General features: G+C 74.8%; 51 protein-coding genes and 2 pseudogenes (1 of these 53 cut by a window edge). 28 read left to right on the forward strand and 25 right to left on the reverse strand.

Annotation, left to right across the window (positions count from 1 at the left end; all coding sequences use genetic code 11):
• Positions 1 to 220: 220 nt before the first annotated feature.
• The gene (locus GNZ18_RS11805; RefSeq protein WP_308166280.1) at positions 221 to 751 is read right to left on the reverse strand and encodes a MarR family winged helix-turn-helix transcriptional regulator; all 531 of its coding nucleotides are present in this window, start codon (positions 749 to 751) and stop codon (positions 221 to 223) included.
• Between the two features lie 94 nt (positions 752 to 845).
• On the opposite strand from GNZ18_RS11805, the gene GNZ18_RS11810 reads away from it, so the two are divergent.
• Positions 846 to 1,829 (forward strand): ATP-binding cassette domain-containing protein, encoded by a 984-nt coding sequence (locus GNZ18_RS11810; protein WP_156216364.1) that lies wholly within the window; start codon positions 846 to 848, stop codon positions 1,827 to 1,829.
• Between the two features lie 2 nt (positions 1,830 to 1,831).
• Positions 1,832 to 2,722, forward strand: a complete 891-nt coding sequence (locus GNZ18_RS11815) for an ABC transporter permease (RefSeq protein WP_156216365.1) — start codon at positions 1,832 to 1,834, stop codon at positions 2,720 to 2,722.
• Between the two features lie 65 nt (positions 2,723 to 2,787).
• Here the strand turns inward: GNZ18_RS11815 and GNZ18_RS11820 are convergent, their stop codons facing one another.
• The 3 genes from GNZ18_RS11820 to GNZ18_RS11830 form a co-directional block, all read right to left on the reverse strand.
• Complete coding sequence (locus GNZ18_RS11820; protein WP_156216366.1) at positions 2,788 to 4,155, reverse strand: RNA polymerase sigma factor; 1,368 nt, start codon at positions 4,153 to 4,155, stop codon at positions 2,788 to 2,790.
• Between the two features lie 253 nt (positions 4,156 to 4,408).
• The gene (locus GNZ18_RS11825) at positions 4,409 to 5,440 is read right to left on the reverse strand and encodes a cation diffusion facilitator family transporter (protein ID WP_156216367.1); all 1,032 of its coding nucleotides are present in this window, start codon (positions 5,438 to 5,440) and stop codon (positions 4,409 to 4,411) included.
• 52 nt (positions 5,441 to 5,492) lie between these two features.
• Positions 5,493 to 6,677: an AMP-binding protein gene (locus tag GNZ18_RS11830; protein WP_156216368.1), complete on the reverse strand. Its 1,185-nt coding sequence runs from the start codon at positions 6,675 to 6,677 to the stop codon at positions 5,493 to 5,495.
• A gap of 141 nt (positions 6,678 to 6,818) precedes the next feature.
• Between GNZ18_RS11830 and GNZ18_RS11835 the strand changes: the two genes are divergently transcribed.
• From GNZ18_RS11835 to menD, 3 genes are read left to right on the forward strand one after another with little or no spacing between them, the layout of a single operon-like run.
• Positions 6,819 to 7,718 carry a 1,4-dihydroxy-2-naphthoyl-CoA synthase gene (locus GNZ18_RS11835; protein ID WP_156216369.1) on the forward strand — a complete coding sequence of 300 codons (900 nt, stop codon included), beginning with the start codon at positions 6,819 to 6,821 and terminating at the stop codon, positions 7,716 to 7,718.
• 14 nt (positions 7,719 to 7,732) lie between these two features.
• Positions 7,733 to 8,716, forward strand: a complete 984-nt coding sequence (locus GNZ18_RS11840) for an o-succinylbenzoate synthase (RefSeq protein ID WP_376766267.1) — start codon at positions 7,733 to 7,735, stop codon at positions 8,714 to 8,716.
• Positions 8,713 to 10,383 carry a 2-succinyl-5-enolpyruvyl-6-hydroxy-3-cyclohexene-1-carboxylic-acid synthase gene (gene menD, locus GNZ18_RS11845; protein ID WP_214619516.1) on the forward strand — a complete coding sequence of 557 codons (1,671 nt, stop codon included), beginning with the start codon at positions 8,713 to 8,715 and terminating at the stop codon, positions 10,381 to 10,383. The genes GNZ18_RS11840 and menD overlap by 4 nt, the downstream gene beginning before the upstream one ends.
• A 129-nt stretch (positions 10,384 to 10,512) precedes the next feature.
• On the opposite strand, the gene GNZ18_RS11850 is transcribed toward menD, so the two are convergent.
• A complete protein-coding gene (locus GNZ18_RS11850) occupies positions 10,513 to 11,334 on the reverse strand; it encodes a tyrosine-protein phosphatase (protein ID WP_156216370.1) in 822 nt (273 codons plus the stop codon).
• A 202-nt stretch (positions 11,335 to 11,536) separates the two neighbouring features.
• Between GNZ18_RS11850 and GNZ18_RS11855 the strand changes: the two genes are divergently transcribed.
• Both GNZ18_RS11855 and GNZ18_RS11860 read left to right on the forward strand, forming a co-directional pair.
• The gene (locus GNZ18_RS11855) at positions 11,537 to 12,574 is read left to right on the forward strand and encodes a fatty acid desaturase family protein (protein ID WP_156216371.1); all 1,038 of its coding nucleotides are present in this window, start codon (positions 11,537 to 11,539) and stop codon (positions 12,572 to 12,574) included.
• Positions 12,575 to 12,603: 29 nt separating this feature from the next.
• Complete coding sequence (locus GNZ18_RS11860; protein ID WP_312874440.1) at positions 12,604 to 13,422, forward strand: Fpg/Nei family DNA glycosylase; 819 nt, start codon at positions 12,604 to 12,606, stop codon at positions 13,420 to 13,422.
• A gap of 13 nt (positions 13,423 to 13,435) precedes the next feature.
• Here the strand turns inward: GNZ18_RS11860 and GNZ18_RS11865 are convergent, their stop codons facing one another.
• The 6 genes from GNZ18_RS11865 to GNZ18_RS11890 form a co-directional block, all read right to left on the reverse strand.
• Positions 13,436 to 14,716: a cation:proton antiporter gene (locus GNZ18_RS11865; protein WP_156216372.1), complete on the reverse strand. Its 1,281-nt coding sequence runs from the start codon at positions 14,714 to 14,716 to the stop codon at positions 13,436 to 13,438.
• A 5-nt stretch (positions 14,717 to 14,721) separates the two neighbouring features.
• Positions 14,722 to 15,204: a cation:proton antiporter regulatory subunit gene (locus tag GNZ18_RS11870; RefSeq protein ID WP_214619513.1), complete on the reverse strand. Its 483-nt coding sequence runs from the start codon at positions 15,202 to 15,204 to the stop codon at positions 14,722 to 14,724.
• Between the two features lie 128 nt (positions 15,205 to 15,332).
• Positions 15,333 to 16,571, reverse strand: a complete 1,239-nt coding sequence (locus GNZ18_RS11875) for an isochorismate synthase (RefSeq protein WP_312874441.1) — start codon at positions 16,569 to 16,571, stop codon at positions 15,333 to 15,335.
• Between the two features lie 138 nt (positions 16,572 to 16,709).
• Complete coding sequence (locus tag GNZ18_RS11880; protein WP_214619511.1) at positions 16,710 to 17,306, reverse strand: biotin transporter BioY; 597 nt, start codon at positions 17,304 to 17,306, stop codon at positions 16,710 to 16,712.
• 146 nt (positions 17,307 to 17,452) lie between these two features.
• A complete protein-coding gene (locus tag GNZ18_RS11885; RefSeq protein WP_156216374.1) occupies positions 17,453 to 18,151 on the reverse strand; it encodes a spermidine synthase family protein in 699 nt (232 codons plus the stop codon).
• 83 nt (positions 18,152 to 18,234) lie between these two features.
• Positions 18,235 to 19,194 carry a GlxA family transcriptional regulator gene (locus tag GNZ18_RS11890; RefSeq protein WP_312874442.1) on the reverse strand — a complete coding sequence of 320 codons (960 nt, stop codon included), beginning with the start codon at positions 19,192 to 19,194 and terminating at the stop codon, positions 18,235 to 18,237.
• Between the two features lie 166 nt (positions 19,195 to 19,360).
• Between GNZ18_RS11890 and GNZ18_RS11895 the strand changes: the two genes are divergently transcribed.
• From GNZ18_RS11895 to GNZ18_RS43105, 5 genes are all read left to right on the forward strand, one after another.
• Entirely contained in the window at positions 19,361 to 20,134 is a 774-nt protein-coding gene (locus GNZ18_RS11895) for an NAD(P)H-dependent oxidoreductase (RefSeq protein ID WP_156216375.1), read from the forward strand.
• An 83-nt stretch (positions 20,135 to 20,217) separates the two neighbouring features.
• Positions 20,218 to 20,871 carry an HAD family hydrolase gene (locus GNZ18_RS43100; protein ID WP_156216376.1) on the forward strand — a complete coding sequence of 218 codons (654 nt, stop codon included), beginning with the start codon at positions 20,218 to 20,220 and terminating at the stop codon, positions 20,869 to 20,871.
• A gap of 98 nt (positions 20,872 to 20,969) precedes the next feature.
• Complete coding sequence (locus GNZ18_RS11905; protein ID WP_156216377.1) at positions 20,970 to 22,625, forward strand: glycoside hydrolase family 10-like protein; 1,656 nt, start codon at positions 20,970 to 20,972, stop codon at positions 22,623 to 22,625.
• Between the two features lie 56 nt (positions 22,626 to 22,681).
• Entirely contained in the window at positions 22,682 to 22,885 is a 204-nt protein-coding gene (locus GNZ18_RS11910) for a DUF3040 domain-containing protein (protein ID WP_156216378.1), read from the forward strand.
• A gap of 671 nt (positions 22,886 to 23,556) precedes the next feature.
• The gene (locus GNZ18_RS43105) at positions 23,557 to 24,078 is read left to right on the forward strand and encodes an ATP-binding protein (protein WP_156216379.1); all 522 of its coding nucleotides are present in this window, start codon (positions 23,557 to 23,559) and stop codon (positions 24,076 to 24,078) included.
• Positions 24,079 to 24,404: 326 nt separating this feature from the next.
• Here GNZ18_RS43105 and GNZ18_RS42065 read toward each other — a convergent pair whose 3' ends face one another.
• Together GNZ18_RS42065 and GNZ18_RS42070 are read right to left on the reverse strand one after the other, a co-directional pair.
• Complete coding sequence (locus GNZ18_RS42065) at positions 24,405 to 25,520, reverse strand: helix-turn-helix transcriptional regulator (RefSeq protein ID WP_312874526.1); 1,116 nt, start codon at positions 25,518 to 25,520, stop codon at positions 24,405 to 24,407.
• A gap of 297 nt (positions 25,521 to 25,817) precedes the next feature.
• Positions 25,818 to 26,222 (reverse strand): annotated as a pseudogene (locus GNZ18_RS42070) (methyltransferase domain-containing protein); the annotation flags it as partial.
• Between the two features lie 38 nt (positions 26,223 to 26,260).
• Between GNZ18_RS42070 and GNZ18_RS11930 the strand changes: the two are divergent.
• A complete protein-coding gene (locus GNZ18_RS11930; RefSeq protein ID WP_156216380.1) occupies positions 26,261 to 26,728 on the forward strand; it encodes a MerR family transcriptional regulator in 468 nt (155 codons plus the stop codon).
• A 15-nt stretch (positions 26,729 to 26,743) separates the two neighbouring features.
• On the opposite strand, the gene GNZ18_RS11935 is transcribed toward GNZ18_RS11930, so the two are convergent.
• Complete coding sequence (locus GNZ18_RS11935; protein ID WP_156216381.1) at positions 26,744 to 29,506, reverse strand: hypothetical protein; 2,763 nt, start codon at positions 29,504 to 29,506, stop codon at positions 26,744 to 26,746.
• 121 nt (positions 29,507 to 29,627) lie between these two features.
• Between GNZ18_RS11935 and GNZ18_RS11940 the strand changes: the two genes are divergently transcribed.
• Positions 29,628 to 30,641, forward strand: coding sequence for an EamA family transporter (locus tag GNZ18_RS11940; protein ID WP_312874443.1), 1,014 nt, complete (start codon positions 29,628 to 29,630; stop codon positions 30,639 to 30,641).
• A gap of 82 nt (positions 30,642 to 30,723) precedes the next feature.
• On the opposite strand, the gene GNZ18_RS11945 is transcribed toward GNZ18_RS11940, so the two are convergent.
• Positions 30,724 to 31,494, reverse strand: a complete 771-nt coding sequence (locus tag GNZ18_RS11945) for an ABC transporter permease (RefSeq protein ID WP_156216383.1) — start codon at positions 31,492 to 31,494, stop codon at positions 30,724 to 30,726.
• A 31-nt stretch (positions 31,495 to 31,525) separates the two neighbouring features.
• A complete protein-coding gene (locus GNZ18_RS11950) occupies positions 31,526 to 32,473 on the reverse strand; it encodes an ATP-binding cassette domain-containing protein (RefSeq protein WP_214619499.1) in 948 nt (315 codons plus the stop codon).
• 104 nt (positions 32,474 to 32,577) lie between these two features.
• On the opposite strand from GNZ18_RS11950, the gene GNZ18_RS11955 reads away from it, so the two are divergent.
• The 6 genes and pseudogenes from GNZ18_RS11955 to GNZ18_RS11980 all read left to right on the forward strand — a co-directional run.
• Positions 32,578 to 33,360, forward strand: coding sequence for a TetR/AcrR family transcriptional regulator (locus GNZ18_RS11955; RefSeq protein WP_156216385.1), 783 nt, complete (start codon positions 32,578 to 32,580; stop codon positions 33,358 to 33,360).
• Between the two features lie 55 nt (positions 33,361 to 33,415).
• On the forward strand, positions 33,416 to 34,762 hold the full coding sequence (locus GNZ18_RS11960; RefSeq protein WP_156216386.1) for a VWA domain-containing protein: 1,347 nt from the start codon (positions 33,416 to 33,418) through the stop codon (positions 34,760 to 34,762).
• Between the two features lie 90 nt (positions 34,763 to 34,852).
• A complete protein-coding gene (locus tag GNZ18_RS11965; protein WP_156216387.1) occupies positions 34,853 to 35,851 on the forward strand; it encodes an ARPP-1 family domain-containing protein in 999 nt (332 codons plus the stop codon).
• A gap of 283 nt (positions 35,852 to 36,134) precedes the next feature.
• Positions 36,135 to 37,355 carry an AI-2E family transporter gene (locus tag GNZ18_RS11970; protein WP_246249719.1) on the forward strand — a complete coding sequence of 407 codons (1,221 nt, stop codon included), beginning with the start codon at positions 36,135 to 36,137 and terminating at the stop codon, positions 37,353 to 37,355.
• Between the two features lie 138 nt (positions 37,356 to 37,493).
• Complete coding sequence (locus tag GNZ18_RS11975; RefSeq protein WP_156216388.1) at positions 37,494 to 39,404, forward strand: glycoside hydrolase family 3 protein; 1,911 nt, start codon at positions 37,494 to 37,496, stop codon at positions 39,402 to 39,404.
• Between the two features lie 85 nt (positions 39,405 to 39,489).
• Positions 39,490 to 40,011 (forward strand): annotated as a pseudogene (locus GNZ18_RS11980) (phosphatase PAP2 family protein); the annotation flags it as partial.
• Positions 40,012 to 40,084: 73 nt separating this feature from the next.
• Here GNZ18_RS11980 and GNZ18_RS11985 read toward each other — a convergent pair.
• Positions 40,085 to 40,840, reverse strand: a complete 756-nt coding sequence (locus GNZ18_RS11985) for an alpha/beta fold hydrolase (protein WP_156216389.1) — start codon at positions 40,838 to 40,840, stop codon at positions 40,085 to 40,087.
• 81 nt (positions 40,841 to 40,921) lie between these two features.
• Between GNZ18_RS11985 and GNZ18_RS11990 the strand changes: the two genes are divergently transcribed.
• Positions 40,922 to 41,878, forward strand: a complete 957-nt coding sequence (locus GNZ18_RS11990; RefSeq protein ID WP_312874444.1) for a helix-turn-helix transcriptional regulator — start codon at positions 40,922 to 40,924, stop codon at positions 41,876 to 41,878.
• Between the two features lie 37 nt (positions 41,879 to 41,915).
• Here GNZ18_RS11990 and GNZ18_RS11995 read toward each other — a convergent pair whose 3' ends face one another.
• The 3 genes from GNZ18_RS11995 to GNZ18_RS12005 form a co-directional block, all read right to left on the reverse strand.
• Positions 41,916 to 42,476 carry a GNAT family N-acetyltransferase gene (locus tag GNZ18_RS11995; RefSeq protein WP_312874445.1) on the reverse strand — a complete coding sequence of 187 codons (561 nt, stop codon included), beginning with the start codon at positions 42,474 to 42,476 and terminating at the stop codon, positions 41,916 to 41,918.
• A gap of 174 nt (positions 42,477 to 42,650) precedes the next feature.
• The gene (locus GNZ18_RS12000) at positions 42,651 to 43,310 is read right to left on the reverse strand and encodes a DUF3618 domain-containing protein (protein WP_156216390.1); all 660 of its coding nucleotides are present in this window, start codon (positions 43,308 to 43,310) and stop codon (positions 42,651 to 42,653) included.
• Positions 43,307 to 43,780 carry a phage holin family protein gene (locus tag GNZ18_RS12005; RefSeq protein WP_156216391.1) on the reverse strand — a complete coding sequence of 158 codons (474 nt, stop codon included), beginning with the start codon at positions 43,778 to 43,780 and terminating at the stop codon, positions 43,307 to 43,309. The genes GNZ18_RS12000 and GNZ18_RS12005 overlap by 4 nt, the downstream gene beginning before the upstream one ends.
• 182 nt (positions 43,781 to 43,962) lie before the next feature.
• Here GNZ18_RS12005 and GNZ18_RS12010 point away from each other — a divergent pair, with 182 nt between their 5' ends.
• On the forward strand, positions 43,963 to 44,919 hold the full coding sequence (locus GNZ18_RS12010) for an alpha/beta hydrolase (RefSeq protein ID WP_156216392.1): 957 nt from the start codon (positions 43,963 to 43,965) through the stop codon (positions 44,917 to 44,919).
• 38 nt (positions 44,920 to 44,957) lie between these two features.
• Here the strand turns inward: GNZ18_RS12010 and GNZ18_RS12015 are convergent, their stop codons facing one another.
• From GNZ18_RS12015 to GNZ18_RS12025, 3 genes are all read right to left on the reverse strand, one after another.
• Positions 44,958 to 46,082 carry an AAA family ATPase gene (locus GNZ18_RS12015; protein ID WP_156216393.1) on the reverse strand — a complete coding sequence of 375 codons (1,125 nt, stop codon included), beginning with the start codon at positions 46,080 to 46,082 and terminating at the stop codon, positions 44,958 to 44,960.
• A complete protein-coding gene (locus GNZ18_RS12020; protein WP_156216394.1) occupies positions 46,066 to 46,854 on the reverse strand; it encodes an RNA ligase family protein in 789 nt (262 codons plus the stop codon). The genes GNZ18_RS12015 and GNZ18_RS12020 overlap by 17 nt, the downstream gene beginning before the upstream one ends.
• 210 nt (positions 46,855 to 47,064) lie before the next feature.
• Positions 47,065 to 47,406, reverse strand: coding sequence for an MFS transporter (locus tag GNZ18_RS12025; RefSeq protein WP_216651252.1), 342 nt, complete (start codon positions 47,404 to 47,406; stop codon positions 47,065 to 47,067).
• A 337-nt stretch (positions 47,407 to 47,743) separates the two neighbouring features.
• On the opposite strand from GNZ18_RS12025, the gene GNZ18_RS12030 reads away from it, so the two are divergent.
• Together GNZ18_RS12030 and GNZ18_RS12035 are read left to right on the forward strand one after the other, a co-directional pair.
• On the forward strand, positions 47,744 to 48,421 hold the full coding sequence (locus GNZ18_RS12030; RefSeq protein ID WP_156216395.1) for a class I SAM-dependent methyltransferase: 678 nt from the start codon (positions 47,744 to 47,746) through the stop codon (positions 48,419 to 48,421).
• Positions 48,422 to 48,661: 240 nt separating this feature from the next.
• The gene (locus tag GNZ18_RS12035) at positions 48,662 to 49,396 is read left to right on the forward strand and encodes a DNA alkylation repair protein (protein WP_156216396.1); all 735 of its coding nucleotides are present in this window, start codon (positions 48,662 to 48,664) and stop codon (positions 49,394 to 49,396) included.
• A 78-nt stretch (positions 49,397 to 49,474) separates the two neighbouring features.
• Here GNZ18_RS12035 and GNZ18_RS12040 read toward each other — a convergent pair whose 3' ends face one another.
• Together GNZ18_RS12040 and GNZ18_RS12045 are read right to left on the reverse strand one after the other, a co-directional pair.
• Positions 49,475 to 51,007 (reverse strand): DUF6851 domain-containing protein, encoded by a 1,533-nt coding sequence (locus GNZ18_RS12040; protein ID WP_214619485.1) that lies wholly within the window; start codon positions 51,005 to 51,007, stop codon positions 49,475 to 49,477.
• Positions 51,008 to 51,575: 568 nt separating this feature from the next.
• The gene (locus GNZ18_RS12045; protein WP_156216397.1) at positions 51,576 to 52,598 is read right to left on the reverse strand and encodes an aldo/keto reductase; all 1,023 of its coding nucleotides are present in this window, start codon (positions 52,596 to 52,598) and stop codon (positions 51,576 to 51,578) included.
• A 151-nt stretch (positions 52,599 to 52,749) separates the two neighbouring features.
• Here GNZ18_RS12045 and GNZ18_RS12050 point away from each other — a divergent pair, with 151 nt between their 5' ends.
• From GNZ18_RS12050 to GNZ18_RS12065, 4 genes are all read left to right on the forward strand, one after another.
• Positions 52,750 to 53,331: a TetR/AcrR family transcriptional regulator gene (locus GNZ18_RS12050; RefSeq protein ID WP_312874446.1), complete on the forward strand. Its 582-nt coding sequence runs from the start codon at positions 52,750 to 52,752 to the stop codon at positions 53,329 to 53,331.
• A gap of 305 nt (positions 53,332 to 53,636) precedes the next feature.
• Entirely contained in the window at positions 53,637 to 54,125 is a 489-nt protein-coding gene (locus GNZ18_RS12055; RefSeq protein ID WP_156216398.1) for a hypothetical protein, read from the forward strand.
• A gap of 93 nt (positions 54,126 to 54,218) precedes the next feature.
• A complete protein-coding gene (locus GNZ18_RS12060; protein WP_156216399.1) occupies positions 54,219 to 55,448 on the forward strand; it encodes an MFS transporter in 1,230 nt (409 codons plus the stop codon).
• Positions 55,449 to 55,501: 53 nt separating this feature from the next.
• Positions 55,502 to 55,687 carry the 5' portion of a VOC family protein gene (locus GNZ18_RS12065; RefSeq protein ID WP_156216400.1) on the forward strand. 189 nt of this gene lie beyond the right edge of the window, so only the first 186 of its 375 coding nucleotides appear in the window; the start codon lies at positions 55,502 to 55,504; its stop codon lies off the right edge, out of view.

Raw genomic sequence — 55,687 nt, forward strand, 5'->3', positions numbered from 1 at the left:
GGGCGGTGCGGGGCGGGGCCGCATCCGTCCGCGAGATCGCCGGGGCGCCGCGAATCCGTTCGGGGTCCGCGCGGGCGGCGCGCGAAAGGGCCATGACAGCGGTCGACAACGCTTGACACGAGATCGTCAAGGCGCCGCCTGACGGGTCGGCCGTCCCGGTCGCAGGGCCTGTGAGCTGGTGGAACGTGTCCGGGGCGGACCGCGCGCCGAGGCGGGCTCGTCACGGCCTCGGGTGGGGTTCGCGCGGCGGTGGCGGCGCCGCGCCTCCGGCGCCGTTGCCGCCGGGCGCGCTCGCGGCGGACGGGTCGCCGAAGCGGGTGTCGTGGTGGGCGAGGACGCGCACCATCAGCTCCTTGAACCGCTCCAGCTCGTCGCCGGTGAGCGGGGCGAACAGCAGGTCGTTGAGGCGCGCCCGCTTCTCGCGGGCGGCGCCGAGGAACAGCCGTCCGTCCTCGGTGACGTCGAGGGCGTAGCGGCGGCGGTCGCGGGGGTCGCGGCGCCGCTCCACATGCCCGGCGGCCTCCAGCGCGTCGACGAGGCCGACCATGTCGCCGGCGTCGATCCGCAGGTACTCGCTGGCCTCCCGCTGGGACAGCGGCCCGTGGCGGGCCACGCAGTCCAGCACCATCAGGTGCGGCAGCCGGACGCGGTCGCCGGGGAACATCTCGGCGCCGGTCCGCCGGACGAGCCGGACCAACTCATACAGCAGGTAGGTCGGCGATTCGCGCAGCGGATCGGGCTGCTCCGACACGGGCCCTCCCTTGGTGTCCCGAATTTCTCTTGACCAGAGAGATAGGACAATCCTACCGTTGGTATATCCAAAACGAATACGGCGAGGAGGGCTCATGCCGGACGGGGGAGACGCCGTCGAGGTCGACGGCCTGACGAAGAGGTTCGGCGACGCGGAGGCCGTGCGGGGGATCGAGTTCTCGGTCCGCCCGGGGGAGGTGTTCGGCTTCCTCGGCCCGAACGGCGCGGGCAAGTCCACCACGATCAACATGCTCTGCACGCTGCTGCGCCCCTCGGGCGGCACCGCGCGGGTCGCCGGGCACGACGTGGTGGCCGAGCGCGACACCGTCCGCCGCAACATCGGGCTGGTGTTCCAGGACACGACGCTCGACGGCTACCTGACGGGCGAGCAGAACCTGCGCTTCCACGCCGAGCTGTACGGGGTGCCGAGGTCGGTCACGACCGACCGGATCGGGCAGGTGCTGGAGATGGTCGGGCTGTGGGACCGCCGCCGCGACCGGGTGCAGACCTTCTCGGGCGGCATGAAGCGGCGGCTGGAGATCGCGCGGGGCCTGCTGCACTCGCCGCGCGTGCTGTTCCTGGACGAGCCGACCGTCGGCCTCGACCCGCAGACCCGCGCGTCGATCTGGGAGTACATCCGCCAGCTCAGGGAGGCCGAGGAGATCACGATCTTCATGACCACCCACTACATGGACGAGGCGGAGTACTGCGACCGCATCGCCATCATGGACTCGGGGCGGATCGTCGCGCTGGACACCCCCGAGGCGCTCAAGGCCGGGGTCGGCGAGGACCGGGTGCGCATCCAGACCGCCGACGACCGGGCGGCGATCGCCGAGATCGCGGACCGGTTCGGGCTGGAGGCGGTCATGTCGGAGGGCGCCGTCACGTTCCGGGTCGTCGCCGGTGAGGCGTTCGTGCCCCGGTTGTTCGCGGAGCTGGGCGTCCCGATCCGGTCGGTCAGCGTCGCCCGGCCGTCGCTGGACGACGTGTTCATGAGCTTCACCGGCAGCACGATCCGTGACGCGGAGGCCGGGGCCGGCGACCACATGCGCGTGATGATGCGCGCGATGAGGAGATGAGGATGACGACGAGAACGAGCGCCCCGGCCCCCGCCGCGGGGGTCGTGCGGGTCTCGGTGCCCGAGCGCAGCGTCCGGCACGACCTGCGGGCGGTGCGGATCGTCCTGCACCGGGAGCTGATCCGGTTCTGGCGCGACAAGGTGCGGCTGGTGAGCGGGCTGGTCCAGCCGGTGCTGTGGCTGCTGGTCATGGGCACCGGGCTGTCGAACCTGATGGCCTCGGGCAGCGGGCCCGCCGGCGACATCGACCTGAAGACGTTCATCTTCCCGGGCGTGTGTGCGATGTCGGTGATGTTCACCGCGATGTTCTCCGCCGGGTCGATCGTGTGGGACCGCGAGTTCGGGTTCCTGCGCGAGATGCTCGTCGCGCCGGTCAGCCGGAGCGCGATCGTGATCGGCAAGTGCATCGGCGGCGCGTTCGTCGCGACCGTGCAGGGGACGGTGATCGTGCTGCTGGCGGGCCTGGCCGGCGTCCCCTACGACCCGCTGCTGCTCCTGGAGCTGGTCGGGCTCATGTTCCTCGGCGCGTTCGCGCTGACGGGCTTCGGGGTGATGATGGCGGCGCGGATCAGGAGCATGCAGTCGTTCTTCGGCCTCATGCAGATGGCGATGATGCCGATGATGTTCCTGTCGGGCGCGCTGTACCCGCTGAACGGGCTGCCGACCTGGCTGAGCGTCCTCACCCGCTTCAACCCGCTCACCTACGCGGTGGACCCGCTCCGCCAGGCGGTCTTCCGGCACCTGGACGCCTCGCCCGCGCTGGAGCGCACCTTCAACCCGGGCGTGACCTGGAACGGCTGGGTCGTGCCGGTCTGGCTGGAGGTCGTCATCGTCGTGCTGATGGGCGTGGGGCTGATGGGCGTGGCGATCCTGGAGTTCCGCCGCGCCGACTGAACCCGCGCGGCGCGGGGCCCGCCGGAGTTCTCCGGCGGGCCCCGTTCTCGCTGTCGGGTGTCGGGTCAGACGGCGAAGTCCAGCAGCGGGCTGGCGTTGCTCGGGTGCCGCAGCTTGGACAGCGACTCCTTCTCCAGCTGGCGGATCCGCTCGCGGGTCAGCCCGAGGGCCTTGCCGATCTCGTCGAGGGTCCGGGGCGTCCCGTCGTAGAGCCCGAACCGCATCGCCATGATCTTGGCCTCGCGCGGCGAGAGGATGTCCAGCGTGCGGCGTAGCTGGTCGGCCATGAGCTGGCGGTCGACCAGCTCGGCGGCCTCGGGGCTGTCGGTGTCCTCGATGAGGTCGCCGATGCGGGTCTCGCCGTCCTCGCCGATCGTGGAGTCCAGGCTGATCGGCTGGCGGCTGGTGCGCAGCAGCTCGCGGATCTGCTCGGGGCTCTTGTCCAGCTCGACGGCCAGCTCCTCGGGCGTGGGCTCGCGGCCGAGGCGCTGGTGCATGTCGCGCTCGACGCGGCTGAGCTTGCTCAGCATCTCCAGCACGTGGACGGGCAGCCGGATCGTGCGGGCCGAGTCGGCGAACCCGCGCTGGATCGCCTGGCGGATCCACCACATCGCGTAGGTGGAGAACTTGTAGCCCTTGGAGTAGTCGAACTTCTCGACGGCGCGGATCAGCCCGAGGTTGCCCTCCTGGACGACGTCCAGCAGCGACAGGCCGCGGTCGGAGTACTTCTTGGCGACCGACACCACGAGCCGGAGGTTGGCCTCCAGCATGTGGGCCTTGGCGCGGCGGCCGTCGGCGGCGATCCACTCCAGGTCGGCGCGGACGCGCGGGCGCAGGTCCTCGGTCTCCAGCTTGTGCTCGGCGTACAGCCCGGCCTCGATGCGCTTGGCGAGGTCCACCTCCTGCTCGGCGGTCAGCAGCTGCCGCCGCCCGATGGCCTTCAGGTAGGTGTGGACGGAGTCGCCCATGGTCGTGGACTGGTCGTCCAGGTCGGCGGGGGTGTCGGCGGCCTCGACCTCGGTGACCTCGAACGCCTCGTCGTCGCCGGTGTCGGCGGCCTTGGCGTTCTTCCGGGCGGTCTTCGCGGTGCTCCTGGGGGCGCTCTTGGCGGTGGCCTTCCTCGTGGGACGCTTCTTCGCGGTCAGCGCCGGCTCGCCGCCGGCGTGGTCGGCGGTGCCGTTCGCGGTGCCGTTCGCCGTGCCGTTGGCGGTGGCGCGGCGGGCGGGGTCGCCCTCGCCGGCGAGGCTGATGCCGGACTCCGAGAGCTCGCGCAGGATCGAGCGGCCCTGGGCGGGGCTGATGCCGGCGGCCTCGAATGCCCCCCTGACCTCGTCGAGCGAGAGGCGCCCTTGGGCGCGGCCACGCTTCAGGAGCTCGTCGAGTGCGGGGCTCGCGGGCTCCGTGAGCGGGGTCTCTGCGGCGGTTCGCGGCATGGGGACGCCCCCCTCCCTTCCGTGGTGTGGGTGCGGCGCGGATTCTGTCTCGCTGCCTGCGCTCGCACTTATCGGAACGTCGCGCGGAGGGGTTCTTGTTCCCGGCGCGCGGGATCGGCCGTCCGGCCGGAGGACCGTGGAGGAACGGTCCAGGGGTTCGTGGTGCCCGGATCGGGGCGTCTCACACGTCCACCTTCACCCGATGTCACCTTACTACGTAAAGGCGCCGGGCGGTGAGGCTATGTGACACAATTCACCCAGTTCCGGACTGCTCCGGCGGCAGAGGCCGACCATAGCGCGCGATGACGCGTTCGCGCAGCTCAGGGTCGTCGCGGGGGACCGGTTCGAGGAAGATCTCGTCGATCTCGTCGTGGGCTTCGCGCAGCTCGCGGCCCATCCGCACGCAGGCGCGCTCGACGTCCCCGGCGGTGAGCGCGTCGCGGAAGTCCAGGCGCGCGCAGACGAGGACGCGGTCGGCCCCGACCGTCATGGTGACGAGGTCCACGACCCATTCCACTTCGGGGGCCGCGGCCAGCCGGGCGCGGACGTCGGCGACGACGCGCGGGTCGGCCTGGCTGCCGATGAGCAGGTTGAGGTTGATGCGGCCGAGGACCAGCGCGACGGCGGTGAGCAGGACGCCGATGAGGACCGAACCGGCGCCGTCCCAGGCGGCGGAGCCGGTGAGCTGGTGCAGCCCGAGGCCGGCGAAGGCGAGCAGGAGGCCGATGAGGGCGGCCGAGTCCTCCAGCAGGACGCTGATCGCGGTGGGCTCGTCCGTCCGGCGGATGTAGGCGGTGAGGGGGAGGTCCTCCGCGTGGGCGGCGGCGCGGACCTGCCGCAGCGCCTGCCGCCAGGAGATCGCCTCCAGGACGAGGGAGACGGCGAGGACGCAGTAGCCGACGAGCGGGTCGGCCTCGTTCCCGTGGTGCCGGACGAGGGTCTGGAACCCCTGGTAGAAGGCGAACAGGGCGCCCATCCCGAAGATCGCGACGGCGACGAGCAGCGTCCAGATGTAGCGCTCCTTGCCGTAGCCGAGGGGGTGGCGGCGGTCGGCGGGCCGGCCGCTGCGCCGCAGCCCGACCATCAGCAGCACCTCGTTGAAGGTGTCGGCGATGGAGTGGGCGGCCTCGGCGGCCATCGACGCCGACCCGGTGGCGACCGCCGCGACGATCTTGGCGATCGCGATGCCGAGGTTGGCGGCGAGCGCGAGCAGGACGGTGAGGAGGCTCTCGTTCTCCGCTCCGCCGGCGTGTTCCCCGGGCCGGTCCGCGCGCTGTTCCGCCATGGTGATCGTCTTCCCCCGGCGGGCGCCGCGTCATGCGCCGGGCGGGGGCGGGCTAGCGGCCTGTGGCGGGGGCGCGCAGGCGGGCGCGGTCGGGTTTGCCGGAGGGCAGCAGCGGGATGGCCTCGACGAGTTCCAGCTCGTGCGGGGCGGCGTGGGCGGGCAGCGTCTCGCGGACGAGGGCGCGCAGCTCGGGCAGGGCGGGGGCGGGGTGGGCGCCGGGGGCGGGGACGACGACGGCGGTGACGCGCTCGCCCCAGTCGGGGTCGGGGCGTCCGACGACGACGACGTCGTGGACGGCGGGGTGGCGGGACAGGGCGGTGGCGACCTCGCCGGCGACGACCTTCTCGCCGCCGGTGTTGATCACGTCGTCGACGCGGCCGAGGACGCGGAGCCGCCCGTGGTCGAGGGCGCCGAGGTCCTGGGTGCGGAACCAGTCGCCGTCCATGGCCTCGGCGGTGGCGTCGGGGCGGAGCCGGTAGCGGGCGAACAGGGACGGGCCGGCGAGGCGGATCCGCCCGTCCGGGCCGAGGGCGGCGCGCATCCCGTCGAGGGGGACGCCGTCGTAGACGCAGCCGCCGCAGGTCTCGCTCATGCCGTAGCTGGGGTGGACGCGGCCGCCGCGGGCGCGGGCCTCGGCGAGCAGGCCGGGGGCGGCGGCGGCGCCGCCGAGGACGACGGCGCCGAGGGAGGCCAGGTCGGTGCCGGCGTCCAGGAGGCGGCGGAGCTGGGTGGGGACGAGCGCGATGTGCAGGTCGCGGGCGGCGGTCGCGGCAAGGTCGGCGACGGCGGCGGTGTCGAAGCGGGGGTGCAGGACGGGGTGGGTGCCGGCGACGAGGGAGCGGACGAGGACCTGGACGCCGGAGATGTGGCTGGTGGGCACGCAGCACAGCCACCGGTCGCCGGGCGCGGCGCCGAGGCGGGCGAGGGTGCCGGCGGCGGAGTGGCGCAGGGCGGCGGCGGTCAGCTCGACGAACTTGGGTGTGCCGGTGGAGCCGGAGGTGGCGATGAGGACGGCGGTGTCGTCGTGGACGGGGACGCCGCCGTCGCGGGGGGTGAGGCCGTCCTCGGTCTGGACGGCGTGCGGGGCGAGGGCGTCCAGCAGGGCCTGGAGGGCGGGCGGGGGCAGGCCGGGGGAGAGGGGGCAGATCGCGGGTCCGGTGCCGTCGAGCGCGGCGGCCAGCGCCCGGAGCAGGTCGGGGCCGGGCGGGAGGAGGACGGCGTGCAGGCGGCGATCCATGATCCCGCCAGGGTAGACGACTACGCTGAACGCGTTCAAATCATCCGGTGGCGTGGGGCTGGTGTGCCGGGGGCGGAGGACGGTCCGGGCCGCCGGGGCGGTTGAATGGGGCGGGCCGAACGGGCGGCAGGAGAGGACGACATGGTCTCGGAGTTGTTCGACGCGAGCGCCTGGAAAGAGGTGGAGGGGTTCGGGTTCACCGACATCACCTATCACCGGGCCGTCGACCACGGCACGGTGCGGGTGGCGTTCGACCGCCCGGAGGTGCGGAACGCGTTCCGCCCGCACACGGTGGACGAGCTGTACCGGGCGCTGGACCACGCGCGGATGTCCAGCGACATCGGGTGCGTGCTGCTGACGGGGAACGGGCCCTCGCCCAAGGACGGCGGGTGGGCGTTCTGCTCGGGCGGCGACCAGCGGATCCGGGGCCGGGACGGCTACCGGTACGCCGAGGGGGAGACCTCGGACACGATCGACCCGGCGCGCGCGGGGCGGCTGCACATCCTGGAGGTGCAGCGGCTGATCCGCTTCATGGGCAAGGTCGTGATCTGCGTGGTGCCGGGGTGGGCCGCGGGCGGCGGGCACAGCCTGCACGTGGTGGCCGATCTCACGCTCGCGAGCCGGGAGCACGCGCGGTTCAAGCAGACCGACGCGGACGTGGCGAGCTTCGACGGCGGGTTCGGGTCGGCGTACCTGGCGCGGCAGGTGGGGCAGAAGTTCGCGCGGGAGATCTTCTTCCTGGGCGACACCTACGACGCGGAGGCCGCGCACCGGATGGGCATGGTGAACGCGGTCGTGCCGCACGCCGAGCTGGAGGCGACGGCGCTGGAGTGGGCGCGCAAGGTCAACGGGAAGAGCCCGACCGCGCAGCGGATGCTGAAGTACGCCTTCAACCTCGTCGACGACGGGCTGGTGGGGCAGCAGGTGTTCGCCGGGGAGGCGACGCGGCTGGCCTACGGCACGGACGAGGCGGCCGAGGGGCGGGATTCGTTCCTGGAGAAGCGTGACGCCGATTGGTCGCGTTTCCCGTGGTACTACTAGGTTCGGTTCGATAGGTGACGCCAGGGGGTCAGCGGGTGCGGGTCTACTCCATCCCGATGCGGACGCGGTTCCGCGGTGTGACGCGGCGGGAGGGCGTGCTCGTCGAGGGCCCCGCCGGCTGGGGGGAGTTCTCGCCGTTCGCCGAGTACGGCCCGGCCGAGTGCGCCCGCTGGTTGGGCGCGGCGCGGGAGGCGGCGTTCGAGGGGTTCCCGGCGCCGGTGCGCGACCGGGTGCCGGTGAACGTGACGATCCCGGCGGTCGGGCCGGAGCGGGCGTTCGAGATGGCGAAGGTGTCGGGGTGCCGCACCGCGAAGGTGAAGGTGGCCGAGCGGGGGCGTCCCGACGCCGAGGACATGGCGCGGGTGGAGGCCGTCCGCGACGCGATGGGGCCGGGCGGCCGGGTCCGGGTGGACGCCAACGGCGGGTGGGACGTGGAGCGCGCCGTCCGGATGATCCGCGCGCTGGACCGGTGGGAGCTGGAGTACGCCGAGCAGCCGTGCGCGACGCTGGAGGAGCTCGGGCAGGTGCGGCGGCGGGTGGACGTGCCGATCGCGGCCGATGAGTCGATCCGCCGGGCGGAGGACCCGCTGAAGGTGCGGGCCGCGGGCGCGGCGGACATCGCGGTGCTGAAGGCGCAGCCGCTGGGCGGGGTGCGGGAGGCGCTGCGGGTCGCGGAGGCGTGCGGGCTGCCGGTGGTGGTGTCGAGCGCGGTGGAGACGTCGGTGGGGCTGGCCGCGGGGGTGGCGCTGGCGGCGGCGCTGCCGGAGCTGCGGTTCGCGTGCGGGCTGGCGACGCTGGCGCTGCTGGAGGGCGACGTGGTCGGTGCTCCGCTGGCCCCGGTGGGCGGGGAGATCGCCGTGCGGCGGCCGGGCGTGGACGAGGAGGCGCTGCGCCGCTTCGAGGTCACCGGCGAAGACGAGACCGGGGCGTGGCGGCGGCGGGCGGCCGCGGCGCAGGAGCACCTGGGCGGCCCGCCGGTGCTCGGGGTGGCGCGGTGAATCCGGCGACCGCGCTGGCCACCGTCCTGGTGGACGAGTTGCTGCGGTGCGGGATGACCGACGCGGTGCTGGCGCCGGGGTCGCGGTCGGCCCCGCTGGCGCTGGCGCTGCACGCCGCCGAGGAGGCGGGCCGGGTCCGGCTGCACGTGCGGATCGACGAGCGGTCGGCGTCCTTCCTCGGCCTCGGGATGGCCAAGCGCGCGGGGCGTCCGGTGGCGCTGGTGTGCACGTCGGGGACGGCGGCGGCGAACTTCCATCCGGCGGTGATCGAGGCGCACGAGTCGGGCGTCCCGCTGCTGGTGATCACCGCGGACCGTCCGCCGGAGCTGCGCGACACGGGCGCGAACCAGACGATCGACCAGGTCAAGCTGTACGGGACGGCGGCGCGGTGGAGCACCGAGGTCGGCGCGCCGGAGAACCGTCCGGGGATGGTGGCGTACTGGCGGTCGCTGGTGAGCCGGGCGTGGGGGCTGGCGCAGGCGCCGGTGCCGGGTCCGGTGCACCTGAACGCGGCGTTCCGGGAGCCGCTGATCCCCGACGGCGACGAGACGTGGTGCGAGCCGCTGGACGGCGACGCGACGGGCGCGTGGACGAAGGTGCGGGCGGCGACGCCGGGGTCGGTGCTGCACGTCCCGCCGACGCGGCGCGGGGTGCTGGTGGTGGGCGACGGCGCGGTCAACGTCAAGCGGTACGTGGCGGCGGCGTCGATGGCGGGGTGGCCGGTGCTGGCCGAGCCGAACGGCAACGCCCGCTACGGCGACCACGCGCTGTCCTCGCACCACTTCCTGCTGGGGGTGCCGGAGTTCGTGGAGCGGCACCGCCCGGAGGTGGTGGTGACGCTGGGCAAGCCGGGCCTGTCGCGTCCGCTGCTGTCGCTGCTGCGCCGGGCGGAGGAGCACATCGTGCTGGCGCCCGACCTGGCGCACTGGCCCGACCCGGTCCGGTCGGCGACGCAGGTCGCGCCGGAGGTGGAGATCCCGGTGGTGTCGGGCGACGACGCGTGGCTGAAGTCGTGGCGGGCGGCCGACCTTGCCGCCGCGGCGGCGGTCGACGGGGTGCTGGACGCCGTCCCGGAGGTGAGCGAGCCCCGGCTGGCGCGTGACCTGGTGGCGGCGCTGCCGGGCGGGTCGCTGCTGTTCTCTGCGGCGAGCATGCCGATCCGCGACCTGGACCAGGTGATGCGGCCGCGCCGGGGGATCCGGGTGATGGCGAACCGGGGGGCTAGCGGAATCGACGGGCTGGTGTCGACGGCGATGGGCGCGGCGCTGCTGCACAGCGGCCGCTCCTACGCGCTGCTCGGCGACCTGGCGTTCCTGCACGACCAGAACGGGCTGATCGTCGGCCCGCAGGACCGCCGTCCCGATCTGGCGATCGTGGTGGTGAACAACCAGGGCGGCGGGATCTTCTCGCTGCTGCCGCAGGCGGCGCTGCACGGCCCGTTCGAGCGGGTCTTCGGCACCCCGCACCGGGTGGACCTGGAGGCGGTCGCGGCCGCGCACGGCCTCCCGTACCGGCGGCTGGAGCTCGCGGCGGACCTGCCGAAGGCGATCGCGGGGGAGGGGCTGCGGATCGTCGAGGCCCGCACCGACAGGGAAGTGAACGCGGCGCTGCACGGCCAGATGCGCAAGGCGGCGCACGCCGCCGTCCGCGCCCTCCTGGCGTCCTGATTTCAGAGCGCGACGACGTTCGGCTTCATGCTTTCATTCTGAAACTTACAATGTAAAGGCGTCGGGCGGTGTGCTTCCCCCCTAACACACAGACCCAAAAAACCACTCACCCAAGCAAAGCGCAGACAGTCAGCCGAGGAGGCGGGCGCGCAGGGCTTCGGTGTCCTCGTCCGTCCAGCCGTGGGAGGTCAGCCAGCCGAGCGGGCCGCCGAAGCGCTCGTCGATGTGGCAGAGGAACGTCGACATCGTCGCCGCGCGGGGGCGGTGGGAGTCGGCGGGGCGCGAGTCCAGGTCGGCGGCGTAGGTGTCGCTGCCGCGGAGCCGGCCGAGGGTGCGTTCGAGGCGTTCGCCGCTGAGGGTGTAGTCGGCGATGACGGCCTCGCGGGTCACGCCGGCGACCTCCAGCGCGAAGGCGCAGACGACGCCGGTGCGGTCCTTGCCGGCGGCGCAGTGGACGAGCGCGGCGCCGTCGGTGCGGGTCATGACGCGCAGGGCGGCGACGATGGAGTCGGGGCGGTCGTTGAGGTAGCCGTGGTAGTGGCTGATGGAGCGGTCGTGCTCGGGTGCGGGTTCGCCGTCGCCGGGGCGGCTCTGCCAGGGGAGGACGGCGGTGGCGGCGGTGCCGGAGTGTGCGGGGGTGCCGGCGACGGCGTCGGTGTGCCGGCCGCCCTCGGCGAACAGGGAGAGCTGGTGGATGGTGACGCTGGGGACGCGGGTGAGGGGGCCGGGGCCTTCGAGGTGGATCTCGGTGTGGGTGCGCAGGTCGATGACGTTCTTGAGGGCGTAGTCGTCCACCAGGACGCGGACGTCGGCGACCGAGAGGTCCTGGAGGTTGTCGGAGCGCAGGAGGCGTCCCCAGCGTGTGGGGCGGCCGGCGGCGGTGGGGAGGCCGCCGAGGTCGCGGGCGTTGGCGGCGCCGTCCAGGTCGATCCACCGGGTGCGTTCGCTCATGGCTTATGACCCTATAGGGGCGGCGTGTCCGTTCCCTGGCGCAGGGTCCTGTTCAGATGGCCATGGTGCTGTGGCGTGAGGTGACCGGGACCTGCGAGCCAGGTCAGGGATGGCTCCCTAGCGTGGCGACCGCGGGGGTGCACGCTCCGTAGCTTTGCGGTGCGCCCCGCGGTGGGGCGTGCCCCCTGCGATAGGAGCCTTCATGCCCGCGATCCTCGACGCCCCGTCCGCGCGTGCCGGTCGGGAGGGGGGCGGCAGCGACTTCACGCCGCTGGCGCGGCGGGTTCGGGAGAGCGGGTTGCTGGAGCGGCGTCCCGGCTACTACGGGCGGGCGATCGGTCTGAACCTGGCCGCGACGGCGGCGTTGTGGGCGGCGGTGGCGTTCGCGGGCGGGTCGTGGTGGGTGGTGCTGCTGGCGGTTCCGCTGGCGGTGGTGTCGACGCGGACGGCGTTCCTGGGGCATGACGCGGGGCATCGGCAGATCGCGGGGTCGGCGCGGGCGAATCGGTTGCTGGGGTTGGCGTTGGGGAATCTGCTGTTGGGGATGGGGCATGGGTGGTGGAGCGACAAGCACAACCGGCATCACGCGAATCCGAACCATGTGGGGAAGGACCCGGATGTGGGGGAGGGCGTGCTGGCGTGGACGCGGGAGCAGGCGGTGCGGCAGCGGGGTCCGCTGCGGTGGGTGGCGCGGCATCAGGCGGCGTTGTTCTTTCCGCTGCTGACGCTGGAGGGCTTCAACCTGAAGATCGGTAGTGCGTTGTTCCTGCGGGAGCGCGGGCGGCGTGAGCGGCTGGTGGAGGGCGGGCTGCTCGTGCTGCACGCGGTGGGGTATCTGGGGTTGGTGTTCGCGTTGCTGAGCCCGGGGAAGGCCGTGGTGCTGGTGCTGTTGCACCAGGCGCTGTTCGGGGTGCATCTGGGGAGTGTGTTCGCGCCGAACCACAAGGGGATGGCGATGCCGGAGCCGGGTGCGCGGTGGGGTCATCTGCGTCGGCAGGTGCTGACGTCGCGGAACGTGCGGGGCGGTGCGGTGACGGACTGGTTGATGGGCGGGTTGAACTACCAGATCGAGCATCATCTGTTCCCGAGCGTTCCGCGGTGCAATCTGCGGCGGGTGCAGCCGCTGGTGCGTGAGCACTGCGCGAGGTTGGGGCTGCCGTTCGCGGAGGCGGGGCTGGTGGAGTCGTACCGGTTGGCGCTGGGTCACATGCGTGAGGTGGGGGAGCCGTTGCGGGGGTGAGGAACCGCTGAGAGCCCTATGCTGGGCGGGTGCCTGAGGGACACACCGTTCATCGTCTGGCCGCCGAGCATCAGCGGATGTTCGGCGGCCGTGTCGTGGGCGCGGTGAGTCCGCAGGGGCGTTTCGCGGAGGGCGCGGCGGCGGTGGACGGGCAGGTGCTGGAGGGCGCGGACGCGCACGGGAAGCATCTGCTGCTGCGGTTGGCGGACGAGCGGTCGGTGCACGTCCATCTGGGGATCTACGGGAAGTATGTGTTCGGGGGGTTGCCGGCGCCGGAGCCGGTGGGTGTGGTGCGGCTGCGGTTGACCGGGGAGGCGCATCACGCGGATCTGCGCGGGCCGAACGTGTGCGAGTTGTTGGAGCCGGGCGGGGTGAAGTTGCTGCGTGACCGGTTGGGGCCTGATCCGTTGCGGGCGGACGGTGATCCGGGGCGGGCGTGGCGGCGGATCTCGCGGACGCGGACGCCGATCGCGGTGTTGTTGATGGATCAGTCGGTGGTGGCGGGTCCGGGGAACATCTACCGGGCGGAGGTGCTGTTCCGGCAGGGGGTGGATCCGCGGTTGCCGGGTCGGCGGTTGTCGGCGGAGCGGTGGGGTGCGATCTGGGACGACCTGGCGGTGTTGATGGCGGAGGGGGTGCGGGCGGGGCGGATCGACACGGTGCGTCCGGAGCACACGCCGGAGGCGATGGGGCGGCCGCCGCGGGTGGATGGTCATGGTGGTGAGGTGTATGTGTACCGGCGGGCGGGGCAGCCGTGTCTGGTGTGCGGTGGGGTGGTGCGGACGGTGGAGGTGGCGTCGCGGAACCTGTTCTGGTGTCCGGTGTGCCAGCCGCCGGGGCGGGGTTGAGGCGGCGGGGGCGTCAGTGGGCGGGTGAGGCGGCGTCGTCGGCGTCCTGGGTGTCGGCGGTGGGTGTGGTGGTGGGTGTGGTGGTGGTTGCGGTGGGGATCTCGTCGTCGGTTTGCGGTGGGGTGGTGCGGCGGCGGGTCCGGTGTGCGCGAAGGGCGCGGGCGGTGGGTTCGGCGGCGCGGGCGAGGACGGGTCCGGTGACGGCGAGGATGAGGACGTAGGCGGCGGCGAGGGGGCCGAGGCGGGGGTTGGTGCCGGCGGTGACGGCGAGTCCGGCGATGACGATGTTGAATTCGCCGCGGGGGACGAGGGCGGTGCCGGCGCGGATGCGTCCGGTGGTGGCGACGCCGGCGCGGCGTGCGGCGAGCCATCCGGTGGTGAGTTTGGTGGCGGTGCCGAGGAGGGCGAGGGCGGCGGCGACGCCGAGGACGGGTGGGAGGTCGGCGGGGTCGGTGTGGAGGCCGAAGAAGACGAAGAAGACGGCGGCGAAGAGGTCGCGGAGGGGGGCGAGGAGTTTCTGGGCGGTGTGGGCGAGGGGGCCGGACAGGGCGATGCCGACGAGGAAGGCGCCGACGGCGGCGGAGACCTGGAGGTGTTGGGCGATGCCGGCGACGAGGAGGGTGAGGCCGAGGACTTTGAGGAGGAGGACTTCTTCGCTGGGGCTGGCGACGAAGCGTTCGACGAGGGTGCCGTGGCGGAGGGCGATGTAGAGGATGGCGGTGATGGTGGCGGCGGCGATGGCGAGGGCGGTGGCGCCGCCGAGGAGCCCGGCGCCGGCGAGCAGGGCGGTGAGGATGGGGAGGTAGGCGGCCATCGCGAGGTCTTCGAAGACGAGGACGGACAGGACGGCCGGGGTTTCGCGGTTGCCGAGCCAGCCGAGGTCGCCGACGACTTTGGCGGTGATGCCGGAGGAGGTGACGTAGGTGATGCCGCCCATGGCGACGGCGGCGACGGGGCCCCAGCCGAGGAGGAGGGCGGCGGCGACGCCGGGGGTGGCGTTGAGGAGGAGGTCGGCGAGGCCGACGGGTGCGGAGGTGCGGAGGGTGCCGACGAGTTCGTCGGCGGTGTATTCGAGGCCGAGGGTGAACAGCAGCAGGATGACGCCGACCTCTGCGCCGGTGGCGACGAAGTCCTCGCTGGTGGTGAGGGGGTAGACGCCGCCTGATCCGAAGGCGAGGCCGGCGATGAGGTAGAGGGGGATGGGGGAGATGGAGAACCGTACGGAGATCGCGCCGAGCATGCCGAGGGCGAGGATGATCGCGCCGAGTTCGATGAGCTGGAGCGTGGAGTGCATGCGGGTCAGCCGTCGGTGAGGATCCGTGCGACGGCGGCGGTGCCCTCGTCGGTGCCGACGACGACGATGGTGTCGCCGGCGGTGAAGGTGAAGTCGGGGCGGGGGCTGGCGATGACGTGGCCGTCGCGGACGACGGCGACGATGGAGGCGCTGGTGCGGGTGCGGGCGCGGGTGTCGGCGAGGGGGCGTCCGTCGTAGGGGGAGCCGGGGGTGATGGGGAGTTGTTCGGTGACGAGGCCGTCGACCTGGCGGTGGAGTTCGGCGAGGTGTTCGATGATGCGTCCGGTGCCGAGGAGTTCGGCGATGGCGTTGGCCTCGTCGGGGGTGAGGATGACGGCGGCGGTGCAGCTGTCGGGGTCGTCCTTGTCGTAGACGACGAGGTCGCGGCGTCCGGTGCGGTGGGAGATGACGCCGACGCGGCGGCCGCGGCCGGTGGTCATGGTGTGTTGCAGGCCGATGCCGGGTAGTGCGGTGCGTTCGACGTCCACGTTGTTCGGGTCCCTCCGCTCGGTGCCGGTGTCCGCCCGTGCATGATCGCAGATCGTTGGGGGTGCTCTGACCTGGGGCGGTCTGGGGAGCGGGGCCCCCGGGGGGCGGGGCGGGGCTGGTGCGGGGGTCAGCCTTGGAGGGCGTGGCGCATGGCGCCGAACTTGGTGTGGGCTTCGGCGAGTTCGGCGGCGGGGTCGGAGTCGGCGACGATGCCGCAGCCGGCGAACAGGCGGGCGCGGGTGCCGTCGATCTGGGCGCAGCGCAGCGCGATGCCCCATTCGCCGTCGCCGCGGGCGTCGACCCAGCCGACGGGTCCGGCGTAGCGGCCGCGGTCCATGCCTTCGAGTTCGCGGATGAGGTCGAGGGCGGTGGGGGTGGGGGTGCCGGCGACGGCGGGGGTGGGGTGGAGGGCGGCGACGACGTCCAGGACGGAGCGGTCGGCGGTGAGGTGGCCGCGGACGGGGGAGGCGAGGTGGATGAGGTTGGGGAGGGTGAGGAGTTCGGGTTCGGCGGGGACGTGGAGGTGGGAGCAGAGGGGGGTGAGGGCGTCGCGGACCATTTCGGCGGCGTAGCGGTGTTCTTCGCGGTCCTTGGCGGAGTCGAAGAGGCGGTCGGCGCGGGCGGTGTCGTCGGTGGGGGTGGTGCCGCGTGCGGTGGTGCCGGCGAGGACGAGGGATTCGATGTGGCCGCCGGTGCGGCGGATGAGGAGTTCGGGGGTGGCGCCGACGAGTCCGGCGCAGGAGAAGGTGTAGCAGGCGGGGAAGCGGTCGGCGAGGCGGCGGAGCAGGACGCGGGCGTCGATGGGTTCGCCGGCGTGGACGGTGAGGTCGCGGGCGAGGACGACCTTGCCGAGGTGGCCGTCGCGGATGCGGGTGACGGCGGTGGCGACGGCGCTTTCCCAGGCGGGGGCGGGGAGTGCCCCGTCGCTCCAGGTGAGGGTGGTGGGTGCGGTGGGGGGGCGGAGGAGGGTGGGGCCGGGGGCCTGGTCGGTGCCGATGGTGGTGAGCCAGGCGTGGCCGTCGCGGCGTCCGAGGACGTGGCGGGGGACGATGAGGACGGAGTCGTCGGAACCGGGGTCGAAGCCGAATCCGCCGAAGGCGACGGGGCCGGTACCGGGGACGGCGACCTGGTCGTCGATGTCGGCGGCGGCGAAGATGTCGTGGAGCAGGCGGGTGGCGGTGGTGAACCGGTCGGGGCCGCCGGGGAGGGTGAGGCGGGCGGCCTCGCCCCAGCCGACGAGTCCCTCGCCGTGGCGGACCCAGGCCAGCGCGGCGGGGTGGGGGAGGCCCGAGATCAGGTCGCCCGGGTCGGGGACCGGGACGGTGCGGACGGACAGGCGGTCCGGTGCTGTCACGGCGAGCTTCACGCGAGCCACTCTACGCCAGATTTGAACCTGTTCAAACAGGCGGGGTCGGGGAGCGCGGTGAGGTGTCCGCCACACCCGCCCCTCACTCCCGCCCCTCCCGCGCGCCGTCCGCGGGAGGGGGCGGGGTGGGGAGAGGGGTCAGGCGGCGCGGTCGCGGGAGGCGCCGGTGAGGCGCCACGCGGCGGGGAGCAGGCCCGCCGCCAGCAGCACCTTCAGCGCGTCGCCCGCCAGGAACGGGGTGACGCCGAGGTGCAGGGCGCGGCCGAGGTCCACGTCCAGCGAGGCCATCAGGTAGGGGACGCCCGCCGCGTACATGACGACGGTGCCGGCGAGCATCGTCGCGACCGTCCGGGCGGGGGTGCGGTCGCCGCCGCGTTCGGCGAGCCGGCCGACCAGCGCGGCGGCGACGACGAAGCCGATCACGTAGCCGAGGGTGGGCGCGGTGGTGCCGGACGCGCCGTCGACGAACCAGGGGACGCCCGCCATCCCGGCGAGCAGGTAGACGATCATGCCGAGGCCGGCGCGGCTCCAGCCGAGCGCGGCGCCCGCCAGCAGCACCGCGAAGGTCTGTCCCGACACCGGGACCGGGGTGCCCGGCAGCGGCACCGCGATCTGCGCGGCGACGCCGACGAGGGCGGCCGCGCCGGCGACGAGCGCGGCGTCGCGGGCCAGGGAACCGGGCAGCAGGTCGACCAGGACGGCGGGGCGCCGCTGGGCCGCGTGGGCAGTAGCCACTGATCCTCCCAAGGGGTGTTGTCGGTTCGAAACCTAGCGAACCGCCCATCCGGGGCGGATACCCCGGCCCCAGGGGAACATCCGGGCGGCGGGGAAAACTCCCCTCCCCGAGCGGGCCCCGAGGCGGGCGCGAGGCGGGCGCGAGGTCAGGCGGGGCGGGCGCCGCGCGCGAGGTAGACGACGTCGGGTTCGCCGCGCGGGACGGGCACCGGCCGGGCGGTGACGGCGGTGAACCGGTCGCGCAGCAGCGCCTCGAAGCGGGGCGCGGCGTGCGCGCTCCAGACCGCGAGGACGCCGCGCGGGGTCAGCCGCGCGGTGAGGGCGGACAGGCCCGCCGCGCCGTACAGCTGGGCGTTGCCGGGGGTGACGGTCCAGTCGGGGCCGTTGTCGATGTCCAGGCACAGCGCGTCGAAGGCGCCGGTGGCGGGGGAGGCGAGGACGTCGACGAGGTCGGCCTGCTCCACGGTGACGCGGGGGTCGTTCAGCGCGTCGCGCGACCAGGGGCGCAGGTGGGTGCGGTGCCAGGCGATCACCGCCGGTTCGCGTTCGACGACCCGGACGTGCGCGACGCCGGGGGTCGCCAGCGCCTCGGCGAGGGAGAACCCGACGCCCAGCCCGCCGATCAGCACCCGGACCGGCGCGTCCAGGCCCTCGGCGGCGGCGCGGACCAGCAGCCGCTCGGACTCGCCGTTGCGGGTGTCCATCAGGAACACCCCGTTCTCGATGATCTCGAAGTCGGTGCCGGAGCGGCGCAGCACCAGCTCCCCGCCCAGCCCGGCGGCGCGCTCCACCACCTCCGGCTCCGCCGGCGGGGAGGTTCGGGGTGCGTGCGGTGCCACGTCCATGCCCTCGACCCTAACGGCCTGCGGGGCCCGCGGCGCCGGGCACGCCCCCGCCGCCTGCGGGAGGTGATCGCCATGCGCGGCGGTCAGGGGGCGCGGGGGCCGCGGAACGTCGCCCGGTAGGCGCTCGGCGACACCCCCAGCTCGGTGCGCAGCCGCACCCGCAGCGACGCCGCCGACCCCAGCCCCGACCGCTCGGCGACCCGGTCGACGGGCAGGTCGGTCTCCTCCAGCAGTTGCAGCGCCCGCTCCATCCGCCGCCGCGCCAGCCACTGCGACGGCGACATCCCCGACTCCTCCCGGAACCGGCGTGTGAACGTCCGCACGCTCATCGACTCCCGCGCCGCCAGCTCGGCCAGGCCCACCCGCCGGTCCAGGTGCTCCAGCGCCCACGTCCGAGCCGCGGCCGTCGAGGACACCCGCGGCTCGGCGACCGGGCGCGCCACGAACTGCGCCTGCCCGCCCTCCCGGTGCGGCGGCACCACCGTGCGGCGCGCCACGTCCGCGGCCACCGCCGCGCCGTGGTCGCGGCGGATCATGTGCAGGCACAGGTCGATGCCCGCCGCCTCCCCGGCCGAGGTGAGCACCGCGCCCTCGTCGGCGTACAGGACGGAGGGGTCCAGCCGCACCCCCGGGAACATCTCCGCGAACCGCCCGGTCGACAGCCAGTGCGTCGTGGCCCGCCGCCCCTCCAGCAGGCCCGCCGCCGCCAGCACGAACGCGCCCGTGCAGATCGAGGCGATCCGCTCCGCGCCCGACGCGGCCACCGCCGCCGGGACCGGTCCCTCCCCGGGGCGCGACTCGTCCAGCTCGTGCGAGGCGGGCACCAGCACCGTGCCCGCGCCGCGCAGCGACTCCAGCCCGTGCTCGGCCATCACCGCGAAGTCGGCGCTGGTGCGCACCGGCCCCGGTTCGGCCGCGCACGTCACCACCTCATACAGCGGCGCCCCCGCCGCCGACCTGGCCTGCCCGAACAGCTGGTGCACGATGCCCAGCTCCATCGGCAGCACACCGTCGCGCACCACCACCGCCACCCGATGCGCCACCCGATGCCGCTCCCCGGCCGTTCATGGCCCGATCCTCGCACAGGACGGCCCGCGGGCCACTGACGCCCGCGCCGCCGCCCCGGGCAGCATCGACTCCACCGGCTCCGACCGGCTCCGACCGGCTCCGACCAACCGCACCCGACCTCCGTCACCGAAGGGCCCACCGATGAACGTCCTGTGGATCTTCGCGCACCCCGAGCGGCGCTCCCTCAACGGCGCGCTGCGCGACCACGGCCTGGCCACCCTGCGCGGCCTCGGCCACCCCGTCCGCCAGTCCGACCTGTACGCGATGGGCTGGAACCCCCTGGTCACCCCCGCCGACCACCGCCACGACCCGCGCGAGCGCTTCCGGGTCGGCGCCGCGTCCGAGCGCGCCCACGCCACCGGCGCCCTCAGCGCCGACATCCGCGCCGAACACGACAAGATCGCCTGGGCGGACGCGCTCGTCCTGCAGTTCCCGCTGTGGTGGTACGGGATGCCCGCCATCCTCAAGGGCTGGTTCGACCGCGTGTTCGTCCAGGGCTTCGCGTTCGGCGTCACCGACGGCCAGGGCCGCACCCGCCGCTACGGCGACGGCGGCCTGGCCGGGCGGCGCGCCCTCGTCGTCACCACCGCCGGCGCCCGCCCCACCGGCCTCGGCCCGCGCGGCGTCCACGGCGACACCGCGCAGCTGCTGTTCCCCCTCCTGCACGGGACGCTCTGGTACACCGGCATGCGCGTCCTGCCGCCCCTGCTCATCCCCGGCGCCGACCGCGCCGGACCCGCCGACCACGCCGGCGCCGCCGCCGCGCTCGACCGGCGGCTGCGGGGCCTGCCCACCGACCCGCCGCTGCCCTACCGCACCGAGGCCGGCGGCGACTACGACGACGACCTCGTCCTGCGCCCCGACCTGGCGCCCGGCCGCACCGACCTCGGCGTCCACCTCACCACCCCCACCTGACACCGCGCCCGGCCCCCGCGGGTATCGCCGTGTACCGCCCGCCCTGGTAGAAAGTCCGGGGATCTTCGAGACGGGGGGACGCGATGGCGTGGGTGGTCTTCGACTACGGCGAGGTCATCTGCCACCGGCCGCCCGGCGACAGCGCCGACCGGCTGCCGCGCGCCCTCGCCGCCGACCCCGCCGCGTTCTGGGACGCCTACTGGGACGGCCGCGAACCCTACGACCGCGGCGCCGTCGACGCCGCCGGCTACTGGGACGGGCTGTGCGAGCACCTCACCGCCGCCGGGCACACCGGCCACCCCGCCCGCGTCACCGGCACCGGCACCGGGGACGGCGACGGGCTGCTCCACACCCTCGTCGGCCTCGACATCGACATGTGGTCCCACCTCAACCCCGGCACGCTCACCGTCCTGGACGACCTCGCCGCCCGGGACGTGCCGCTGGCGCTGCTGTCCAACGCGCCGCGCGAGCTGGCCCGCGACATCGACGGCCGGCCCTGGTCCGCGCGGTTCCGCCGCCGGTTCTACAGCGCCGACCTGAACCTCACCAAACCCGACCCCCGCATCTACCGGCACGTCGCCGACGCCCTCGCCGTCCCGCCCGCCGAGCTGGTGTTCGTCGACGACCGGCAGGTGAACGTCGACGCCGCCCGCGACGCCGGCCTGCGCGCCCACCTGTACACCGGCACCGCCGCCCTCCGCCGCGACCTGGACCTCCCCGCCACCACCGCCCGCTGACACGGCGGCGGGTGAGGCGGCGGGTGGGGCGGCCGGTGACACGCGCGGATCGCCGTTCCGTACGTACCACCGCAACGAGTACGTAACAATGGCTCGCTATGGCATGGGGAGTGAGGACGCGGATCCAGGCGGCGGCGGGTCGACCCGCCGCCGCGGCGCTGGCGGCGGCGCTGACGGCGGCGCTGGCCGGCTGCGGCCTGCCCGCCCTCGGCGGCACCGACGAACGCGGCGCCGGCGATCCCGTCGGCCCCGAGGCCAAGGCCGAATGCCCCGCCGTGCCGGCCCCCGGCGACTCCAAGGCGCGGCAGCTGCGCGCCATGTGGATCGCGACCGTCACCGGCATCGACTGGCCCAAGGACACGGGCCTGCCCGCCGAGCGGCAGAAGGCCGACTTCGTCAAGCTCCTCGACACCGCCGCGGCGATGAACCTCAACGCCGTCGTCGTCCAGGTCCGCCCCAACTCCGACGCGTTCTACCCCTCCCCCTACGAGCCGTGGTCCCAGTGGATCACCGGGACGCAGGGCAAGGACCCCGGCTACGACGTCCTGGCGTTCATGCTGAAGGAGGCCCACGCCCGCAACCTGGAGTTCCACGCCTGGTTCAACCCCTACCGCGTCAGCCGCCAGGACGACCTGAACAAGCTCGCGCCGACCAGCCCCGCCCGCCGCCACCCCGACTGGGTCCGCAAGTACGGCAGCGGCCTGTGGTACGACCCGGGGCTCCCGCAGGTGCGGGACCTGGCCACCAAGGCCGTCCTGGACGTCGTCACCAAGTACGACATCGACGCCGTCCACTTCGACGACTACTTCTACCCCTACCCCGAGTCCGGCGAGTTCCCCGACACCGCCACCTACAAAGCCTTCGGCGGCGGCATGAAACGCGGCGACTGGCGCCGCCAGAACGTCAACACCCTCGTGCGGACCCTCTCCCAGAAGATCCACCAGACCAAGCCCTGGGTGCGGTTCGGGATCAGCCCCTTCGGCGTCTGGCGCAACAAGACCACCGACCCCGCCGGGTCGGCCACCAGCGCCCTGCAGAGCTACGACGACATCTACGCCGACACCCGCACCTGGATCCGCGAACGCTGGATCGACTACGTCACCCCCCAGCTGTACTGGCCGATCGGCGACCGCCGCGCCGACTACGCCGAACTCGTGCGCTGGTGGGCCCGGCAGGTCCAGGGCACCGGCGTGCAGCTGACCATCGGGCAGGGCGCCTACCGCGTCGGCGAGGACGCCACCTGGAAGAAACCCGCCGAGCTGTCCCGCCACCTCACCCTCAACGCCGCCCACCCGCAGGTGCGCGGCGACGTGTTCTTCTCCGCCTCCGACCTGGCCTCCGACCGCCGCGGGTTCGCCGCCCGCATCCGCCGCGACCACTACGCCCGCCCCGCCATCCCCCCGCCCGCCGCCCCCCCCGCCCCCGCCGACCCCGGTGGCGGCGGCGCGGTGGCGGCGAAGGCGCCGCCGGCCGTCCAGGACGTCCAGGCCACCGCCGAGGGCACGGGCGTCCGCGTCCGGTGGCGGCCCGCGCGGGACGCCACCTCCTACGCCGTCTACCGCGCCGACGGCAGGCGCCCCGAATGCGCGCCCGTCGACCCCGCCCGCCTCATCGCCGACGTCCGCGCCGACGCCGTCATCGACCCCACCGCCAAGCCCGGCCGCGCCTACACCTACTACGTCACCGCGCTGGACCGCCTCCACCACGAAAGCGCACCCGCGCGCGGCGCAACGGTTACCGCACCCGGGGGATAATGATCTTGCTCTGTGGGCAGGAACCAGACACCTGAACGCCCCCGGAGGTATAGAGCATGGCGCTGTCGATGGAGGAGCAGCGGATCCTCACACAGATCGAGGTCCGCCTGAGCGAGGACGATCCCCGGCTGGCCCAGCGCCTCTCCCGGCTCGGCCGGGCCCGCACCACCCGCCGCGTCCGGGTGATCGCGGCCATCGTGATCACCGCCGTCGTGGTCCTCGCCGCGGCCGCCGGCGGCGCCATCGCCGCGATGTCCTAGATGCGCATCGCACCGCGCACCCGGCGCGCCGCACCGCGCACCGCCCGTCGGCGGCCCTCCCGGCCCCGCACCCACACCGGCGCCCACACCGGCGCCCGGCCCCGCGCCCACGCTCCTCCGCCGCGCCGCACGGCGCCGCCCGCGTGACCCACGCGTAGAAACGCCGAGGCCCCGGCGAGATCAGATCTCGCCGGGGCCCCGACGCTTAGGCCGGTGTGGTGGTCGCCTCACGGCGAAAGGCACAACGGAGCTCCAGCCCGGACGGACCGGCGGTATTCCCCGAAGGCGTTGTGTAGAGCCCGGGGGACACAAGCCACACCGACATCCCCCACCCTAACGGCTACCGGCCCGTGCTCATTCCACCGGTCCCCGCGTGTCACGATCACCTCACCCGCGGGTGAGGCCCGCCTTGACCCGTGCACCACGCCCCCCGGCGATGCGTCCCACTATCCGAACGGACGCGGGAAAAGAGGGACCTGTCCCAGGATCGGCCGTGACGGCGCGCGGAGGCACCGCCACGGCCGGGTATGACCACCATGGCCGCCGCCGACATGGGGAACTGTCGGCGCGGCGATATCCGCGGGCCCGGCCCCTTACCGCGGCGTCGGCGGGGAACAAGCCTGTTGAGGCCGCTGACCTGCGGAAACCGCAACAGGTGAGGAGACGGGGCATTGGGAACCAAAGAACTCGGCATCGACGACACCGGTGGCGGGCCCACCGGGGGCCCCACCGGCCACGACCACCACCCCGACCATCCCGGCCATCCCGGCCGCGCCGACCACCGGCGGGCCGCCTGGGAACTGGACGCCGACACCCGCGCCGCGTCCCACGCCCGCGCCCTCACCGGGCGCGCCCTGCGCGACTGGCAGGTCACCGACCCCGCCGACGTCGACGACATCATCCTCATCGTCGACGAACTGGTCACCAACGCGATCGTGCACGGCACCGGGCCCGTCCGCCTCACCCTGACCCTGGACGGCCCGGCCCTCACCGGCGAGATCGGCGACAACGACCCCGCCGCGCCCGCGGCGCCCGGCGGCCCGCCCCGCGTCCTGGACTGGGCCGAGGCCGGCCGCGGCCTCCTGCTCGTCACCGCCCTGGCCACCGAGTTCGGCGCCCACCCCGACGGCACCGGCAAGACCGTCTGGTTCACCCGCCTCCTCACCCCCCTCAACGGCCACACCGCCAACTGAACCCGCCAACCGAACCCGCCCGACCACCCGCCCGCCCGCCTCAGGACGCGTCCACCGCGCGCCCCCCAGCGCCCCAGCCGGAACAGCGGACACCACCGGCGTCCGCCGCGTCCCGCACCACCCGCCAGCCAAGCCGCACGGGCCGGCCCGCCCGAGCGGCCCCAAAGGCGCGCCTCCGCCGACGCCGCCGCAAGGCGCAGGGCCGCGGACCCCCGCCGCGCCGACGGCCCCGCGGCGGTCGCCCGGCGCGGCCCGCCGCTCCCGCCCCCGACCGCGCCTCCACTGCGCCCCCACGGAGGCGCGCGGGGGCCGGGGACGCGCGCGGGTCAGGCCTGGAGGGGGCAGCGGTCGACGACCCAGACGCCCTCCTCGTCCTCCGACGCCGGGACGGGCGGGTCATCGGACAGCCGGTCCAGATGCCACTCGATGTGGGCCAGCGGACCGCGCCAGCCCGCCAGCAGGTCCGCCAGCGGGCGCGGCATCCCCGGCGGGCCGAACGGGCGCGGATCGGGCAGGTCCTCCTCCCACAGCCCGTCGTCGCAGTCGGCCGCCCAGTGCGCCGCCGCCTCCAGCACCTCCCGCAGGTCGCGGGCCAGATCACCGAGCGAGCGCAGCGCCATCGCGTCCTGGATCATCCGCTCCCGCCGCTCATAGGGCAGATCCCGGTCGAACTCCGGCGGGAACGGCGGACGGCGCCCCTCCAGCACCGGGTCCGCATCGGTCGCCGCCGCGCGGATCGCCGCCACCTGCCAGCGCGTCCACTCCGCCAGATGCCCCAGCACACCGCGCAGCGCCGCCGCGCCCTCCCCGCCGCCCCGGACCTCCGCCGTCACCTCCCGCAGCCGGGACCGGACGAACTCCACCCGGTCCAGCGTCCACGCCCGCGCCCGCGCCGCGCCCGCCGGGCCCCGCGGACCCGGCTCCACCGGCGGGCGCGGCATCGGCACCCGCAGCGCCGCCAGCAGATCGTCCAGATCGCGGACCTCCGCGCCCCGCCCCGACAGGAACGCCGCCCCGACCCGGTCCAACCGGAACATGCGCGGCCCGTCCCGCATCCGGCACCACCCCACCAGGTACTCCCCGTAGGGGGCGACGACCAGGCCGTGCGCCTCCACGTCCCGGAAGCTGCGCGCGCCGGCCTGGTCGGTGTAGGCGAGCCGCACCACCCGCCGCGTCCGCACCGCCTCGGCGAGGGTGTCGTGCACCGGGCCCATCAGCGACGCCACCTCGCTCAGCGCCTCCGGCGGCGTTGCCTCCGGCAGGACGTGGCCGCCCCGCACCGACCTCACCGGCAGCCCGCCGTGGGTGAGCAGCTCCAGGTCGCGGCGGACGGTCCGCTCGCTCACCCCCAGCCGCCCCGCGAGCGTGGCGGAGTCCACCGGCTCCGGCGAGGCCGCCCGCAGCTCGGCGACCAGCGCCAGCAACCGATCCACGCGATCCACCACCCCATCGTGACCCCCCGCACCGGCGATCCACCGTGGCGCGAAGGTCTCAACCCCCTTCACCGCAGGCCGGGGCGGTGGCGAGCACGCACGCGGCGGGCGGGTCCAGCTCCAAGGTCTCGACCCGGACACCGGTGAAGCCCGCGCGGGTGAGCATCTCCCGCAGCTCCCCGGCCGCGCGGGCCGTGGTGGCGCGGGTGGCGCCGGGGCAGCGGGGCTGGCTGACCAGCGCGACCCGCCCCCCGGCGCGCAGCAGCCCCGCAGCTCCACCAGCCGCGCCACCGGGTCCGGCCAGAACCCCGCCGAGTTGACCGCCAGGACCGCGTCCAGCGGGCCGCCGAAGTCCGGCAGCCCCTCCACCGGCGCGCACCGCAGCCGCACCCGCCCGGCGCGGACGGCGGCGGCGTTGCGGCGCGCGGCGTGCCGGACCATCGCCCGCGAATGGTCCACCCCGAACACCACGCCCCCGGGCGCGCGGGCCGCGAGCGCCGCGACGGCGATCCCGGGACCGAACCCGATCTCCAGGACCCGGTCGGCGGGCCCCACCTCCAGCAGCCCCACCGCCCACACGTTCCGCCTCCGGTTGGAGGGCCGCAGGGCGAACATCCACCCGTTCGCCCACCCGACCGCGCCCCGCGGGCGGTGGGCCTGACCCACCAGATACCTGATCGCGCGCCGTTTCAGCGCCGTTCCCATCCGCATGACCGCCAGTGAAGGGCTTCAAGTACGGTTGAAGTCAAATGAGCGAGCCCCTGACGATCGGCGGCCTGGCGGCCCGCACCGGCGTCGCCGCGTCCGCGCTGCGTTACTGGGAGGGCCTCGGCCTGCTCCCGGCCCCCGAACGGGTCTCGGGGCAGCGCCGCTACCCGGCCTCGGCGGCCCGGCTCGTCGGGGTCATCGTCGCGCTCCGCCGCGTCGGGTTCACCCTGCGGGAGATCGAGGCGTTCCGCACCCCCAGCGCCCCGGGCGGCGACGGATGGCGGCCGCTGTACCAGGCCAAACTCGCCGAACTGGACGAGCGGATCGCGCAGGCCCAGGCGGCGCGCACCGCCATCGCCCACGGCCTGGCCTGCCCGCACGAGGACATCCGCGACTGCGCCGCCTTCACCGCCGGCGCCGACGCGCTCCTGGCGGGACACACCCTCGAACAAGCCCACGAACAAGCCCACGAGCAGGCTCACACCCGCGCGCGGGCGCGGCCGCGCTGACCCCGGCGGGTGTCGTCAGCGGCCGGAAAGCTCCGCCGCCAGGCCCTCGAAGTCGGCGGCCGTCAGCGCCAGCGCGCTCCCGATCGCCTGCGTCGCCTCCGCCCGGCCCAGATGCCGCGTCGCCGCCCGGTCCAGGTAGGCCTCGACCAGCCGGGCGCCGGTGAGCCGGCCCCGGCCGCGCAGCGCGCCCACCTCCCGGTTCACCACCACCCACGCGTCCGGGCCGATCCGCAGCGACCGCTCCTCGGCCAGCAGGCCCAGCAGCGCCGCCCGCGCCGCGTCCTGCGCCAGGTCCGGCAGCCGCACCGCCCGCAGGTCGGTGACCAGCTCCGGCGAGACCGCCGACAGCTCACCGACCCGGTCCGGCTCGCACGTCGCCAGCAGCGCCGTGTCGTTCACGCCTTCCAGCCGCGCCCGGTACAGCACCGACGCGTACGCCGACCCCTGCGTCTCGTCCAGGATCAGCCCGTCCAGGCCGTCCAGCAGCAGCACGTGCCCGGCGTGCTCGTCCAGCACCGCCCGCAGGCCGTCGGGGCCGCGCTCGCGCAGATCCTCGGCGTGGACGCCGTGGACCTCGCCGCTGGAGGCCTCCACCTCCGCCAACGCCCGCGCGACCATCCGCGCCAGCCGCCGCTGCCCGCTGGAGGGCGTCCCGATCAGCATCAGCGCCGGCGCCGACGCGCTCGACACCTCCTGCCCGCGCAGCCGCCGCGCCCACTTCCCGCGCCGCCGCACCTCCGTCACCACGCGGCCGATGTCGTCGGCTCCGCACAGGAACCGGATCCCGTACGCCTCGGCGACCTGCGCGCCCTGATCCAGGACGGGCGCGGGCGGCAGCGGCGGGACCGGGCCCGGCACCGGCGCGGGCGGCGGCGGGAGATCGGCGTGCGGGACCGGATCGGGCCCCGCGGGCCCAGCAGCCGCCGCGGGGGACACGGGGGGCACGGGGGACGCGGCGGGGGAGCCGGTGCGGTCCGGCCAGCCCCGGCCCCGGTCGAGCTTGGTCTTGAACGCGTCGGTGTCCAGCTGCGTCGCCTGCTCGGCGGGCCACACCGGCTCGGGCCCCGGCCCGCCCGGCGGGTCGGGCTCGGCGTCCGGCCACACCGGCGCGACCGGCGCCGCCGGACGCGCGGGCTCGGCGCGCTCGTCCACCACGGCGGTCGGCGGCACGGGCACCGGCGGCGGCGCGGACGCCCCCGGCGGCGGAACCGGCGGAACCGGGGAGACCGGCGGGACCGGGGGAGCCGACGGCGGCTCCACCGGCGCGACCGCGGGCGGCGGGCCCGGGGGGCCCTGCTGCGGCTCGGGCACCGGCGCGACCGGCCGGTCGATGGCGCGCTCGGCCGCCATGTGGGCGCGCGCCGCCTTGATGATGTCCCACGCCGACAGCTCGTCGGTGGAGGGCGGGGTGTGCATCGCGGGGGAGGTCAGCTCCGCCGCCACCGCCTGCGGCACCGCGAACCCCGTCGCCGGGGGCGGCACCTGCGCGAGGCGGCACCACGTCAGCCCCAGCGTGTAGGTGGTGGCCAGCAGCGAGGCCAGCGCGTCGGCATCGCCGGTGCGCAGCGCCTCGGGCAGCCGCCCCTCCCGCGGCCACAGCGTCCGCAGCGGGTTCGCCGGGTCGGTCAGGACGGCCTGCAGCGTCCGCGCGCTGTCGGGGTCCAGCCAGCGCTGCAGCACCGCCAGCGCGTTCGGCGCGGCCTGCAGGTCGGCGGCCAGCACCGCGACGCCCGCCCGCCGCACCTCGTCGTGCCCGCGGCCCGGCTGCCCCGGCGCGCCGGCGGCGCGGTGCGGGCCGGTCAGCCCCGCGACGATCTGCTGCAGGTCGTACAGGGCGAGGCGCAGGTACTCCCCGGGCGCGGTGTCGCGGACCATCGGCGTCGCGAACTCGGCGGGGCAGCGGCGCCGCCACTCCTGCACGATCGCCTCCGGCCCGTACCGGACGGTCGCCAGGTCCTGGTTGACCAGCCGCAGCGACGCCGCCGTCACCGCCGCCAGCGCGTCGGCGCCCGGCCGGAACCGCGGGTCGGCCTGCAGCCCCGCCGCGACCTCGTACATCACCCGCGCGATGTGCGCGGCGCCGCCGCCGTCGCCCGCGCCGAGGCGGTGCACGTAGTACCCGGCGAGCGTGCCGAAGTCGGGCGGCATCATCCAGTGCAGCTGCTCCGCCGAGGTCGTCAGGAACGGGATGAACGACTCGATCAGCGGGTGCTCGGTCAGCACCACCGGCGACCCCGCGCACCACAGCAGCGCGCCCCACGCGGCCGCGACGGTGCTGGGGGTGCCCGGCTGGAACATCGGGTCGTGCTGGGCGAACTGCGCGGGGTTCACCGCCAGCGCCGTCGTCAGCGCCTGCGAGATCCGCGCGACCACGGCGGTGTCGGGCACGGGCCCGAGGAACCCCAGCGGCGCGACGCGTCCCGCGGCCAGGTCGGGGCCGGTGGGGAACAGCTGCGGCGGCACCGGCGGCGTGCCCGCGCCGCGCGGCGCGGGCACCGCGACGCGGCGGTCCTCGAACGCGGCGGGGGGCGGGCAGGGATGCCAGGTGCCGTCCAGCCCGCACCGGTACCAGCGCCCCCAGGCGCCGTACAGCCACCACTCCCCGGCGCCCCACAGCATCCGCGCCGCGATCTGCGCGGCGCGGTCCTGCGGCGGCGCGCTCTGCCACCACGGCGAGGCGACCAGTTCCGCCACGTTGCCCTCGACCGCCGCGAACAGGTCCCCGCTCGGCCCGCCTCCGGTTCCGCCGGGTGCCGCCCCGGCCGCCTGCCAGCTCACCCGGCGAATAGTAGTCCTCTCCGGCGGGGGTCCCCGCATTGTCGCGCCCATCGCCCTGTAATGAGTGTTATGGCATGATGCTCATTAGCCTGGCGGTCGGTGATCCATGGAGAGGGAACCGGTGGGAGTGGACGGTGCGGCGCGCGCGCGTGCCTGGGGCGTGGGCCTGGTGGTGTTCTCCTCGGTCTGCTTCGGCGCCTCGGGGTCCTTCGGCAAGGCGCTCATCGAGGCCGGGCTCGCCCCGATGCAGGCGGTGTGGCTGCGCATCGCGGTGGCCGCGCTGGTGCTCGTCCCGATCGTGGTGCTGCTGCGCGGCGCCTCCGCCGCCCGCGGCCTGCGCCCCCACCTCGGCAGACTGGTCGCCTACGGGCTCACCGGCATCGCCGGGTGCCAGGCGTGCTACTTCGTGGCCGCGGCCCGGCTGCCCGTCGGCGTCGCGATCCTGCTGGAGTTCAGCGGCCCCGTCATCGTGCTCGGATGGCTGCGGTTCGTGCGCCGCGCGCCCCTGCACCGCTCCGCCGTCGCGGGCGTCGCCGTCGCCATGGCGGGCCTCGCGCTGGTCGTCCAGGTGTGGGCGGGCCTGGACCTGGACCCGCTCGGCCTGCTCGCCGGGTTCGGCGCCGCCGCCTGCCAGGCCTGCTACTTCCTGTTCATCGACAGCTTCGCCGGCGAGGTCGACCCGCTCGTGGTCACCACGTCCGGGATGGTGATCGCCGCCGCCGCGCTCACCGTGTTCGCCGCGCCCTGGAGCCTGCCCTGGGACCTGCTGGCCACCACCGTGCCCGCCGGCGACCACCACGCCCCCGCCTGGACGCTCCTGGCCGGGCTCGCGCTGATCAGCACCGTCGCGTCCTACCTCGCCGGCGTCGCCGGGCTGCAGCGGCTGTCCCCGCAGGTCGGCGGCGCGATCTGCTACACCGAGGCGGTCGCCGCCGCCCTCATCGCCTGGGCGGTCCTCGGCGAGCGCCTCACCCCCGCCCAGATGGCCGGCGGCGCCGTCGTCCTGGCCGGCGCCTACATCGCCCAGCGCGCCGCCGGGGACCGGCCGCCGCCGCCCCCGCCGGAGACCGGCGGCGCCCGGCCCCGGCGCATCCGGCCGCCGCTGCGCGCCCAGCCCTCCGCGCCACCCGCCTGAACCGGCATCGGACGGGGGCGGACGGGGGCGGACGGGGGCGGACGGGCGTCGGAGGGGCGTCGGAGGGGCGTCGGACGGGGGGTTAGGCGTTCTCGGCGCGGAAGCGGCGCGCGCCCAGCGCCACCGACACCACCAGCAGCACCGCCGCGACCGCGACCCCCTCCGCGACCGCCGGCGCGGCGTAGTCGCCGAGGAACGCCGCGCGCGCCGCGTCCACCACGTACCGGAACGGGGTGCACCGCGACAGCACGTCCAGCCACCCCGGCGCCAGGCTCATCGGCAGCAGGATCCCCGACAGCAGCATCAGCGGCAGCGTCACCGCCGACAGCAGCGGCGCGAACGCGTCCTCGCTGCGCGTGCGCAGCGCCAGCACATACGACAGCGACGCCACGCTCACCGCCAGCGACACCACCAGCGCCAGCCCCACCGCGACGCCGCCCACCGGGGCGCGCAGCCCCAGCGCGAACCCGGCCGCCAGCAGCAGCACCGCCTGCGCGCCCAGCACCGCCGCGTCGCGCAGCACCCGGCCCAGCAGCAGCGCCGTCCGGCTCACCGGCGTCACCCGCAGCCGCTCCACCACCCCCGAGCGCAGGTCGCCGATCAGCCCGAACCCCACGAACCCCGCGCCGAACAGCGCCAGCTGGACCAGCACGCCCGGCACGAACACCTGCCAGGCGTCACCGCCGCCGAACCCCCGCACGCCCACCAGGTCCTTCAGCAGCGGCCCGAACAGCAGCAGGTACAGCAGCGGCTGCACCGCGCCGAACACCACCGCGACCCTGCTGCGCAGCGTCTGCCGCAGGTACCGCACGAACATCAGACGGGTGTCGGACACCGTCCGCGACAACGACATCGGGAACTCCTTCACGTAGGGCGGGAAAGGGTCAGGCGGCGTCGCGCAGCGAGCGGCCGGTGACGGTGAGGAAGACGTCGTCGAGGGTGGGGCGCGACAGGTTCAGCGACACCAGGCCCGCGCCCGCCGCGTCCAGCGCGCGGACCAGGCCCGCCAGCTCACGCTCGCCGTCCCCGACCCTCAGCCGGACGGTCCGCCCCGCCACCGCCGCCTCCCGCACCCCGGCATGGCCCGCCAGCGCCGCCCGCGCGCGGGCGGTGCCCGCCGCGTCCGCCAGCTCCAGCGTCACCACGTCGCCGGCGACGCGGCGTTTGAGGTCGGCGGGCGTCCCCTCGGCGACGATCGCGCCCCGGTCGATGATCAGGAGGCGGTCGCACAGCGCGTCGGCCTCCTCCAGGTAGTGGGTGGTGAGGAACACCGTCGTGCCGTCCTCGGCGCGCATCGCGCGGACGTGGTCCCACAGGTTCCCCCGGCTCTGCGGGTCCAGGCCGCTGGTCGGCTCGTCCAGGAACACCAGCGGCGGACGGTGCAGCAGCCCCAGCGCCAGGTCCAGCCGGCGCCGCTGGCCGCCCGACAGCGACCCCGACGGACGCGACTCCAGACCCGCCAGCTCCAGCCGCCCGCACAGCTCCGCGACCCGCCGGGCCCGGTCGGGCACCCCGTGCAGCCGCGCCTGCAGGTCCAGCTCCTCGCCGACCGGGACCGAGGGGTCGGTGCCGCCGCCCTGCGCCACGTACCCGATGTCGCGGCGCACGCCCGCCGGGTCGGCGCGCAGGTCGTGGCCCGCGACCCGCGCCCGGCCCGCCGTCGGCGCCAGCAGCGTCGTCAGCATCCGCAGCGTGGTGCTCTTCCCGGCGCCGTTGGGGCCGAGGAACCCCACGATCTCGCCCGGCGCGACCGACAGGTCGACACCGCGCACGGCCTCGACCGTGCCGTGCCCGGTGGTGAAGGTGCGGGCCAGCCCGCATGCGTCGATCACGGAGACCTCCGTTGAGGGGACGGGTGAGGAAACGCCGATAGAGTAACCACAAATTTTAAGTAGCTCCAAATTTTAAGTCGCCCCAGGGAGGGTAGGATTCGGGCATGGCAGACGAGCGCGCCCCGGCGCGGTCCGCAGAGGCGGCGGGGCCGGCGGGGGAGAGCGCCGCGCGGCCCGAGGCCGAACTGGGCCTGCGGGAGCGCAAGAAGCGCCAGACCCGGCGCCGCATCTCCGACATCGCCACCGGCCTGTTCCTCACCAGCGGCTTCGACAACGTCACCATCGCCGACGTCGCCCGCGCCGCCGACGTGTCGGTCAACACCGTCTTCAACTACTTCCGCACCAAGGAGGACCTGTTCTTCGACCGGCAGGGCGACCACATCGAGCAGATCGCCCGCGACCTGCGCGACCGCCTCCCCGGCGAGGGCGTCGTCGCGCTGTTCCGCCGCCGCTTCCTCGACGGGCTCGACAGCCGCTCCTACCGCACCGCCTTCCACGAGGGCTCCGACATCTGGACGCGCACCGTCCGCGCCAGCCCCGCCCTCATGGCCCGCCAGCGCGAGATCGTCCAGGAGGCGCAGGACCACGTCGCCGCGCTGCTCGCCGAGGAGACCGGCGCCGACCCCGACGACATCACCCCCGCCACCGCCGCCGCCATGCTCTTCGCCGCGCAGAGCGCCCTCATCGAGCAGATCGCCGCCCGCAAGAGCGCCGGGGAGACCCTGGAGGAGATGCGCGCCGACGTCTACGCCGCCGCCGCCCGCGTCTTCGACCTCCTCGAACACGGCCTCGGCGACTACGCCGCCGCCCCGACCGGGCCGCCGCCGGACGCGCCGCCCGCGCCCGCCGAAGACGGTCTCCGCCCGGGGCCCGCCGCCGGAAAATGAGTGTCGAGGCACTCCCGGGGATTCCTAGACTCCATGATTGCGGAGGCCAACAATCATGGACACCCCCACGCTCCTCGACCACCTGCGGACCCACGACACCGCCCTCACCCTGCCCCGGGGCGGCACCCTGCGCTGGGACGACGCGGACCTGCACCGCGCCGCCCACCGCCGCGACCCCGAGGGCTACGCGCTGCTCGCCCTGGCACCCGGCGTCCTGCCCTGGCAGCGCGCCCGCGTCCTGCTGCGGATCCTGGAGGCCACCCAGGCCGGCCTCGACGAACCCGCCCGCGCCGTCCTGGCCCGCCTCGCCCGCGTCCTGACCCTGGGCCTGCCGCCCGGCCACGTCATCACCGTCCTGCTCGCCCTGCGGCGGCTGCGCGCCAACCACAAGCACACCACCCGCACCGCGCTCCGGTTCGTCCTGGAGCATCCCGGCGCCGACGCCCTCATCGCCGCCCGCCGCCCCGCGCTGCTCGACTGCTTCGAACACGCCCTCGGCACCGCCACCGCCCGCGGCTGCGCCCGCCGCATCGCCGACGGCGACACCACCTCCGACTACCTGCGCCGCCGCCTCCTGCGCTTCCTCACCACCCCCCGCACCGCGCCCGCCCGCGTCCGCGCCCTCTACGCCACCGCCCCCACCCCGGACGGCACGGCCGACGACCCCGCCGGGCCCGCCCTCACCGAACCCGCCCTCACCCTGGACGCCCCGCGCACCCGACCCGCCACCGCCACCGCCACTGACCGCGGCGACATCGCCGCCACCCTCGTCCACCTGTACCGGGGCGGCCCCGCCGCCGCCCTCTACGAGGCCCTCGGCCGCCACCTCGACGAGGCCGCAGCCGCCTTCCCCCGCTTCCCCGGCACCATCGCGCTCGTCCTGGACGCCTCGGCGTCCATGCGCGGCCACGGCGCCCGCGAATGGGCGCTGATGTCCCAGGCCGCCGCGCTGCGCATGGTCCTGTCGGAGGTGTGCGACCGGCTGGAGGTCGTCGAGACCGGCGGCGACGAACGCGCCCCCCGCGGCGCCACCGACCTCGCCACCGGCGTCCTGGACGCCCTCGGCGCCGACCCCGACCTCGTGGCCGTCGTCTCCGACGGCCACGAGAACCTCTTCCCCGGCGACCTCGCCCGCGTCATCGCCACCCTCCCCGCCGCCGGCGTCACCACCCCCGTCGTGTTCTGCCACGCCGCCTTCACCGCCGACGACCCCACCCCGCCGCCCCCCGCCCCCTCCCTGCCCCGGCGCGCGTTCTGGCACCAGGACGACTTCGCCGACCTGCTGTCCTGGATGCTCGGGCACTGCGCCGCGGGCGCGCCCTGGCTCCGCGCCTTCCTGCACACCCGCCTGGACGACCTCGACCGCCGCGCCGACGCCCTCACCCCCGGCCTCGCCGCCTGACCGACCGCCTGGCCGCCTGGCCGCCTGACCACCCGCCCGACCGCCCGTCGCCTGCCCGCCGCCCGACCCGCCGCGTGAAAGGGGCCCGCCGTGACCGACCTGACGGCGCTCGACACCCTGGTCCCCGGCCCGCTCAGCCTCGCCGGGCACCGCCTCGGCACCCCGCAGCAGGCCGGCGCGCTCACCATGGTCCCCATCTCCGGGCCCGCCCACCCCGGCTTCACGCCGCCCCACGCCCTGAGACCCTCCCGCGCCACCGGCCGCGGACAGGTCGAACTCACCAACCCCGACGCGGGCGGCGTCGCGATCGTCCCGCTGCACATCGGCCACCTCCACGACCGCGCCCCGACCCGCGCCCTCTGCCGCTCGGCGCTCATCCCGCCCGGGCGGACCCTCCGCTTCGAGGACGCCTGCTGCGTCCAGGAGGGCCGGAGCGGCCACCCCACCGGCGGCGACCCCCGGTTCCTCGTCCTGCCCGGCGAACTGCGCGCCCGCGCCCTCGCCCTGCGCGGCGTCACCGACCACGGCAAACTCTCCGACGCCATCGCCGACCTCAACGCCCGCCACGGCCTGGCCCGGCACGGGCACCTCGACCGGCTCCTCGCCCGCCACCGGCCCGCCCTCACCCGGTTCCAGAACCGCCTGGAACCCCAGCCCGGCCAGGTCGGCGCCCTGTTCCTGATCGCCGGACGCCTCGCCGGCGTCGAGATCACCCCCGACCCCGCCTACTTCGCGCAGATGTGGACCGCGCTGGCCTGCCACGCCTACGGCGTCGCCGCCCACCGCGCCGAACCCGCCCCGCCCGCCCGCGCCGAGCCCTACCACGCCGCGAACCTCGCCGAACTGCGCGGCGCCCTGGACCACGACCGCTCCGCCCGCCTCGCCCACCTCACCGAACAGATCACCGCCCAGCTCACCGGCCCCGCCACCGGACCCGTCCGCCTCCGCGAAGAGGACCGGCACCAGACCCTGCGGCTGTCCACCCTCATCGCCCCCCACCTCGCCGGGCAGATCGTCACCGACGGCGACCGCGCCATCTACGCCTCGCTGTTCGCCCACCGATTCCCGCCGGACCCCGCGATCCCGTAAAGGGCTTGCCCCGCGAGCGCGCGGCCACTTCAATCGGACACGCGGGAACTGTGCCGGGCCCTCAGGCGACGAACCTGACCCCGGGCCCCGGAGCCGCCGCCGCGACGACGGCCCCGGGCCCGACGGCGCGCCGGCCACCCGTCCCGCCCCCGCCACCCGACCGCCACCCGTCCGCCGCCGGGCCGCCGGCGCCCCCGAACCGGGCTGAAGACTCGGCAAAGGTTGGCCCCCCGCCCGGGGCGTACCCGCGGGCCGGCCGGTACGCCGCCGCTACCGTGCGGGCATGCCGCACACCCCCGGCGACAAGCCCGGCGGCGGGCCCACGGGCACCGCCGGCGCCCCGCCCGACCCACCTGCCCCACCCGGCCCCGCCGGCCCCGCCGGACCGCCCGACCCGCGGCACATGCCGCCCTGGCTGCCCCGCGCGTTCCTGCTCGCCGGCGCCACCGTGCTGCTGTTCGTCGTCGGCGTGTGGCTCGCCCAGCGGCTCCGCGAACTCCTCCTGCTGCTGCTCACCTCCCTGTTCCTGGCGTTCGCGATCGAACCCGCCGTCAACTGGCTCGCCGCCCGCGGCTGGCGGCGCGGCCTGGCCACCGGCCTGATGTTCCTGGTCATCGCCCTGCTCACCGCCGTGTTCCTCGGCGGCATCGGCTCCCTGCTGGCCACCCAGACCACCCACCTCATCGACGGGTTCCCCGGCGACGTCCGCGCCACCATCGACTGGGTCAACTCCACCTTCGGCACCCACCTGTCCCGCGACACCGTCTTCCAGCGCCTGCCCACCGTCACCGACCAGATCTCCCGCCACCTGTCCGACCTCGCCGGGAACGTCTGGGGGATCGGCGCCACCGCCCTCGGCGTCGTGTTCAAACTCCTCGGCGTGCTGCTGTTCACCTTCTACCTGTCCGCCCAGGGCCCCCAGTTCCGCCGCACGGTCTGCTCCGTCCTCCCACCCCACCGCCAGCGCCAGGTCCTGTCCGCCTGGGAGATCGCCGTGCAGAAGACCGGCGGCTACATCTACTCCCGCGCGCTCCTCGCGCTGATCTCCGGCGCCGCGCACTACGCCGCCATGGCCGGGCTCGGCGTCCCCTACGCGCTGACGCTGGCGCTGTGGGTCGGCGTGGTGTCCCAGTTCATCCCCGCCGTCGGCACCTACCTCGCCGGCGCCGTCCCCGTCCTCATCGCGCTCACCCGGGGGCCCTCCACCGCGCTGTGGATGCTGCTGTTCATCACCGCCTACCAGCAACTGGAGAACTACCTCCTGCAGCCCCGCATCACCGCCCGCACCCTCGACATGCACCCCGCCGTCGCGTTCGGGCTCGTCCTGGCCGGCGCCGCCGTCGTCGGACCCCTCGGCGCGCTGCTGGCCCTGCCGTTCGGCGCCAGCGTCCAGGCGTTCGCCGGCGCCTACGTCCGCCGCTACGAGATCGAGGAGCACCCCCTCACCGCGGCCCCGCCGCCCCGCCCCCGCCTGATGCCCCGGCTGCGGCGGCGGCGCCGCTGACCCCCCCTTTACCGCCCCCATGCCGGACGCTGGACGCCTCGTCGACCATTGCCATGGACGCGCCCGCCCCACCGGGTTACCGTTCCAACAACCTTGATCATCTACTCTGCGGGCCGCTCGGGGGCGGAGGGAGCCGTCATGCGCCACACGCTCGACCCCACACACCGCACCACCCGGAGACTCACCGCCGCGCTCGCCGCGGCGCTCACCGCCGCACTCACCACGGGGGCCCTCGCGAGCGCCGCGCCCGCTCCCGCCTCCGCGAGCCCCGCGCCCGCGCCCGTCCCCGGACTCCTCCCGGCGACCGGACGCCACCAGGACCCCCACCTGCTGCGCCTCCTGCGCTCGATGCCCCTGCGGGACAAGGCCGCGCAACTGTTCGTCCTGCAGGTCCACGGCACCAGCGCCGACACCACCGCCCCCGCCGATGTCGCCGCCAACCGCCGCCTCTACGGCGCCGACAACGCCGCCCAGGTCATCGCCCGCTACCACCCCGGCGGGTTCATCTACTACTCCGCCGGCCCCGCCAACGTCCAGAACCCCCGCCAGCTCGCCGCCTTCTCCAACGGCATCCAGCGCGCCGCGACCGCCCAGCCCCTCCCGATCCCCGCCACCATCGCCACCGACCAGGAGGGCGGCATCGTCGCCCGCGTCCAACCGCCCGCCACCCAGTCGCCCGGCGCGATGGCCCTGGCCGCCGGGCGCCGCACCGCCGACGCCCGCGCCCTCGCCGCCATCACCGGCCGGGAACTGCGCGCCGTCGGCGTCAACCAGGACTACGCGCCCGACGCCGACGTCAACGTCGACCCCGCCAACCCCGTCATCGGCGTCCGCTCCTTCGGCTCCGACCCCGCCCTGGTCTCCCGGATGGTCACCGCGCAGATCGACGGCTACCGCGCCGGCGGCGTCACCCCCACCGTCAAGCACTTCCCCGGCCACGGCGACACCACCACCGACAGCCACACCGGCGTCCCCCGCATCGGCCACACCCGCGCCGAATGGGAGCGCCTCGACCTGCCGCCCTTCCGCGCCGCCGTCGCGCGCGGCGCCGACGCCATCATGACCGCCCACATCATCGTGCCCGCCCTCGACCCCTCCGAGGACCCCGCCACCCTCTCCCGGCCCATCCTCACCGGCATCCTGCGCGACCGCCTCCACTACCGCGGCGTCATCGTCACCGACGCCCTCGACATGCAGGGCGTCCGCGACAAGTACGGCGACGAGCGCGTCCCCGTCCTCGCCCTCAAGGCCGGCGCCGACGTGCTCCTCAAACCCCCCGCCGACGCCTCCGGCACCGGCGTGTTCCCCCGCCAACTCGACGCCGTCGTCACCGCCGTCCGCACCGGCGAACTCACCGAGCAGCGCCTCGACGCGTCGGTCTACCGGGTCCTGGAGCTGAAGAAGCGGCGCGGCCTGTTCCGCGACCCCTACGCCGACGAGTCCCGCATCGGCGACGTCGTCGGCGCCCCCGCGCACCTGGCCGCCGCGCAGCGCGCCACCGACCGCACCACCACCCTGGTCAAGGACGACGCCCGGCTGCTGCCGCTGCGCCCCGGGCCCCGCCGCGTCCTGGTCACCGGCTGGGGCGCCGCGACCACCACCGGCCTCGCCGCCGAGATGACCGCGCGCGGCGCCACCGCCACCGTCCGCGAGACCGGCCTCAGCCCCACCCCCGCCCGCATCGCCCAGGCCGTCGCCGCCGCCCGCGACCAGGACCTCCTCGTCGCCGTCACCAACCGCGCCTGGGACGTCAAGGACGAGAGCCCCCACAACGGCCCCGGCCAGCGCGACCTCGTCAAGGCGCTCGCGGCCACCGGGAAGCCCGTCATCGTCGTCGCCGCCCGCGACCCCTACGACATCGCCTGGTTCCCCGAGACCCCCACCTACCTCGCCACCTACTCCGCCACCGCCGAGGCGGTCCGCTCCACCGCCAAGGTCCTCTACGGCGAGACCCGCCCGCGGGGCCGCCTGCCCGTCACCATCACCGCCGCCGACGACCCCGCCGCCGTCCTGTACCGGTTCGGGCACGGCCTGCGCTACCGCCGCTGACCCGCCGCTGACCCGCCGGTGAGCCGCCGCCAGCTGTGAGCGGCGTCTCGGACAGGGCCGGCGCCCCGTCGGGCAGGATCGGAGGATGCGGGTACCCCGCCCGGCCCCCGCCGGCGCGCTTGCGGCGGCCGCCGCCCTCCTCACGGCGGCGGCCACCCTCGACGTGCTCGCCGGCGGCCCGCTCCGCGCCCTGGACCACCGCGTCTTCGCCGGCGGGCTGCCGCCCCGCACCGGCGCCTGGTACTGGACGTGGCGGACGATCGTCAACGCCGGCCAGTACTGGCTCGCCGGCTCCCTCGTCGCCGCCACCGCCGCCGCGGTCGCCTGGCGCCGCCGCCGGATCCGGCCGCTGCTGACCGCCGCGCTCTGGCTCATCGCGACCGAGGCGACCGTGCGCGGCGCGCAGCTCGCGTTCGCCCGGACCCCGCCGCGCACCGGGCACGACGCCCTCGCCGCCGACGGCTCCCTGTCCTACCCGTCCGGGCACGCCGCCAACGCCGCCGCCTGCCTGCTGTTCGCCGCCGCCCTCGCCCGCGCGCCCCGCCGCGCGACGATCGCCGCGCACGCCCTGGCCGCCGCCGTCGCGGCCGGCGTCGTCGCGCTCGGCTACCACTGGCCCACCGACGCCGCCGCCGGCTGGGGCGCCGGCGTCCTGCTGGCCTGCGCCGGGCGGGCCCTGCTCACCGGAGCGGAGCGCCCGGCCCGGCGACCTCGGCCAGCAGCGCCGCCAGCTCCGCCGGACGGGAGAACATCGGCCAGTGCCCCGTCGGCAGCTCCCGATAGCTCCAGCCCGGGCCCTCCATCATCGCGAACGCCGGATTGCCCGAGGCCGCCATCCGCCGCACGTCCTCCACCGTGAACGTGCAGGCCACCAGCGTGCGCGGGACGTCGGGCAGCGGCCCCTCCAGCGGCTGCGTCACCGTCGCGAACGGCTGCGGCGTGCCGCGCCGCCGCATCTCCTCCAACCGCGCCGCGTCCAGGCCCGCCAGGATGTGCGGCTCGGCGGACGGGTCGAACGGCGGCACCGGCAGCCGCCACCCCCCACCCTCCTCGGCGACCTGCCGCCGCAGCTCCGCCCGCGCGTCCGGGGCGTGGAAGTCCAGGCCCGCCAGCCCCGGCGGCATCGGACCGGAGTCGACGTAGACGATCCGCGCGACCCGCCCCGGGACCCGGCCGGCCGCGCCCGCCGCGGCCATGTTCGCGCCGCTGTGCGCGACCAGCACGACCTCCTCCAGACCCCCGTCCTCGATGACCTGGACGATGTCGGCGGCGTGGGTGTCCACATCCACCTCGGGCGTCGCCTCCGCCGCCCGCTCGGCGATCCCCGTCAACGTCACCGCGCGCACCTGGTGGCCGCCCGCGCGCAGCGCCGCCGCCACCTCCTCCCACGCCCACCCGCCGAGCCAGTACCCCGGGACCAGAACGAACGTCGCCATGTCGGATTCCTTCCGTCGAAGCCGTGACCTCACGCTATGCTCCATACCGGACAGAAACCGCCCGGATAAGGTGCGTGGCCCGTGTCACATCCGACGACCCGGATCCTGGCCATGCTCGAACTCCTCCAGGCCCACCACCGCATGAGCGGCCCCGAACTCGCCCGGCGCCTGGAGGTCGACGAGCGGACCGTCCGCCGCTACGCCGCCCGCCTCGACGACCTCGGCGTCCCCGTCCTCGCCGAACGCGGCCGCCACGGCGGCTACCGGCTCATGCCCGGCTACAAACTGCCGCCGCTCATGCTCACCGACGAGGAGGCCACCGCCGTCGTGCTCGGCCTGCTCGCCGGACGCCGCGTCGGCCTGCCCGGCCAGGCCACCGAGAGCGCCCTCGCCAAGGTCCAGCGCGTGCTGCCCGCCGCGCTGCGCGACCGCGTCCAGGCCCTCCAGGACACCCTCGGGTTCACCCTCGCCGCCCGCGACGCCACCGCCCCCGCCACCGAGGCCCTGCTCACCCTCGCCGCCGCGACCCGCGAGCGCCGCCGCGTCCGGCTCCGCTACCGCTCCTGGCGCGGCGACACCAGCGAACGCGACCTCGACCCCTACGGGCTGGTGTTCCACTCCGGACGCTGGTACGTCACCGGCCACGACCACCGCAGCGGCGAGACCCGCACCTTCCGCGTCGACCGCGTCGACTCCGCCGAACCGCGCCCCGCCACCTTCGACACCCCCGCCGACCTCGACCCCGTCCAGCACGTCACCCGGTCACTGGCCCGCGTCCCCTACGCGCACGAGGTCGAGGTGCTGCTGGAGACCACCCTCACCGACGCGCGCCGCCGCGTCCCCGCCTCCGTCGCCACCCTCACCGAGACCGGCGGGGGAGTGCTCCTGAGCACCCGCGCCGAACACCTGGACGGCATGGCGCGCATGCTCGCCGGGCTCGGCTGGCCCTTCACCGTCCGCCGCCCCGACGCGCTCCGCGACCACGTCCGCGACCTCGCCCGCACCCTGCACGAGCAGGCCGACCGCCGCGACCGCTGAACACCCCCGCCGAAAGGGCGTCAGGCGCGGGCCCGGGTCAGTTGCGGGCCTTCCACTCGTCCTCAAGCATCGCGTAGACGACCTCGTCGGTCCACTCGCCCTTGACCATCTCGTTCTGCAGCAGATGCGCCTCACGCCGCATCCCCAGCCGCTTCAGCACCCGCGCGGACGCCGCGTTGCGCCCGTCCAGCCGCCCCACGACCCGGTGCAGCCCGAGCCCCTCGAACCCCAGCCGCAGCACCGCCTCGGCGGCCTCGGTCGCGAACCCCTTGCGGTGGTACTGCGGATTGAGGATGTAGCCGATCTCGCCCTGCCGGTGCTCCCGGCTGCGCCACTGGAGGTTGACCTCGCCGATCAGCGCGCCGGTCTCCCGCCACACCACCGCCAGCACCAGCCAGTCGCCCTCCCGCTCAACGGTGGACGCGCCCATCTTCTGCTGGAGGAACGACCTGGACTCCTCCAGGTTCCGTGGCTCCCAATACAGGAAACGCGCCACCTCGGGCAGGGACTGGTAGGCGTAGAGGCCGTCCAGGTCGCCCTCACGGAACGGCCGCAGAGCCAGCCGCTCGGTCTCGATCGGATAAGTGGGACGCAGCACAGGGGTGATCCTATTCACGAGGTTCCCTGTTGGGCGACCCGTGATTTCCCGGAAAGCGGCCGGACGCCGGAAATTCCTCCGCCCGCCGCCCCGAACCACCGCCGTCCGTCCCGCGCGCGCCGCGCTCCCGGCTTACTTGCCGTGTGCTCCCCGCGTGCTCCCGGCGCGTCCGCGTTAGCGGCGCCACCAGGCGGACCGGCCCCCGCCCCGCGACCCCGCCAGCCGCGCCCAGCCGCTCCGCCGCGACCGTCCCGACCTGCCCGTACGCGGCAGACCGCGCGCCAAACGACGCGGCAGACCACGCGGAACGCCCGGCAGGCTCGACGGGCCCGGTGCCCGCGCCGCCAGCCGCGTCCCCGACGTGCGGGCCGCGCCGGCCAGCCCCGCCGAACGGGCCGCCACCCGGCGCGCCCGCCCCCACCAGCCGTGACGGCGCGCCGCGGCCGCCCGGCGGCGGCGCACCAGCACCGCCGCGGCCACCGCCGCACCGGCCGTCCCCGCGACCGCGCCGCCCACGCCCGCGCCCTTGCGGGCCTTGGGCGAGCCCGCGGCCGCCTTCGCCGACGCCGCCCGGGACGCCGCCGCGCCCCGCGCCGACGCCACCGCCGACCGCGCCCGCGCCTTGGCCTCGGCCACCTTCTCCCGTGCCATCGCCTTCACATCCGCCCGCGCGGCCAGCGCCTCCACCGTCTCACCGAGGTCATGGCGCGCCCGGTCGACCTCGTGGCGCAGCTCCTCGGTCTCGGACCCGGCGCCGTCCCGCCCGTGCGGCTCATGCGGCGCGTCGCGCGCGTCGCCGCGCGGCCCGCTGTGGGATTTGTCCTGCATGGTCATCGGTGCGTTCTCTCCTTGATGTCGCTGACGGTCCGGCGCGCCTCGTCCATCGCCATCTCCGGCTTGGGCGGCGTCGCCCGCGCCGTCTCCCGCCGCCCCAGCATCGCCAGGACCCCCGCCACCGCCAGCAGCACCGCGCCGATGATCAGCGCGGACGCCCACATCGGCAGGACCAGGGCCAGCGCCGCCACCGCCGCCGCCAGCAGCACGCCCACCCCGTACAGGGCGACCAGGCCCGCGCCGCCGTACATCCCGGCGCCCTTCCCGGCGTGCTTGCCCTTGTCCTTCAGCTCGGCGGCGGCCAGCCGCAGCTCGGCGCGCATCAGCTCCGACACCTGCTGCGCCGCCTGCCGCACCAGCTCACCGGTGCCCGGCTCCTCGCGCTGGTCCGGGACGGCGAAGTCGTGCCGGGACGCGCCCGGGCTCGGCGCGGCCGCTTCGCCGTCGTGTGTCGCCCGCACGGTGCTCATGACCTCAGGCCCCTTCCGCGTGCTCTCGTCCGGACGCCCCGAACGTTCCGGCGCCCGCGAGAAAGCCGTTCCCCCTGCCCGGCGCCTAAACGTGGCCGCCCCGCCACACCCCGGCACCGCCGGCGGCGCGGCGCGCCGCGTCCGGCCTGGATCACGGCGGGGCCCGGTGCGACACTCCCGGCATGGCGAACGAGGGTCACATCACGACCGGCCAGGACGTCGCGGAGGCGACCCGGGCCGAGAACGCCGCCTTGAAGGCGTCGCTGGCGGGCAGACCGAGACCGCACGAGATCGGGGACCCGGTCGCGGTCCGCGCGGCGGGCGCCGCCGGCAAGGGCGCCTTCCCCGCGCCCGTCCTGCTGCCGCAGGGCACGAACCAGGCCGTCCCCGGGCGCGGCGGCGACGTCCCCGTCCGCACGTTCGAGACCGAGGACGCGCGCGGCGTCCTGATGTTCCTGCACGGCGGCGGCTGGACGCTCGGCACCGCCGAAGGGCAGGACATCTACCTGTGGGACCTCGCCCAGGCGGCGCACGTCTGCGTCGTCAGCGTCGGGTACCGGCTCGCGCCCGAGCACCCCCACCCCGCCGCCGCCGAGGACTGCGAGGACGTCGCGCGCTGGCTCCTCGACCACGCCGCCGACCGGTTCGGCGCCGACCGGCTCCTCATCGCCGGCGAGTCCGCCGGCGCCCACCTGGCGGTCCTCACCCTCCTGCGCCTGGGCGCCGACGCCGCCGCCTTCCGCGCCGCGCAGCTGTCCTACGGTGTCTTCGACCTGTCGATGACGCCCAGCCAGCGCGACGGCGCCGGCAAGCTGTTCACCTCGACGCCGGCGATGCGCTGGTTCTACGACCAGTACCTGCCCGGCCTGAGCCCCGAGGAGCGCCGCGACCCCGCCATCTCGCCCCTGTACGCCGACGTGCGCGGCATGCCGCCCGCCCGGTTCACGGTCGGGACCGAGGACCCGCTGCTGGACGACTCGCTGTTCATGGCCGCGCGCTGGCGGGCCGCCGGCAACGACACCGAACTGGAGGTCGTCGCCGAGGGCATCCACGGGTTCGCCTCCTTCCCCCTGACGATCGCGCGCCGCGAGATCGACCGCCAGTCCGGCTACCTCGCGCGCGCCGTCGCCGACCGCTGAGCACACGCGGCTTCAGTCAACGGGCCCGGTCATCGGGTTCAGGCGGTGGCGACCCACGCGACGCGGTGCCCCTCGGTCGGGTCGGGCGTCTCCCACCGCCGGACGAGCCGGTCCACCACCGCGTCCGGCACGGGCGCCGCCCGGGCGCGGTTGCGGCCGCGCAGCACCCCGGGCGGCGCCTCCAGCGCCACCACCTCCACCCGCCCCCGGTAGCCGGCGGCCAGGCCCGTGCACTGCTCGCGGAGCTGCCGCGACACGTTCGTGGCGTTCCACACGAACGAGCGGCCCGCCCGCAGGTGCCCGCGCGCCAGCTCGTGCGCCGCGGCGGCCACCGCGCGCTGGTCGCCCGAGGGCGCCACGCCCATCTCCGCGCGCAGCCGGTCCAGGCTGACCACCGGCACGTCCGGCCGGTGCGCCGCGATCCAGTGGTCCTTGCCCGCCCCCGGCAGCCCCGACAGCACCGTCACCGTCAGCCGCGTGTCGTCGAAGGCGTCATAGTCCGGGTCGCGTCCCGGCTTGCGGAAGTACCAGAACCGGGCGTGGTCGGAGGGGAACACGCGCGGCGCGTCCAGGCACCCCTGCTCGGCGCAGTACTCCCGGTACAGCGCGATGTTCTCCAGCACCTCCGCCAGGTCGCCGCAGACCCGGCCGCGGATGTCGGCCTCCGCCAGCAGCGCCAGGTCGTCGTTGCGGGCCAGCAGGCTCACCCGGAACGCGATCGGCTGCAGGTCGGGCCGCTCCAGCGCCCAGAACGGCACCTGGTGGTGGCGGACCAGCGCGGCGACGTGCTCGCGCCAGGCGACCGGCGCGCCCAGCTCCCACAGGATCCGCCGCACCATCAGGTCCCCGCGCCGCGAATGCCCGTGCGCGGTGATCCGGCCGTCCCCGTCGGTGCGGGTGCAGTACGGCTTCGCGACGTCGTGCATCAGCGCCGCCGCGAACAACCGGACACGCTCCGCCGCCGGCCGCGCCCGCCACCGCGGCGACGCCGCCAGCGCCTCGCACGCCATCCGGGTGTGGACCTCCACGTCCCCCTCGGCGTGGTGCACCGCGTCCTGCGGGACGCCCCCGAGCGCCCGCACCCACGCGAACGCCTCACAGATCTCCGGCCACGGCACGGCCCAGCCCGGCGGCGCCGGGCACAGGTCAGCGAACACCCGCATACAGCACCTCCGGATCGGCCAGGCCGTTGGCGATGATCGGACGGCCCTGCCAGTGCGTCCCCGCGTCCAGGATCGCCGTCAGGAAACTCGGCCGCACCCACTTGAGGCGGCCGACGGTCCGCCCGCCCTCCTCCACCTTGACGTAGAGGCCCTCCATCTCCTCGGACGGATCGGACTCCGCCACCGCCCGGTCCGCGTCGGCGCCGCCCGCCTTCGCCGCCGCCCGCAGCGCGTCCCGCCACCCGGCCGTCCGGCACGTGGAGGGCCCCACCAGCGCGGTCAGCGCCGCCACGTCCCGCAGCCTCCCCTCGTGCAGGACGGGCACCGGCACCACCGGCGTCCCCGCCAGCAGCTCGCGGCGCCGCGCGGTCGACAGGAACGTCCCGTCCCGCAGGTCCAGGACGTCGAACTCACAGAAATAGTGGGGGAGCGCGTCGTAGAAGACGGTGTGCTTGGCATACAGCCACTCCCCGTACATCACATACCGGTCGCCCAGCCGCTCCCACAGCACGTGCCGCACCGACGCCGCCCACGCCTTCAGCGGCGCGAACTGGCGCTCGCGCGGCCCGCCCGCCAGGTAGTGGCCCCGGCTCTGCAACCGCAGCTCGCCCTCGGAGGAGAAGCTGACGCCGCAGTTGGCGCCGTCCAGCTTCTCCTCGACCACCAGGTACCGCCCGGCGACCTCCCCGAACGGCACGGCGGCCAGGTCGTGGTCGCCCGGCTGCAACCGGGATCCCGCGATGTGCCGGGTGCGCGGATATTTGCGGAGCATGCCGCCTGTTCTAGTGAACCGCGCCGGTCACGCCAACCGGTTTTCCCGCGCGTCCCCCGGGCGAGGACCACTGCGACCAGCGCCCGCGCCGCCGCCCACAGCCCGAACGTCACCCACCCCAACGCGTGCAGCCGCGCCGTGAACCGCGCCGGACCCGCGACCGCCCCGTACACCGCGACTCCCAGCGCGGTCCCGACCTGCCGCGTGGTGTCATTGACCCCGCCCGCCAGCCCCGCCCAGCAGCGGACCCGCCGTCAGCGCCGTCGAGGAGATCCCCGCCCACATCCCGAGCGCCCGCGCCTGCTCGGCCCGCCCCGGATACGCCGCCGTGATCAGCGCCAGGCTCCCGGGCAGCAGCGGCGCCGCCCCCGCCCCCTGGACGACCCGCGCCGCGATCAGCGGGGCCGCGCCCGGCGCCGCCCCGCACGCCGGCGACGCCGCCCCGAACAGCCCGAACCCCGCCGGCGTCAGCCCCCGGTGCCCCACCCGGTCGCCGAGCGCGCCGCCGCCCAGCAGCAGCCCCGCGATCGCCACCGCGTAGCCGTCCACCATCCCCTGCAACCCCGGCAGGCCCGTGCCGAGCGCCCGCCCGATCCCGGCAGCGCGACGTTCACGATCGTCACGTCCAGCAGGACCAGGAACATCCCCGCGCACAGCACCACGAGCATCGCGCCCGCCGCGCCACCCATCCGGGCGCGGCGGTTCCGGTCGTCGATGTCGGAGCACCCACGCGCTCCACGGTCCACCCCGGACGTTTCACCGAGGATCGAACCGTCCCGGGGCCGCGCATTCCCCTGAAGCTCCCCGCCCTGCTGGCCGACGACGCCCGCACGCCCCGGCGGTTAGAGTCGGCCGCGAAGCCCGACGCGTGAGCACAGGGGAGAGGCGGATGGCGCCGACCGCGGCCTACGACGAGATCGCCGACTGGTACGAGCACGAGTTCCTCGGGCACGACCCCGCCGGGGACGGCGACGCGTTCGGCCTCGGCGCAGTCCTGCGCGACCTCCTCGGCGAGGGCCGCGGGCCCTGCCTGGAGATCGGATGCGGCACCGGCGTCCACGCCGCCCGCGTCCGCGCCCTCGGCTGGACGCCGTTCGGCGCCGACCTGTCCGCCGGGATGCTGCGGCACGCCCGCGGCCGCCTCCCCGCCGTGCGGGCCGACGCCGCGCGCCTCCCGCTCCGGGACGCGTCGCTCCCCGCCGTCATCGCCGTGATGGCCCACACCGACATGCCCGCCTACCCGGCGGTGGCCCGCGAGGCCGCCCGGGTCCTGCGGCCCGGGGGAGTGTTCGTGCACGTCGGCGTCCACCCCTGCTTCTGCGGCGGGTTCGCCGACCGCACCGACCCGGACGCGGTCGTCATCCGCCCCGGCTACCGCGACGGCCACTGGACCAAGGCGTCCTGGACCGACCAGGGCGTGCGCGCCAGGATCGGCGCCGTCCACCGCCCGCTGCCCGAACTCATGCACGCGTTCCTGGACGCCGGGATGACGCTCGACCGGTTCGCCGAGACCGGCGACCCCACCCCGATCGTCCTCGGCGTCAGGGCGCGCAAACCGGCCGCGTGACCGCCCCACGGGATCAGGACGCTGACTGTTTCCCATTAATTTCCGGACGGCATACCTTGGATTGTCGGCGGCGACCCGCGAACGTCGAAGAACCGCCGCCCGCCTTGACATGGAATCGGGCCCCGGAGGCCCTGAACGGGATCGGTTCGCGCCTATCCCGGCGTGAACCGTGAGACGATGGCGAGCCATATCGTCGCCTTTCGTCCCGGGCGCCGCGTGCGCGCGAAGGGAGCCTCCGGCATGACCTCCGACATCACCGCCGAGCAGTACGTGGAGAAAGTCGCGGAGCACTGCTCGGCCGAGCAGCGGGAACTCCTCCGGCGCCATTTCGGGGCCGCGGATCCCGGCACCGGCGACATCGACCTCGGCGTGCGGATGGGCAAGGTCCTCACGACCGCGCGGCCGTTCACCGCCATGCCCCTCGACGAGGTCGAGCGGCTGCTCGCCGGCCCCATCCCCGAACTGCGGGCGGGCGCGCTGCGCATCATGGGCGACAAGGCCAAGCACAAGAAGGCCACCGACGCCGAGCGCGCGGTGCTCTACGAGCTGTACATGAAGCACAAGGACAAGATCAACAGCTGGGGGCTGGTGGACATCAGCTCCCACCAGATCGTCGGCGGCTACCTGGTGGACCGGCCCCGCGACGTCCTGTACGAGATGGCCGCCTCCGACAACTGGTGGGAGCACCGCATCGCGCTCGTCAGCACGCTGGCCTTCGTCGGCCGCAAGGACGTGGACGACACCTTCCGGCTCGCCGAACTGCTGCGCGACGACGAGCACGACAAGGTCCACACCGCCGTCGGATGGCTCCTGCGCGAGGCGGGCCGGCACGACCGCCCCAGGCTGCTGAAGTTCCTGGACGCCTACGCCGCCACCTTGCCGCGGATCACCCTGCGCACCGCCATCGAGCACTTCGACAAGGAGCAGCGCGCCCACTACCTCGGCATGAAGAAGCGGCTCGCGGAAGGCGGCTGAGCGGACCCCGGTGTTCACCGGAAAGCCCGGGGCGAGAACTCGCCCCGGGCTTTCCGGCAGATCCTCGGAACGCTACGGTCAGTGGCCGACGTCGCCCTTGACGTGCCGCTGCACGAGATCGTAGGACCGGTCGCCGAACTGCTTGCCGAAGTCGGCGGACCTCAGGCACGACTGCAGGTAATGCACCCCGCCCCACACCCGGCTGTGCAGGCAGTCGTCCGCGAAGTCGGTCCAGTTGGACCAGTGCAGCTTCAGCTCCTTGGAGGGGGTGACCCCCGGCTCCACCAGCGTCCAGCCCACGGGAATGGTGATGCTGAGGTCCAGTTGGTCGTTGCCGAGGAACCGCCGGCACGCCTGCGCCTGCGCGGCGCAGACCCCCGAGGAGCCCGACGGGTACTCCGGGTGGTCGGGCATGTTCAGGTAGCTGGACCACTGGTCGGCGGGCATGTCCCTGACCGTCCCCTTGCCGGGGCCGCCCCAGGAGGTCACCCGGGAGTGGCCGTACACGTGCTGGATCGCGCTGCCCGGCCGCACCACGTCGTACTTGCGCTTGTAGTGCCACATGGCGACCGTCGAGTCGAAGACCGCCAGCGTGTTCGTCGCGAACAGGTGGATCCAGCCGTCCAGGTCCAGCTTCTTGTCATTGGCCCTGGCGGCGGCGAACACCGACCGGCTGATGCCCAGCAGCTTGTCGTCGAACAGCTCCGCCTTCACCTTCTGCTCTTCGGTGAGGCCCGCCGACACCTCAAGGATGTGGTCCACCGAGGCCTTGTAGGCCTTCTTGTTGTGGTGGTTGATGTACTCGGGCGGGGCGAGGCCGAACTGACCCGGGTCCTTGAACGTCATCGCCTTCACCCGCCCCATGTGCGCGGTGGCGAAGTGCTGGACGGTGTAGATGCCCTTGTCGCCGATCCCGGTCGTGCCGGGCGGCGGCGCGCCGAGGCGGCGGCGGTGCGGGCCCAGTTTCGGCTGCCAGTGCGAGGGGTTGATCAGCTCGTAGGCGGTGTTCACGGGCTCATAGCCGGTGTAGTCCGAGAAAGGCCGCGGGTTGTACTTGCGGCCGCCGTCGTAACCGAGCATGTTCATACCGTCATTGCGCCCATAGGCGACCGCGCCCTTTCCGGCGAGGTTGCCGATGCCGACCGGCGTGGTCGGGTCCAGGGACTCGTCGTCGGGGTTCAGCCCCACGAACAGCAGCAGGCTCCGGAAGCCCGACCGCTCGGGCACCACGCCCTTGAGCAACTGCCAGGAGGCGTGCAGGGCGGCGATGTTCTTGTTCCGGTTGGTGTTCGACTCGCTGGAAGGGCGGCGGGGGATTCGGGTGATGATGCCGACCGCGGTCGGGTGGTAGGGCGCCGCCGCGTCGAACCAGGCGGTCTGGTTCAGGTGACTGGCCCACTCCACCAGCGTCACGTCCATGGGGGCGAACACGTCCGGGTTCGACCGCGAGTCCTGCGAGTCGAGCAGGTCCCGGATGAAGTTGCCCTTGTCGAAGTCGAAATTCTCCGCCCGCGCCCGCAGCGCGGACTGGGCGCTGGCCGTCTGGGTGGTGCCCAGGGTGACCAGCGCGGCACTGCCGAGCCCGCCGAGCAGCAGCGACCTGCGTCGCATTGCGAAGTTCTGATCGGGAAAACGTCCGGATGCGGTCATGATGCGTCCTCTCGTCGGCTTACCAGGCAAGCCGCCGTTGTTCAGTCGGCCGGGCCGGGGGATACGGTCGATTGGTGCGAGGTCGTTCGCGGGCAGGCCACTCTAAGGAAATGTGTTCGTTGAATTACCGGGCGTCCGCCGCGGCGCTGGAAAGATTCTTCTGCTGGGGGGTGGAAATTTTTGCAGGCGGACGGTATATGGCACAGCCGGGGTGGTCGAAGCGATTAGGCCGAAGCCAATTTTTTTGAATGATGGCGGCGATCGCCACGACACGCAAGACGTCGGTGAACGCCGCTCCCGCCCGTCCGGGAGTTCCGCGCCCGACCGGGCCGCGGCCCGGCGGGGGCCCCACTCGGGGCCCCGGGCACTTTCGCCAGGTGAGCCCGGGGGTCCGACGTCGCGTGCAACGTGCCAAATCCCTCCGCTCCGCCCGCGGAGAGCGGCCGCGAGGCCTGTTCTGGCCATGTCCAAAGACAGCACTCTGGAGGATGCGGCACGCCCCTCACCGGCCGAATCCCCGGCGAGACCGCTACCGGGACCTCCGCAGGGACGGGTCGAGGAGCGAGGGCGGGGTGTCGTGCTTCTCCTGCGGGGCGAGGTCGAGGCCGGGCGCGACGATCGCGTCGACCGCGTCCAGGACGTCGCCGGAGAGCACGACGTCGGCGGCGGCGAGCTGCGAGCGCAGGTGCTCGGGCGTCCGGGGGCCGATGAGCGCGCTCGTCACGGCGGGATGCGCGGTCACGAACCCGAGCGCGAGCTGGATCATCGTCAGCCCCGCCTGGCCGGCGACCCCGGCGAGCCGTTCGACGGCCGCCAGCTTGGCCCGGTTGGACGGGACGGAGACGTCGAAGCGCGCCGGCATGAACCTCGACCGGTTCGTGGTGACCTCCCGGCCCTCGCGGACCGCGCCCGACAGCCACCCCGAGGCCAGCGGGCTCCACACCAGCACGCCGAGGCCGTACTCCTGCGCCACGGGCAGGACGTGCGCCTCGGCGCCGCGCTGCAGAACCGAGTAGCCCGGCTGCTCGGTCGCGTACCGGCCCAGGTGGTGCTCGCGCGCCGCCCACTGCGCCTGGACGATGCGGTAGGCCGGGAACGTCGAGGACCCGAAGTAGCGGATCTTCCCCGCGCGCCGCAGGTCGGTCAGCGCCGACAGCGTCTCCTCGTCGGCGGTCGCGGGGTCCCAGCGGTGGATCTGGTAGAGGTCGACGTGGTCGACGCCCAGCCGGCGCAGGCTGCCCTCCAGCGCGGTGACCAGCCAGCGGCGCGAGCCGCCCCGGTGGCCGCGCTCCTCGCCCATCGGCAGGCCCGCCTTCGTCGCCAGCACGACGTCGTCGCGCCGTCCGGCGATGGCCCTGCCGACCATCGTCTCGGACTCGCCGCCGCCGTAGTGGTCGGCGGTGTCGATGAGGTTGACGCCGCCCTCCAGCGCGGCGTCCACGATCGCGGTGGCCTCGTCCTGGGTGGTGCGCCCGATCGGGCCGAAGTTCATCGCGCCGAGCGCGAGGGCGCTGACCTGCACGCCGGTGCGGCCCAAGGTGCGGTACTGCATGCTCGTGCTCCTCCGTGAGGGGGGTGTGCGGACGGGTTGGTCGCCGGGCCGCCGCTCTGGCATCATGAGCACAAGCGGAACCGTGTCCCGTTTCGGACGATACGGAACGCTGTCCCGTTTAGCAACCCCGGGCATCGGAGGGAGTGGCGCGGTGAACGAGGCGAGCCAGGGGGAGGCGCGCCCCAAGCGGGCCGACGCGCGGCGCAACGAGCAGGCCCTGCTCGACGCGGCCGCCGCGGTCTTCGTCAGGTCCGGGGTGGAGGCGCCGGTGCGCGATATCGCGGCCGAGGCCGGCGTCGGAACGGCCACGATCTACCGCCATTTCCCGACCCGGTCGGATCTGATCATCGCGGTCTACCGGCACCAGGTCGACGCCTGCGCCGAGGCCGGACCCGCCCTATCGGCGGAGAACGCCTCGCCTTTTTCCGCGCTGCGGCGCTGGATCGACCGGTTCGTCGACTTCCTCGTCACCAAACACGGGCTCGCCGCCGTCCTGCAACCCGACAACACCGGCTTCGACGCCCTGCACGCCTACTTCCTCGACCGCCTCGTGCCCGTGTGCGCCGACCTGCTCGCCGCCGCGTCCGCGTCCGGCGAGACCCGCTCCGAGGTGGGCGCCTACGAGCTGATGCGCGCCGTCGGGAACCTGTGCATCGGCGCCGGCGGCGACCCCCGCTACGACGCGCGCCGGGTCGTCGGCCTCCTCGTCACCGGGCTGCGCCACCCGGCGTGAGAGGGCCGGTTTCCGGACGCCTTCCGGACCCTTCCGAAAAGGGCCGCCCAGGGAATCCTCCGCCTTTGTGGAACGGACCACCCGAATAGATCGACCTCAATTCCGGGCGATCTGGCGTCCGCAACGGGATTTGCGGACCCAAAGGGCACGGAGCGGTTCGTAAAGCCAGAGCAAAAGGGCAATCGCTCGGTTGATCGGACGTGGGCGAGCGCAGAGAATCTGGGTGCGCATCACGTGGGAACCCAGCCCCACGGAGCGGCGCGGATCTCCCCGCGAACGATCTGCGGACCGAGAGAGGAGTCCCGATGACCGCCGAGACCCAGCACGCGACCCACGCCGGCGCGGTGGACGCCGCACAGGAGGCCATGGGCTGCACGGCCTACTCCTGGTCGCCCGAGGTGCACGACCTCTACGGCGACCCCGAGACGATCATCCGCAAGATGGACGGCATGGACATGGAGCTCGCCGACCGGCGCATCTTCGTCCTGCTCACCGAGAGCGCGAACGGAGCCGACATCCGCTTCTTCGAGCGCGTCGGCGACGGCGAGTACGTCGTGTCGACGTGGTCGGGCGACGCGGCGGCCGGCCTGGTCGGACGGCTCGCCGACACCATCCTCGGCAACAAGGGCGTCCACTGCGTGGGCGAGCAGGTCCGGGCGATGCTCTCGGAGTACGACCTTGAGCCGATCGGCACCGTCCCGGCGCCCGCCAACGCGCGCGCGGCGTTCGCGCACACCGTCCGCGGCCACGGCGAGGGCACCTTCACCCGCGCCACCGCCGCGCTCCTCTGCTGACACCCCGCACGGCAAGGCCCAGTCACCGGGCTCCGGTGGCTGGGCCTCTGCTCGCGCCGGCCCACCGCACGCCGTACCCGGGGGAGACCGCAGATGAGAGTTCGAGGGTTCTTCGGCGTGTGGCTCACCGCCGCGGGCGGGAACCTGGGCGACGGCCTCGCCCTCGCCGTCTTCCCCCTGCTGGCCACCCGCCTCACCGACGCGCCCGCCCTGGTCGCCGGGGCCACGCTCGCGCGCACCCTGCCCTACGCCGCCGCGCCCCTGGTCGCGGGCGCCCTCGTCGACCGGACGAACCGACGGCTCCTCATCCTCGGCGCCAACCTCGCCCGCGGCGCGGCGGCCCTCGCGCTGTGCGCCGCGCTGCTGACCGACCTCGGCTCGCTCGGCGCCCTGTACGCCGCCGCGTTCCTGATCGGCCTCGGCGAGACCTTCGCCGACATCGGCACGAGCGCGCTCGTCCCCGCCGTCGTCGGCCGCGACCGCCTCGACCAGGCCAACTCCTGGCTCCAGGGCACCGAGTCGACCCTCAACGAGTTCGTCGGCCCGCCCATCGGCGGCGCGCTGATCCTCGGCGGCACGGCCCTCGCCGCCGGCGGCATCGCCGGCGCCTACCTCCTCGCCGCCGCCGGGATGCTGCTGCTGCGCGGGGCGTACCGTCCGGCGAGATCCGCGCCCGCCACGGTGCGCGCCGACATCGCCGACGGCCTCAGGTTCCTGTGGAACCACCGCGTCATGCGCACGCTCGCGCTGATGGTGACGGTGATGGCCGCGTGCTGGAGCGCGTGGATGGCGGTGCTCGTCCTGTACGTGGTCGCGCCCGGGCCGGTCGGCCTCAACTCCGTCGGCTACGGCGCCCTGCTCAGCGCCCTGGCGGTCGGCGGTGTCGCGGGCAGCTTCCTGACCGTCCTCGTCCGGCGCGGCCTCGGCCTCCGGTGGGTCCTCGGCGGGGACGTCGTCACCAGCGTCGTCCTCCTCGGCGCGCCCGCCCTGACCGCCGACCCCTGGATCATCGGCTGCGCCACCTTCGTCGGCGGCCTCGGCAGCGGCATGTGGAATGTCACCGTCCGGACCCTGCGCCAGCGGCTCACCCCCGACGAACTGCTCGGACGCGTCGGGGGCGCGAGCCGCACGCTCGGCTGGGGCGCGGTCCCGCTCGGCGCCGCCCTCGCCGGACTCGTCGCCGAGACCACCGGCCCGCGCCTGGTCTTCGCCCTGGCCGCCGCCGGCACCGCGCTGATGATCGTCCCGGTGTTCCGCGTCCTCACGCCGTCCGCCCTGGCCGACCACGAACCCGCGCCCCGTCCGACCGCCGCCGTCGACTAGCCCGCCCGCTCCCGCATGACCGCCTCGTGACGCCGCCCCGTAGGATGTCGATCATGGCTTCGCGTATTTCCGAGCTGGTGCTCGACTGCCGGGACCCGCAGCGTCTCGCGACGTTCTGGTGCGCGGTGCTCGACTTCGTCGTGCTCCACACCGACGAGGACGGCTCGGTGGAGATCGGACCCCGGGAGGGGTTCGGCGGTCTGCAGCCGACCCTGATCCTCAGCCCCAGCACCGACCCC

Source organism: Actinomadura litoris (assembly GCF_009733595.1).
GTDB classification, from domain to species: Bacteria; Actinomycetota; Actinomycetes; order Streptosporangiales; family Streptosporangiaceae; genus Spirillospora; species Spirillospora litoris.

What these genes read in the sequence shown, in the direction of transcription:
- GNZ18_RS12025 (WP_216651252.1), bottom strand. Translation starts at nt 47,406, where the DNA reads ATGGTGGACGGCTACGCGGTGGCGATCGCGGGGCTGCTGCTGGGCGGC.
- GNZ18_RS11885 (WP_156216374.1), bottom strand. Translation starts at nt 18,151, where the DNA reads ATGGACGTGGCACCGCACGCACCCCGAACCTCCCCGCCGGCGGAGCCG.
- GNZ18_RS11810 (WP_156216364.1), top strand. Translation starts at nt 846, where the DNA reads ATGCCGGACGGGGGAGACGCCGTCGAGGTCGACGGCCTGACGAAGAGG.
- GNZ18_RS12010 (WP_156216392.1), top strand. Translation starts at nt 43,963, where the DNA reads ATGGCGAACGAGGGTCACATCACGACCGGCCAGGACGTCGCGGAGGCG.
- GNZ18_RS12055 (WP_156216398.1), top strand. Translation starts at nt 53,637, where the DNA reads ATGACCGCCGAGACCCAGCACGCGACCCACGCCGGCGCGGTGGACGCC.
- GNZ18_RS11985 (WP_156216389.1), bottom strand. Translation starts at nt 40,840, where the DNA reads ATGGCGACGTTCGTTCTGGTCCCGGGGTACTGGCTCGGCGGGTGGGCG.
- GNZ18_RS11820 (WP_156216366.1), bottom strand. Translation starts at nt 4,155, where the DNA reads ATGCCGCGAACCGCCGCAGAGACCCCGCTCACGGAGCCCGCGAGCCCC.
- GNZ18_RS12000 (WP_156216390.1), bottom strand. Translation starts at nt 43,310, where the DNA reads ATGACCATGCAGGACAAATCCCACAGCGGGCCGCGCGGCGACGCGCGC.
- GNZ18_RS12030 (WP_156216395.1), top strand. Translation starts at nt 47,744, where the DNA reads ATGGCGCCGACCGCGGCCTACGACGAGATCGCCGACTGGTACGAGCAC.
- GNZ18_RS12020 (WP_156216394.1), bottom strand. Translation starts at nt 46,854, where the DNA reads ATGCTCCGCAAATATCCGCGCACCCGGCACATCGCGGGATCCCGGTTG.
- GNZ18_RS11830 (WP_156216368.1), bottom strand. Translation starts at nt 6,677, where the DNA reads ATGGATCGCCGCCTGCACGCCGTCCTCCTCCCGCCCGGCCCCGACCTG.
- GNZ18_RS11825 (WP_156216367.1), bottom strand. Translation starts at nt 5,440, where the DNA reads ATGGCGGAACAGCGCGCGGACCGGCCCGGGGAACACGCCGGCGGAGCG.
- GNZ18_RS11970 (WP_246249719.1), top strand. Translation starts at nt 36,135, where the DNA reads ATGCCGCACACCCCCGGCGACAAGCCCGGCGGCGGGCCCACGGGCACC.
- GNZ18_RS11930 (WP_156216380.1), top strand. Translation starts at nt 26,261, where the DNA reads ATGAGCGAGCCCCTGACGATCGGCGGCCTGGCGGCCCGCACCGGCGTC.
- GNZ18_RS11835 (WP_156216369.1), top strand. Translation starts at nt 6,819, where the DNA reads ATGGTCTCGGAGTTGTTCGACGCGAGCGCCTGGAAAGAGGTGGAGGGG.
- GNZ18_RS11855 (WP_156216371.1), top strand. Translation starts at nt 11,537, where the DNA reads ATGCCCGCGATCCTCGACGCCCCGTCCGCGCGTGCCGGTCGGGAGGGG.
- GNZ18_RS12005 (WP_156216391.1), bottom strand. Translation starts at nt 43,780, where the DNA reads ATGAGCACCGTGCGGGCGACACACGACGGCGAAGCGGCCGCGCCGAGC.
- GNZ18_RS11850 (WP_156216370.1), bottom strand. Translation starts at nt 11,334, where the DNA reads ATGAGCGAACGCACCCGGTGGATCGACCTGGACGGCGCCGCCAACGCC.
- GNZ18_RS12040 (WP_214619485.1), bottom strand. Translation starts at nt 51,007, where the DNA reads ATGCGACGCAGGTCGCTGCTGCTCGGCGGGCTCGGCAGTGCCGCGCTG.
- GNZ18_RS43100 (WP_156216376.1), top strand. Translation starts at nt 20,218, where the DNA reads ATGGCGTGGGTGGTCTTCGACTACGGCGAGGTCATCTGCCACCGGCCG.
- GNZ18_RS12060 (WP_156216399.1), top strand. Translation starts at nt 54,219, where the DNA reads ATGAGAGTTCGAGGGTTCTTCGGCGTGTGGCTCACCGCCGCGGGCGGG.
- GNZ18_RS12045 (WP_156216397.1), bottom strand. Translation starts at nt 52,598, where the DNA reads ATGCAGTACCGCACCTTGGGCCGCACCGGCGTGCAGGTCAGCGCCCTC.
- GNZ18_RS11960 (WP_156216386.1), top strand. Translation starts at nt 33,416, where the DNA reads ATGGACACCCCCACGCTCCTCGACCACCTGCGGACCCACGACACCGCC.
- GNZ18_RS11895 (WP_156216375.1), top strand. Translation starts at nt 19,361, where the DNA reads ATGAACGTCCTGTGGATCTTCGCGCACCCCGAGCGGCGCTCCCTCAAC.
- GNZ18_RS11815 (WP_156216365.1), top strand. Translation starts at nt 1,832, where the DNA reads ATGACGACGAGAACGAGCGCCCCGGCCCCCGCCGCGGGGGTCGTGCGG.
- GNZ18_RS11955 (WP_156216385.1), top strand. Translation starts at nt 32,578, where the DNA reads ATGGCAGACGAGCGCGCCCCGGCGCGGTCCGCAGAGGCGGCGGGGCCG.
- GNZ18_RS11975 (WP_156216388.1), top strand. Translation starts at nt 37,494, where the DNA reads ATGCGCCACACGCTCGACCCCACACACCGCACCACCCGGAGACTCACC.
- GNZ18_RS11905 (WP_156216377.1), top strand. Translation starts at nt 20,970, where the DNA reads ATGGCATGGGGAGTGAGGACGCGGATCCAGGCGGCGGCGGGTCGACCC.
- GNZ18_RS11865 (WP_156216372.1), bottom strand. Translation starts at nt 14,716, where the DNA reads ATGCACTCCACGCTCCAGCTCATCGAACTCGGCGCGATCATCCTCGCC.
- GNZ18_RS11910 (WP_156216378.1), top strand. Translation starts at nt 22,682, where the DNA reads ATGGCGCTGTCGATGGAGGAGCAGCGGATCCTCACACAGATCGAGGTC.
- GNZ18_RS12035 (WP_156216396.1), top strand. Translation starts at nt 48,662, where the DNA reads ATGACCTCCGACATCACCGCCGAGCAGTACGTGGAGAAAGTCGCGGAG.
- GNZ18_RS11945 (WP_156216383.1), bottom strand. Translation starts at nt 31,494, where the DNA reads ATGTCGTTGTCGCGGACGGTGTCCGACACCCGTCTGATGTTCGTGCGG.
- GNZ18_RS12015 (WP_156216393.1), bottom strand. Translation starts at nt 46,082, where the DNA reads ATGCGGGTGTTCGCTGACCTGTGCCCGGCGCCGCCGGGCTGGGCCGTG.